This window comes from Streptomyces sp. NPDC045695, assembly GCF_056432025.1.
In genome coordinates this window covers 1-51,832 of the sequence record NZ_JBWKJU010000033.1, presented here as the reverse complement: position 1 = coordinate 51,832, position 51,832 = coordinate 1, and the positions used below count along the sequence as shown (strand labels likewise).

Sequence of the window (51,832 nt, the reverse complement as noted above, 5' to 3'; positions counted from 1 at the left end):
TTCCTCTTTTTTCTCTCTCCCTCCTCCCCCTCCCCCCCCCTCCCCCTCCCCCCTCCCCCCCCCCCCCCCCCCCCCCCCCCCCCCCCCCCCCCCCCCCCCCCCCCCCCCCCCCCCCCCCCCCCCACGACCGGGGTGGGTTGGCAGGTCACAGCCCCCGACGGTGTGGCTGCCGGCTGGGGTTAGCGGTGGTGGTGTCCGCTGCGGCCCCAGGTTTCGGTGTCGATGGTGCGGCCGCGGTCGTCGCGGAGGGTGGCGGTGTCGCGCTCGTCCCAGATCTGGTGGCGGCGGTCCTGGTAGACGTCGCGGTGGGTGTCGCGTCCAGCGCCGGTGTGGACCTTGACGCTGGAGTGGCCGTCGAGGCGGAGGTGGTTGAAGCGGTAACGGTTGCCGTCGCGGTCGGTGAGGGTGTAGCCGCGGAGGTTGACGGCGTGGCGGCCGGTGTTCTTGATTTCGACCCATTCGCGGTTGAGGGCGCGGTGGTCGCGGTCGTGGCCGCGGGTGTTGGTGTGGACGTCGCCGATGACGAGGGAGGAGTTCTGGCCGCGGTGGCCGTGCCGGTCGTCGTCGTGGGCGGCGGCGGGGAGGGCGGCCGCGCCGACCAGGGCGCCGGCGGCCAGGAGGACGGCGAGGGCCCGGCGGGTGGTGTGAGAAGCAGACATGCGGATGACTCCTTCAACGGTCGGTCCGGCGTCATTGCCGGGAGCCACACTCTGGTCCGCATGCGCCATCAACCGCCACGACCCTGGACGTGTGTTGCTCAATGCGGACATGTCCGTAACTCTCCCTTGCAAGATGCATGGGTCAATGACCAGTTGACATGCGGCGGCAGGGGAGGGGCGGCGGTCCGGTCGTGGTAAGTGCAGGACTGTTTCGGCCACATAAGCAGTTCATTCACGCCAGGGGTGTCGAGTGCGCCGAACGAGTTCGGGGTCATGTAACAAGGCCCTGAGCAGTGAGCGCGCTCAGCGCGACGACGTTCAAAGCGGTTGAGGCCGGATGCGGGGCGACCTAGCCTGCCCGCATGAGCGACATCGTGATCACGACCCTGGCCGAGCGTCCAGAACTGGCCGGGCGGCTCTGGGACATGGCGGACTCGTGGCCCGAGTTCGCCCAGCACGACGCGCTGGCCTGGCTGCTGTACCCGAGGATGGTCGCCGAGTTCCCGGAGTACGTCCTGATCGCCACCGACGGCGACGTGGTGGTGGCCCGGGGCTTCAGCCTGCCGTTCGCGCAGTACGCGCCGGGCCGTGACGGGGTGCTGCCCGCCCAGGGCTGGGACCGGATCCTGATGTGGGCCTTTTCCGACCAGCGGCGCGGGATCCGGCCCGACACGGTGAGCGCGATCGAGATCAGCGTGGCCGTCGACCGGCAGGGCCAGGGCCTGTCCGGGCTCATGCTCGCCGCGATGCGCGCCAACGCCCGCGCCCGCGGCTTCGCCCAGGCCGTGGCGCCCGTCCGGCCCAGCGCCAAGTCGGCCGAGCCGGACACCTCCATCCACGAGTACGCGTACCGGACGCGGGAGGACGGCCTTCCGTACGACCCCTGGCTGCGCGTGCACGTCCGCGCGGGCGGAGTCGTCGACTCCGTCGCCCCGCTGTCGATGACGGTCAACGGCTCGCTCGACCAGTGGCGCGCATGGACCGGCCTCCCCTTCGACGCGCCGGGCCCGGTCCACGTCCCGGGCGCCCTCACCCCCGTCCACTGCGCACCGGAGCAGGGCTACGCGGTCTACGTCGAGCCGAACGTCTGGGTGCGGCACTCGCTGGCGTAGGGAAAATCAGCGGTGGCCGAGCGATCAGGAATGCATGCGGTCATGACTACCGACCTTCCCGCCGACTACGAGATATCCACCGACACCGCGCGGATCGATCCTGACCTGGTCCATCACTGGCTGGCGCAGGACGCGTACTGGGCCCGCGGCCGGTCCCGGGAGAAGCAGGACCGGGCGATCGCCAACTCCCTCAACTTCGGCGTCTACGAGCGGGCCTCCGGCAGGCAGCTCGGCTATGCCCGGGTCGTGACCGACCAGGCCGATTTCGCCTGGCTGTGCGACGTGTACATCGCCCCGGAAGCGCGCGGCAAGGGGCTGGGGACCGCGCTCGTCACCGCGGTGCGCGATCACCTAGCCCCGTACGGTCTTCGGCGCATCCTGCTGGCCACCGCGGACGCGCACGCGGTCTACGCCCAGGTCGGTTTCACGCCGTTGGAGAACCCCGAGCGGTGGATGACCCTGGGCGCTCAGTGACACGCCCCGCGCTCGGCACACGCGGGGAAGGACCCGGACCCGGCACCGAACCGCCCCTGACGGGCCGGACCGGGCCGGGCCGGGATAGGCGGGCCGGACGCGTCAGCCCACGGGCGTGAAGTCCTGCGCGGCGATGTACGCGGGGCGGCGCACCGGGGCGGCGAAGGGCTTCGCCGGGCGGTTCTCGACGCTGTTGAAGACGAGGAACACGTTGCTGCGCGGGTGCGGCGTGATGTTGTCGCCCGAGCCGTGCATCGCGTTGCAGTCGAACCAGGTGGCCGAGCCCGCCCCGCCGGTGAAGAGCTTGATGCCGCACGCCGAGGCGAACTTCGACAGCGCCTCGTCCGACGGGGTCCCCGCGTCCTGCATCTGGAGGGACTTCTTGTAGTTGTCCTTCGGCGTCGCACCGGCACAGCCCAGGAAGGTCCGGTGGGACCCGGGCATGATCATCAGGCCGCCGTTGGTCGTGTAGTTCGGCGTCAGCGCGATGGACACCGACACGGTGCGCATGTGCGGCAGACCGTCCTCGGCGTGCCAGGTCTCGAAGTCGGAGTGCCAGTAGAAGCCGCTGGCCCCGAACCCGGGCTTGACGTTGATGCGGGACTGGTGGACGTACACCTCCGAGCCGAGGATCTGCCGCGCGCGCCCCACGACGCGCGGATCGGCGGCGAGGGCCGCGAACACCTCGCTGATCCGGTGGACCTCGAAGACGGAGCGCACTTCCCGGGACTTCGGCTCCACGATGGACCGGTCGTCGGCCAGCGTCGAGGGGTCACGGAGCAGCCGGTCCATCTCGGCCCGGTAGACGTCCACTTCGTCGGGTGTGATGAGCTCTTCGACGGACAGGTAGCCGTCGCGTTCGAAGCTCTCCAGCTCGTGGGCCCAGATGGGGCCCGGTGTGCCGGGCTCGGACCAGACGACGGGGTCTACACGGCCGGTGAGCGCCTCCTCGGAGCCCCTGGTCGGGTACAGGTCCTTCACGGTGCGGGTGGATGCGTGGGTCATGGTGGTGCCTGCCTCTCCTCTCTGTGCGTGCGCGGGTCTGTGCGCGTCAGCTGGGGTCGGGTTCGGTGAGCAGCGGGTACACGCCGTTCTCGTCGTGGTCCTCGCGGCCGGTCACGGGCGGGTTGAACACGCACAGGCAGCGGAAGTCCTGCTGCACGCGCAGGGTGTGGCGCTCGTGGCCGTCGAGGAGGTACATGGTCCCCGGCGTGATCGTGTAGGTCCGGCCCGTCTCCTCGTCCGTGAGCTCGGCCCGCCCCTCCGTGCAGACCACGGCCTCGACGTGGTTCGCGTACCACATGGACGTCTCGGTGCCGGCGTACAGGACGGTCTCGTGGAGGGAGAAGCCGACACGTTCCCTGGCCAGGACGATGCGCTTGCTCTCCCAGGTGCCGGATGCCGCCCTGACGTGGCGGTCGGTTCCCTCGATGTCCCGGAACGAGCGGACGATCATGGTGGTGCCCTTCTTGGTGTACGGGTGCTGTCAGGCGGTTTCGTGGACGGAGCGGGCGAGGATGTCGAGGCCCTCGTCGAGTTCGTCGCCGCTGATGGTGAGCGCCGGGAGCAGCTTCACGACCTCGCTCTCGGGTCCCGAGGTCTCCAGGAGGAGACCGTGCTCGAATGCCCTGCGGCACACCTCCGCGGCGCGCTCCTTCTGGGCGAACTCGACGCCCCAGGCCAGACCGCGGCCCCGGTACGCCGCGCCCAGCCGGCCGTGTTCGTCGCACAGGGCGCGCAGTGCGCTCTCGATGCGCCCGCCCTGGACGAGGGTCCGCTCGCGCAGGACGCCGTCGCCCCAGTACGCCTCCAGGGCCGCGGTCGCGGTGACGAAGGCCGGGTTGTTGCCGCGGAAGGTGCCGTTGTGCTCGCCCGGCTCCCACAGGTCCAGTTCGGGCTTGAACAGGCAGAGGGACATGGGGAGTCCGTAGCCGCTGATGGACTTGGACAGCGTGACGATGTCGGGGGTGATGCCCGCCTCCTCGAAGGAGAAGAAGTCACCGGTGCGGCCGCAGCCCATCTGGATGTCGTCGACGATCAGCAGCATGTCGCGTCGCCGGCACAGGTCCGCGAGGGCGCGAAGCCATTCCGCGCGGGCCACGTTGATCCCGCCCTCGCCCTGGATCGTCTCGACGATGACCGCCGCCGGGTGGTTGAGGCCGGAGCCCTGGTCCTCCAGCAGCCGCTCGAACCAGAGGAAGTCGGGGACGCTGCCGCCGAAGTAGTTGTCGAAGGGCATCGGGGTGCCGTGGACCAGGGGGATGCCCGCGCCGGCCCGTTTGAAGGCGTTGCCCGTGACGGCGAGTGAGCCGAGGGACATGCCGTGGAAGGCGTTGGTGAAGGAGACGACCGACTCGCGGCCCTTGACCTTGCGCGCCAGCTTGAGCGCTGCTTCGACGGCGTTGGTCCCGGTGGGCCCCGGGAACATCACCTTGTACGGCAGTGCGCGGGGTTCGAGGACGTGGGACCGGAAGGTCTCGAGGAAGGTCCTCTTGGCCGTCGTCGACATGTCGAGCGCGTGCGTGATGCCGTCCCGCTCCAGGTAGTCGAGCAGGGCACGCTTCAGGAGGGGGTTGTTGTGGCCGTAGTTCAGGGACCCGGCGCCCGCGAAGAAGTCCAGGTAGCTGCGGCCGTGTTCGTCGTACAGCCGGCTTCCCGTGGCGCGGTCGAAGACGACGGGCCAGGCGCGGCAGTAGGTGCGCACCTCGGACTCCACGGTCTCGAAGACGGACAGGACCGGCTCGGTCATGGTCAAGGCAACTCTCCAACGGGTGTGGGGTGTTCGATAGCGGGATAGCGGGATAGCGGGATAGCGGGATAGCGGGATAGCGGGATAGCGGGATAGCGGGATGCGGGGGCGACGGAGTGCGCCACCGGCATCAGAAGTGGAGCGGCCCGATGCGGTGCAGGACCTCCGGGGCGTGCCCGTCGTTCGGGAACTCCTCGGCGGTGAACAGCACTTCGCGCGTGAGCGTGGCACCGTGCCGTGCGGCGTACGAGGTGAACAGCCGCTGCGACGCGCGGTTGTCGGGTGAGATGGTGGTCTCCAGGGAGCTCAGTCCCTGTTCTGCCGCCACTCGGGCGGAGAGACCGTCGAGCAGGGCACCGGCGATTCCCAGACCGCGGACGGATGCGTCGACGGCGATCTGCCAGATGAGCAGGGTTCCGGGGCTGTCGGGCCGCAGGTATCCGCTGACGAATCCGACGGCGCGCCCGGACGAGTCGCGGGCCACGGCGGAGGTGCCGGCGAAGTCACGGCACCAGAGGAGGTAGCTGTAGGCCGAGTTGAGGTCCAGCGTCCTGGAGTCGCGAGCGAGGCGCCACAGCTGGGGGCCGTCACCTGGGCGGGGGCGGTCGATATGCGTCGTCACGGCCGCCGCGGTGGTGGGGGTGGTCGTGGTGGGGAGCGGGGTGGGGGGCGGGGTCTTCCTGTGTCGGGCTAGTTCTGCATGAGCAGTCATGCGGGCCGAAGTTACCCAGCCATGGCGCATATTGCATGGCCCTAAGGGGTTACGAAGCGGACGCGGCCCGTGGTATTTGCGGACGCCTTCCAGGAGGCGGAGAGAGCCGAGAATACGCCCGTAGATCTATGAAAAATCCGGATATCTCCACCTCACCCTCCCTTAAGTAACGAACGCATAACGTCTTTGCTCTGTCTCATATTTTCCACTTGAATGTGATGTCTTCCTCGGCCGTGCGGGGGTTTCGTTCGCACCTGCGCGGTTATAGGCGACCGTTGGGCGTCGAACGCGGAGGAGAGCGTCTACGGCATGACCGAGGCGGTCCTCAAGACGCGTGGCATGCTCGGGTGACCGTGCGGCGGCGGCGGCCCTGGCCACGCTCGCCTTCAGCCCGTGGCGTCACCAGGCGAAGGTGTGGGCCGCGTACGCGCTGCACCGCCTGACCGGTGACACCGCCGAGACCCGCAGGCTGTGCGAGGTGCTGGGGCGGCCCCGCGTCGAGGTGCCCGGACTGGACGAGGAGGTGCGCGCGGCGATCGTCCACGAGTACGGACACGAGTGCGCCGAGCGGAGCGACCCGCGGTGGCGGATCGAGGCCCTGTGCACCGAGCCGCCGACCAGTCCCGACCCGGCCGAGTGGCTGAGCCGGGCCACGACCGCGCTCACCGCGGCGGGCCTCGCGTCGCAGCCGCCGGTCTCCTGCGCAGAGGTTCACCGCCAAGGGGACGGGACCTACGACGTGATCGGCTACGGCGAGAGCGGCGGCGAGGTGCACATCAGCACGCTCGGCCGCTTCGCCGCCGACGAGAACGACGATCCGGCTGTCCGCGGCGCCCTCGAATCGGCGGGCTTCCGCTGGATCGACCCGGCCGTCGGCTCGATCGAGGTCACCCGCCTCGGGGTGTACTACTTCGGCAGGCGCGACCCGCTGGACGTCCACAGGCTGCTGTTCTACTGGCAGGACTAGGGGGCGAGGGGGACAGGTTCTTCTAGGCCATCTCGTCACGGATCACGTTGCGGTGCTGCTCGTACAGGAGCCGCGCGTCGTCGTTGGGGAGCGCCGGGGTCGTCAGGCCGCAGGCGCAGGTCACCACCGTGAGGTCGGACAGAGCGCGCAGGGTGTGCCCCTCGGCACTGGTCCGGGCCGCCCCCGCCGGCTTCTCGTATCGGAGGTTGTGCGGGTAGCGGGGTGTACGGGCAGCGGCCGGGTGGAAGCCGGCGCTGTCGTCGTCGTGGGTGAAGCGGTGCTCGCTCATGGGTCCAGTGTCGTCTGCCGGAGACGAATAACCTGTCCCCGCGCGGCGCAACGCGACCCGAGCATCACCGGCCTGGCCGCGAGCCGGACGCGCCGTCAGGGCTCCCTCCGCCCGGGCGGGCCGGCCAGGCCGGCGTCGCGCAGGATGCGTCCGATCGTGTCGTCGAGGGTGCTCGCGGCGTCGATGACCGTCTCGACGCCGCCGGGCAGCAGGTCGCGCGGCCGGTACCAGGAGCTCAGTTCCGCCTCGGAGACCTCGCTCGCGATCGGCTTGGTCGCGTGCCGGGCGAGCGTCACCTCGAAGGGCACGTCCAGGTAGTAGCCGTGGGTCGGTCCGCGGTGGTCGGCGCGCAGGCGCGCGAGCATTCCGCCGTAGTGGTCCGCGTAGAGGATGCCCTCGACGACGACGTGGTAGCCGGCGTCGAGGGCGTACCGCGCGACGGTGTCGATCAAGCCGATGTTCACGCCGTCCAGGCGGTCGTGTTCGCGCAGGACGTCACGGCGCATGACGTCCTGGCCGACCAGGGCCAGGCCCCGGCCGAAGCGCGCGCGCACCCCCGCCGCGACCGAGGACTTTCCCGAGGCGCTGTTCCCGCGCAGTACGACGAGCCGGGTGTCCGGGGTGCCCACCATCATCCGCACCACGTTACCCGCCCGCGCTGCCCGCCACGGGCCCGTCGTCACCTTCCGCGCCCGTCCGCTCACCGGACTTCTCCCGGTGGGGCGTCGCCACTCAGACGGCGTAATCTGGTCGAAACCGCCACGGAACGCGCACGGCGAGCACCGTGCGCGCCGTGCACTCCGCCACGAACGATCCCAGGGAGGCGGTGCGTGACCGATCCTTTCGGCTTCCTCCGGATCCCCCGCGAGGCCGCTCCGGCCCGCCCCGTGGAGGAGAGGCTCGGCGACTGGCGCGAGGTCTACGCGGGCCGGCTGCACCTGCCGCTCGTCTCCCGACAGGCCGACCGCTGCATGGACTGCGGCATTCCGTTCTGCCACACCGGCTGCCCCCTCGGAAACCTCATACCCGAATGGAACGCGTACGCCGCCCGCGGGGACTGGCACGCGGCGTACGAGCGGCTACACGCCACCAACAACTTCCCGGAGGTAACGGGCCGGCTCTGCCCGGCTCCCTGTGAGGACGCCTGCGTCCTGGCGATCAACGCCGACCCCGTGACCATCAAGAACGTCGAACAGGCGATCGCGGACGAGGGCGTACGACGCGGCTACATGGCGCCGAGGCCGCCGCAGAGGCGCAGCGGCAAGACGGTGGCCGTCATCGGCTCGGGTCCGGCCGGACTGGCCGCAGCGCAGCAGTTGACCCGGGCCGGGCACTCGGTCACCGTGCACGAGCGGGCCGACCGGCTGGGGGGACTGCTGCGGTACGGCATCCCCGAGTTCAAGATGGAGAAGGCGCACCTGGACCGTCGGATCGAGCAGATGCGGGCCGAGGGCACCGTGTTCGTCACGGGTTCGTACATCGGCGGCGGCGGTAGGGACGTTGGCGGCTGTACGGATATACCCGACGCGGCCGAGCTGCGCAGCCGGTGTGACGCCGTCGTCGTCGCGACGGGGGCCGGCGAACGCCGGGAACTGCCGGTCCCCGGCCGCGAGCTGCTCGGGATTCACCAGGCCATGGAGTACCTGACCTGCGCCAACCGGGTCCGCGAGGGCGACTACCCGGTGTCGCCGGTCAGCGCCGAGGGCAGACCCGTGATCGTCGTGGGCGGTGGAGACACCGGCTCGGACTGTCTCGGTACGGCCCTTCGGCAGGGCGCGCTCTCCGTGGTCCAGCTCGACATCAATCCCGAGCCCGGCGCGGACCGGACCGACGCCGAGCCCTGGCCGGTGTACCCGAGGACGTACCGCATCTCCCACGCCCACGAGGAGGCCCGGGGCCGCGAGGGCAGCGACCCCCGGCTCTTCTCCTGTGCCACCCTGCGCTTCGAGGGAGACGCCGAGGGCAGGGTACGGGCGCTGCGCCTGAGCGCCGTCGAGCCGGTGGGCCGCAGCCCCCTGGCCGGCACCGAGCGCGCCCTGCCGGCCGGCCTGGTCCTGCTGGCCCTCGGCTTCTCGGGCCCCGAGCGGGCCGGTGGCCTGCGCGAGCAGCTGGGGCTGGAGCTCGACGAGCGCGGCAACTACGCGCGGGACGCCGCCTTCGCGGCGGCCGGTGGGCGGGCGCCCGGGGTGTTCGTCGCGGGCGACGCGGGGCGGGGGCAGTCGCTGGTGGTGTGGGCCATCGCCGAGGGCCGGGCGGCCGCCGCCGCGGTGGACCGCTACCTCACGGGCTCCACCTGCCTCCCGTCGCCGGTGGCCGCCCACGACCGCCCGATGACGGCCCTGGGGCGCATGCGCTACGGGGACTTCTAGGTCGTCTCTTTCGGATCTTGTCGGCCTAGCCCGCGGCGTCTGGTGCCGTGCATGGCAAGGCGGAGGGGCGTGCCGCGTACTGGACGTACCCGGACGTCCCGACAACGCGGCCAGGTGCGGTGCCAGACGCCGCGGGTTCGGCAAGATCCGGAAGAGACGGCCTAGGTGTGTTGTCCGGACAGGACCTCGCGGCGTCGAGGCGCTCGAACGCGCCGCGGGGCCGCCACCGGACGGGGTGGCGGCCCCGCGTAGCTGCGAGCCGTGCTGCCGGCGTCATCCGCCGTGGCCGTCTCGTCAGCGGGTGGCGAGGAGGGTGAGCGTGTCGATCACACGGTTGGAGAAGCCCCACTCGTTGTCGTACCAGGCGACCACCTTGATGTGGCGGCCGTCGACGCGGGTGAGCTCCGAGTCGAAGATCGACGAGGCGGGGTTTCCCGTGATGTCGGACGACACGAGCGGGTCGTCCGAGTACTCCAGCACACCGGCCAGCGGGCCACTGGCCGCGGCCCGGTAGGCCTCCAGGACCTCTTCGCGCGTCACGTCGCGGGCGACGGTCGTGTTCAGTTCGACGATCGAGCCGACCGGCACCGGCACGCGGATCGAATCGCCCGAGAGCTTGCCCTCCAGGTTCGGCAGCACGAGGCCGATCGCCTTGGCGGCGCCCGTCGTCGTCGGCACGATGTTGACGGCGGCGGCGCGGGCCCGACGGGCGTCGCGGTGCGGGCCGTCCTGCAGGTTCTGCTCCTGCGTGTAGGCGTGCACCGTCGTCATGAAGCCGTGCTCGATGCCGGCGAGGTCGTCGAGCACCGCGGCCAGCGGTGCGAGCGCGTTGGTCGTGCACGAGGCGTTCGAGACGATCGTGTGCGCGTCCGGGTCGTAGGCGTCGGAGTTGACGCCGAACGCCAGCGTGACGTCGGCCCCCTCGGACGGCGCGCTGACGAGCACCTTCCTGGCACCCGCCTTGACGTGGGCACGGGCGGCCTCGGCCGAGGTGAACCGGCCGGTGGCCTCCAGCACGATGTCGACGCCGAGCTCGGCCCACGGCAGCTGCTCCGGCTCCCGCTCGGCGAGCACCGTGATGCGGTGGCCGTCGACGACGAGGACGTTTCCGTCGACGGTCACCGGCCGGCCGAGCCGCCCGGAGGTGGTGTCGTAGGCGAGCAGCCGCGCGAGGGTGGTGGGCTCCGTGAGGTCGTTGACGGCGACGACCTGGAGGTCGCTGTCGCGTTCGAGGAGCGCACGCAGCACGTTGCGTCCGATGCGGCCGAATCCGTTGATGGCGATGCGAGTCATGAGCGATGTCCCTTTCGTTCGCCATCAGGTTCGCGCCCGGCGCCTGCCCGCGACAGCGGCGTGATCGCCATGGTTCAAAAGGATCTCGCCACGGGGAGGCAGGCCGGTGGCAGACCAGCGGCCGGCTACTCGCCCCGGGTGAAGGTGCGCCGGTACTCGGTCGGGGTGGTGCCCAGGATGCGCTGGAAGTGCGAGCGCAGGTTCGCCCCCGTGCCGAGACCGACGTCGGCGGCGATCTGCTCGATGCCGCGCTGCGAGCGTTCGAGGAGCTCACGGGCCACGTCGATCCGGGCGCGCATGACCCACTGCATCGGCGTGTACCCCGTGTCCTCGGCGAAGCGGCGCGAGAACGTGCGGGGCGAGACCCCGGCGTGCCGGGCGAGCGCCTCCAGGGTCAGGGGCTCGCCGAGCCGGTGCAGCGCCCACTCGCGGGTGGCGGCGAACCGCTCGCCGAGCGGCTCGGGCACGCTGCGCGGCACGTACTGCGCCTGGCCGCCGCTGCGGTAGGGGGCCGCCACCAGGCGCCGGGCCGCGTGGTTGGCGGCGGCCACGCCGAGGTCGCCCCGCAGGATGTGCAGGCACAGGTCGATGCCGGAGGCGGCGCCGGCCGAGGTGAGGACGCTCCCCTCGTCGACGAAGAGGACGTTCTCGTCGAGCCGGACGAGGGGGTGCCTGGCCGCGAGGGCGCGGGCGTAGTGCCAGTGGGTGGTGGCACGTCTGCCGTCGAGCAGACCCGTGGCGGCGAGCGCGAACGCGCCCGTCGAGATGGCGGCGAGCCGCGCGCCACGGGCGTGCGCGGCGATCAGGGCGTCGATGACGGCCTGCGGCGGGTCGTCGCGGTCCGGAAAGCGGTAGCCGGGGACGAAGACGACGTCGGCCCACGCGAGCGCGTCGAGCCCGTGGGTCACGTGGTACGACAGGCCGTCGCCGCCGGTCACGAGGCCGGGCGCCGCGCCGCACACCCGTACCTCGTACGGCATGCTCGCCCGGGTCGTGAAGACCTGCGCGGGGATGCCGACGTCGAGGGGCTTCGCACCTTCGAGGACGAGGACGGCGACACGGTGGAGGCGGGAGGCTGGCACGGGGACGAGCGTACGCGGGGCCGGTGCGCACGAAGGCGGAGGGGAAGGCTCCGAAGATCCCGGCGGGATCCCGGCCGAACCCGCTTCGTTTCACATCGAGCGCTCGACGCGCGCGAGCCACTCGGTGAGGAGGGCGCGCAGGAGTTCCGGTTGCTCGTGGGGCAGGGCGTGTCCCGTGTCGTCGAGCACGGCGAGGGAGGCGTGCGGGTAGTGGTCGACGAGGTCGACGGCGCCGGCGTACCCGACCGTCGAGTCCAACCGTCCGGCCACGACCACCGTCGGCCCCGCGTATGCCGGCGCGTGATCGGGGGTGAGCGCCCACCGCTCGCCGATCCGCTCCAGCGCTGCCTCGTCGACGAGCGCGGCCGCCGGGGCGACGTAACGGTCGTACCGTTCGAGCATCTCCGGGGTGTGGATCACGAAGTAACTCCGGAATGCGTCGTCACCGATCTCTTCGGATCCGGTGACGACGCGGTGCTCCGGAACGTCGCGAAGCCCCGCCGGCAGGGGACAGACGAGCGCCAGACCGGCGACGTGCGCGGGGCGCCGCGCAGCCATCGCCTGCGCGTAGTACGCGCCCGCCGAGTGACCGATGAGGAGGTGCGCGGCCCCGCCCGTGACCTCGTCGGCGAAGGCGAGCAGGGTGTCCAGGACGTCGTCGGCGCTGCGCAGCGTCTCGGGAGCGGGGGTTCTGCCCGTTCCAGGGAGGTCGGGATAGATCCGCCGGAGCCCCGCAGCGCCGTCGAGGACCGGCTCGAAACACGCCTCCGCCTCGCGGTGATCGACGCCGGCGCCGTGGAGCACCAGCACGGGCAGGCCGGTGCCGTGTTCCACGTAGTGGACCGGCACTCGGCCCGCTCGGATCTCCATCCCCGCAGGCTAACGGCGCAGGCGCTGCCGGCCGACGGGGCGCGGTGGTCTTCGCTGCGGAGATGCCCCCGTCCGTGGCGTGCCGCGGCTGGCTGTTGCGCCGCGCCGCGGCGGGTGAGCGCGTCGATGGCCGGAAAGCGCGCCCCCCGGTACCACTCCCGTCCTGCCTCCTTTCCGTGAGGCGAGGGGGTTTGGCCGGTTTCAAGGCGGTCCAGGATCGGTGCATGACCATGGAGAGAGGGCTCGTCGTCAGGCCGGTGCGTGCCCGGCTCGGCGTGGCCCGCGGTGTGCGGGTCGAGGTGGCGCAGTGGCCCACCGGGCCGCGGACTGCTCCGGGTTGGGCCCCGGACGGTCCGCAGGAGCCGTCCCCCGCGGTGCGGGAGGCGGTCGAGGCGATCGTGCGCGCGGTGGCAGTCGGCGACGACGCGCTCATCGACCGCCTGCTGGCCCGGTTCACGGACATCGCCGACTACGACGCTCTCGTCCACCTGCGCACCGCCCTGTGCGACACGGCGGGAGCGATGACAGCGCACCCCTGACCCGGCGGTCTGACCGGATGGCTTTGAACGTCCTCGGCGTCCCGCCGAGCCCGGCCTGTGATGATGTTGTCGCCAGTCCGGTCCGGTGAGCAGGCGGATCGGATACTGCCCTGGTTCGTGATGGCCGGGGCCGGGCCGGGCCGGGCCGAGCGGTGTGACGGGTCAGGGCGTCGATGTGATCGGTGCGCTGATGGGGAGCACAGCCTGGCTGTCGGGCGTTGGACCGTAGAGGGCAGCGATCGTGTCGCACACACCGCACTACCCGGGTGATGAGGAGGAACTGATGAGCGCGGCCGACGAGGGACGGCAGTGGCCGGACGAGGTCAGTGTCGACAACGCGAGGACGACGCTGCTGCAGCTCCTCGCGCGCGGGGGGATCCCGGCCGGTGACGCGTGGCAACTGGTCGGGCTCCTGGAAGCGGGTGCGCTGGCCCTCGCGCACGAGGAGCTGAGCGGCGGCTTGAGCGTGCCGGGCGACAAGGGAGAGGCGTACGAGTCGGGCTGGCTCGACGGCGCCGGTTGCCTCCTGGACGGGCTGGGCGCCGTCGCCGAGCGGACCCTGGTCCAGGTCGTGGGGGCGGACGGGCAGCAGGGTCCGGCCGGGGAGCGTCCTCGGGCGGGGCGCATGGAGGTGGCGCGGGCGCGCGTGGCGGTCACCCCTCTGTACCTCTCGTTCACCGCGGGCTCGGAGCTGGATCCGGAGGTGACCGACGAGGTGCTCGCCGCCGTCCTCGGCACGATGAGCCGCCGCCGGCGCGCCGGGTACGCCGGACGGCTGACGGAGTTCGTCGCCGCCCACCGGACTCGGCTGGAGCGGCTGTTCGCGGCGTACGGACCGGACAGCTCCATCACGGTGCACGGCCGCTATTCGCTCCTCCACTCCGCCACGAGCATCGCCGTACTGGAGCGACTGGTGGCCGCGCCGCAGGAGCTGCGTGAGGAGTGGGACGCCGCGGCGCTGCCGCCCGCGTGGCTGGACGGGCTCACGACGGCCTGGAACGCCCCGGCCTGACCTGCGGGGGCCGCGAAGCGCGATCCCGCTTCCGCACCGGGCGCGCCCTCGTGGCGCGCGGGGGAGCGGGGGCGTCATGGGTTAGAACGGTTTTCCCATGTGGTTCTGACTCTCGGGGTGATGTCGTGGAGGAGACGGGGCTGCCCGGCGGGGCGGGGGAGCGCCGGAAGGCGCCCGGGCGCCGGCTGTTCTTGGGCTTCGCCGCCGCCGTGCTCGCGCCCTGGCCCGCGGGGCTCACGACGGCCGCCGGGGTCGCCGAGGCCGCGGCGGCTGCCGACTCAGCCGACGCCACCGACACCGGCGTGGATCGCGTCCGGCGAGGGGACGGGCTCGACGTAGAGGCTGAGAACGCGCTGCCCGGCTCCCCCGACTGGCGGATCACCCGGGCCGGACCGGCGGGCGCCGTCGAGGGCTTCGCCGACCGGGTCAGCGTATGCCCCGGTGAGCCGTTCACCTTGCGGGTCTCGACGACCTCGGCGTTCTACACCGTCTCCGCGTACCGGATGGGCTGGTACGGCGGCGCCAGGGCCCGCCTGGTCTGGAAGTCGGCCGCTCTGCCGGGTGTCCGCCAGCCGCCGGCCACGATCGACCCCGGCACGCGGATGGCGCACGCTCCGTGGGAGCCGACGGCACGGGTGGACACCTCGGGGTGGCCGGAAGGCTGTTATCTGCTGCGGCTGGACACCCAGGACGGACGGGCCCAGCGCTACGTGCCGCTTACCGTCCGGTCCTCCTGCACCGCCGGCCGTACGGTCGTGATCAACGCCGTGGCCACGTGGCAGGCGTACAACCGCTGGGGCGGCGCGGACCTCTACAAGGGCTCGACGGGCAAGAACGGGTCGCGGTCCCTCCAGGTCTCCTTCGACCGCCCGTACGCCAACCGGCAAGGCGCCGGCCAGTTCCTCGTGTTCGAGGCGCCCCTGATCGCGCTCGCCGAGCGCCTCGGTCTTCCCCTCGCGTACACGACGGGCCTGGACGTCGCACGCGATCCGGACCTCCTGCGCGGGGCGGCCGCCATGGTCTCCCCGGGCCACGACGAATACTGGAGTCCCGAGCAGCGCCGCCACGTGACCCGGGCGCGCGATGCGGGGACGAACCTCGCCGTCCTCGGCGCGAACTGCTGCTACCGCAGGATCCGCTTCGCCGCCTCCTCCACCGCGCCGGACCGCATCGTGGTCTGCTATAAGAACGACTACGCCCAGGACCCCGGTTTCCAGCAGGGCCTCCCACCCACGAACGACTTCCGGCGCGAGCCCGCCCCCGAGCCGGAGAGCTCGCTGCTCGGCGTGATCTACGACGGCTATCCGGTCAACGCCCCCTACGTCGTCTCCCACCCGGACCACTGGCTCCTGGCGGGTACCGGCGCGCGGGCCGGCGACTCCTTCCCCCACCTGGTGGGGGTCGAGTTCGACCGGGTGAACCTGTCCCATCCGACGCCGCGGCCGATCGAGGTCCTCGCGCACTCGCCGGTGACGTGCAAGGGGCGGTGCTCGTACGCGGATACGGCTTACCTGACCCTGCCGGGAGGCGCCGCGGTCTTCGCCACGGGCACCATGCGCTGGGTCGAGGCGCTCGACGCCGGGGCGCCCGGGACCGGCAAGGCCCCCCACGGCCTGGACGCACGCGCGGGACACTTCACGCGCACGGTCACCGCCAACGTCCTGCGCGCGTTCGCACGGAGGGAGGCTGGGCGGACCCAGCCCGCCCAGGACAATCTGGCCGCCCTTTACGGGGACACGAGCGCATCCTCCTCCTGCTCCTGAGCACGCCTCCCCACGAGGGGGCTCGTCGAGCGAAGGCGAACGCTCGACGTCGTCATCGCACTGCCGGCGCTCACCGGCCGTTCAGCAGCTGCGTGGTGGCCAGTTCGCGGTAGAGGGCGTCCGCTGTGAGGAGTTCGGCGTGGGTGCCCACCGCCCGTACACGGCCGGCCTCCATCACCACGATGCGGTCGGCCGTGGTGACCGTGGACAGGCGGTGGGCGACGACGAGGACGGTGATGCGGCCGGCGAGGTCGGTGATGGTGTCGCGCAGTGCCGCCTCGTTGGCCGCGTCGAGCTGCGAAGTGGCTTCGTCCAGCAGCAACAGTCTCGGGCGGCGTAGCAGGGCCCTGGCGATCGCGACGCGCTGGCGCTCCTTCCACCATTTGGCCGATCCGGGGGGGGCGAGTGGGAAGAGGTGGAGGAGGAACGCGACCAGGGTGGAGACCCCGATGGCGCCCGAGGTGACGCGCGCGCCCCCCACCCCCAGCACGACCAGGAAGCAACCTGGACCACGACCGCCGAGAGGGTCGCGGACACCGCTTCCCAGGCGGCGGCGCGGACACCGGTGCGCCGGGCCGAAAAGGGCGTTTTTGCCGGCGCGGGAAAGCACCGCCCCCGGCCGTCGCGGCCGGAGGCGGTCCCGCACCCATCCCGGTCCCAGCCCTAGCGGCGCGTGTCCACCACCGCGAGGAGCTTGCCGCTGGTCGGGCTGCGGTCCAGCGACGCGCCGTCGACCGCCTCGACCGCCAGGTCCAGCAGGCGTTCCGTCACCGCCGACCGGAGCTCCGGGTAGCCGGCCAGGAAGACCTCCCGCAGCCGCTGCGGGTCAGTCGCCGCGGCCCGCTCCACCCGTACGGTCAGCCGCTCGCGCGCCTGCGCACCGTCGAGCCGGATCTGCAGCTCGCCCCGGTGGCCCCCCTGTTCCTCGGCCAGGTCCATGAAGCGGCGGTGGTCGAGGAAGTACGTCGCCACGCGCATCACGTCACCGGTGCGACCCCTCAGCTCGAAGCGGGGCGCGTGCCGGCCGCAGGCGCAGCGGCCCGGGACCTCCCGGCCGAGGTCGCCTATCACGTAGCGGCCCAGGTCCTGGCCGCGCCGGGCGTGCGTGGTGAAGACCAGCCGGCCCGTCCCGCCCGGGGCCACCGGCCGGTCCTCGGTCAGGTCCAGGATCTCCATCGTGTGGAGGTCGGCGTGCAGGTGGTGGACACCGCCGGAGCTCTCGGTGCACTGGTAGCCCAGCGGGCCGAGGTCGGTGCTGCCGTAGGTGATCGAGCGGACGGTCTCGATGCCGAACGTCTCCTTCAGCGTGCGCTGTTGCTCCTGGGTGAAGTGCTCGCCACCGTAGAAGATCTTGCGCAGGCCTCCGTACGCGCGCAGGGAGTCCGCCTCCGCGTGGAGCAGTTGCCACAGGTAGGAGGGCATGCCGAAGAGGGTGTCGGCCCCGTGGTCGATGACGGCCTGCGCCGTCGCCCGGTGGTCGGGCCCGGCCGACAGCGGCAGCTGTACGCCGCCGAGCCGTTCCAGGACCGAGAAGAAGCTGATGAAGCTGCCGTACATGCCGCCGCAGTAGAAGAGGTTGGCCGTGCGGTCCCCGACCGGGTCGTAGCCGGCGGCGAGCAGACCGCGGGCGGCGGCGTGCATCTGGGTGTCGTAGTCGTCGTAACTGAAGACCGACAGCGCCGGTGCGCCGGTGCTGCCGCCACTGCGGAAGTACAGCTCGGCATCGGCCCGCGTGATCTGCCGGCCCCGCTCCTGCACGTCCTCCTTGCCCAGCAGGGGGCCCGCGGGCGGCGGCAGGACGACGGGCAGGGCCAGGTCGTCCAGGCAGGCGGTGGTGGCGAAGCGGGCCGGGTCCGCCTGGACGGCGACGCGGCGGCTGTACCGCTGGAGGGCGTAGACCCCGTCGTGCGGCTCGCCCGCGTAGCTCTCCAGCATCGCGCCGACCGGCGTGACGCGGGTGACACCCGCGGCCAGGACGGTACGGGACAGCTCGGCGACGTCGGTCCGGCTGCCCGCCAGGCCCGCCGTCTGCAGGTAGCGGCGCATCGGACGCAACGTGGCGATCAGCCGCTTGCGGGGCAGCGGCTTGACCCACACGCTGCGGTGCAGCGGCGAGGCGGTCAGCGGGGACCGGGTGTCGGCCATGACCCGCCACGAGCCGTCGGCAGCGGCGAACACCCGGGTCAGGCCCAGGTGTTCCTCCAGCCGGGCCACCAGCTCGGTCGTGGTCAGTTCGGCCGCCTCGGCGGGGTCCGGCCCGCCCGCCGAAGCGGCGGCCACGGCCGCCGGCCGGTCCGCGAGGACCGCGGCGAACCGTTCCGCGAAGGCGAACACCTCGCCCTCGTCCTCGGTGTCGAGATAGACCACCTGGGGGCTGGAGCACGCCTGCTGCTCGTGCAGGCACACGTCGTCCGCGAGGGCTTCGAGGACGCAGGCATCCGACCAGGCGTCCCCCGTCAGGTAGGCGAAGGAGATCCGGTGCCCCCACTCCACCAGCCGGCAGCCGGCGGGCACATGGGCCGCGACCCCTTCGACCGCGCCCTCCCCGCCCCATACGGCGACGGCGTCGGCGGGCGCGCACATCAGGCGCAGCCACTCCTGCCGGGAGGACGGGAAGCGCAGGACGACGATCCGCGCCGCCAGTGCACCGCTGGGGTCCAGCGCCGCGAGCTCGGCCATCAGGTGCTGGGTCAGCAGGGTGTCGGCGCTGCTGGTCTTGAGGATGTTCACGTTTCCGGCGAGCAGGCCCTCGACGATGCTCAGCGGCGCGACCGTCGCGGCGTTGCCGGGGGCGATGTGCGCGACCAGGCCGACGGGCGCCCACGCCTCGTAGACCGTCTCGCGCGGATCGGCCCGGTTCAGCCGGCCGGGAGCCGCGCCGCCGAGTTCCCGGCGCAGCTTGCGGGTCAGCTCCCGCCGGCCGAGGAGGGCGCCGAGCTCGGCCAGTACGGCCGGGTCCTGCCCGGCGGGAAGGTGCGGGGCCAGCCGGGCGTGGACGGGGTGGGCCGGCTCACGCAGCGCGCCGGCGAGGGCGTCGCAGGCGGCCAGGACGGTCTCGGTCTCCAGCACCGTGGCCAGCGCGGCCTCGACCGCGGCCGGCAGCTCGGCGAGGCGTCGCCCGGCCTCCTCGTCGTCGACGAAGGCGCCCTGCCAGTAGTGGTGCTTCTCGGTCTCGCTCACGCCATGCCCTTCATCAGTTCGGCTGCGGCCACCGCGCAGCTGCGGTTGCGGCTCACCCCGGCACGGCCGTGCACGGTGAACCAGGGGGTCTGCAGCTCGCACCCGCAGTCCTCCCCCGGCCGGAGGGAGGCGAGGTCGCCCATGACCACGCTCTGCGCCGGCACGGAGGTGATGTACGGCGACACGAGGTGCAGGTAACCCGGCTCCCCGTACGGCAGGGGTTCGAGCGTGCGCGTGGAGCGGATCGTCACCCGCGACCAGACGGGCGCGTGCAGCCGGTGGTGGTCGCACTCGATGTACGGGATGCAGTGCTCGACCGACCCGAAGGTGTCCCGGATCCGCTCACCCGGGATGCCGAGCTGCTCGGTGACCCGGGCGTACAGCTCCTCCTTGCCGATGCGCCGGTCGGCGTGCCCCTTCCAGCCGCCGCCGAGGACGACGAGGGAGCCCTCGGGCAGGCGCAGCGGAGGCAGGCCCATCGCCCGCATCCGCTCCAGGGTGAAGAAGAGGAAGGCCGGGAAGCCGAGGATGCGGACCGGAGCGTCCTCCCGCTCGAAGCGGCGCAGCGCGGCGATGCAGCCGAAGGGGTCGAACTCGTGGTCGCCGCCGGTGTTGCGCAGTGCGTAGGCGACGCTGCGCGCCGGGGCGAAGTCGCACAGGTAGTTGTCGGTGAAGGCGGTCCCCAGGTTCAGGGAGGGCGCCGGCTCATAGCTGTACAGGAGGTAGTTGACCTCCTGGTCCGGGGTGATCCAGCCGTTGCGCTCGAAGATCCGGGCGACCATGCGCTGGGCGGAGCGGATGGTCCAGTGGTCGAAGAACATCTGCGACTTCTGGCCGGTGGTGCCGGAGGAGGTCAGGTGCAGCTCGACGTCCTCGCGCGGGACGGAGAGCACCTCGTGCCGCTTGAAGAAGTTCGCGTGGACGAGCGGCGCGCGGTACGGCTCCGCCGGGGGAGTGGCCTCGTAGAGGGAGCGGAAGAACGGGGAGTGCTCGGCGTGCCAGGCGTTGGTCTCCGCCATGGCGGCGGCGAAGAGTTCGTCCTGCGCGGGCCCGAAGGCGTAGGGGTCGGTCAGGTCGCACAGCTGTTGTACGTGGGGCAGGAGGGCCGGGTCCGGTACGGCGACCGGCGCGAGATGGGGGTTCATGCGGTTCATGGAGCAACCTCGGATGAAGTGGGCAGGTGCGTCGACGCCCAGGCCGACACGTAGCAGTCCAGATAGGGCTGGAGGGGCGGTTCGACGACGACGCCGCGGAAGTCGATCCGCTCGCTGGAACGGGACAGCACGGCGTAGTCGTGGAAGCCGTCGCCGTCGGCGCGCATCGCCGGGTAGACGGCCCCGGCGACGAACCCCTGCGACAGGAAGGCCGAGAGGGCCTCCCGGTGCGCGAGCGGCACCAGGGCCTCGACGTAGCCGGCGCCCGCTCGGGCCAGGGCCCGGGTGACGGGTCCGAGGTACGCGGCCGCCGCGGCCGGACCGGGATGGGCGGTCAGCAGGGAGCAGTAGCCCCCGGTGCGGTTGAGGTAGGCGTAGACCTCGAACCGGCCGTCCTCTGGGGTGAGCAGCACGTTCGGGGTGTGCAGCGGGTAGAACCAGCCCTCGGCGCCGGGGAACTGCTCGCGGAACCGGCGGCGTACGAAGGCCGGCGCCTCGATCAACTCCAGCCGCTCGGCGGCCTCCTGCGGCGCCGGCGCCGGGAGCGGGCCCGCGGCGGCCCGGACCGCGGGGTAGTCGATGCCGAGCGCGGCCCCGGCCGTGCGCAGCAACGGCAGCAACGGGGCGGGCACTTCGGTGACGGGGATCCGGCGGTCCAGCACGTCGGCGGAGTGACGCGCGTAGAGTGCGAGGCTTTCGCGGCTGCGCAGATCCACGGCGTTGGGCAGGATGCCCAGCGGGCGGAAGCCGTTGCGCGCGACGACGCGTTGCGGGCCGGCGCTGACGGTGCGCACCGTGGCGTACACCGAGTCCAGCCGCCCGGTGTCCAGCATCGCCGCGCACAGTGCCCCGGTGAGGGCGCCGGCCAGGCCCGTCGAGCGGTGCCCCGGGTGTACGGCGATGCCCTCCAGACGGCCGATGCGGCTGCCCGCCTCACCGTGGATGGCGGCGGACGCGGTCAGGGCCCCGGTCTGGGGGCAGCGGCCCACGAGCCAGAGCGAGTACGGGTCCTCGATGAGCCGGGCCATCTCGGCCGGGTCGGTGCCGAGGGCCACGGGGTAGTGCGGCCCGTAGACGGCGTAGTAGAGCTGGCGCAGTTCGGCGATGTCGGCGCAGACGGCCGGGGTGATGACGGGGTTCACGGCCGGCCTCCGACGGGGAGCGTGTCGGGGCCCGCACCGGCGTCCCGACCGGCTGCGGGCTGGGCGGGCGTACCGGTCGTACCGGGCGTACCCGGACCGAGCAGGGCGAGCGCACAGGCGGCGGGGACCAGGCCGACGCCCTGCACCAGGCACAGCGTCTGGGGCGAGAGGACATCGCCGGCGGAGCCGAACACGAGGGACGCCACCGGCAGGGAGGCCCCCAGGACGGCCTGCATCACGGCGAAGAAGCCGGGCTTGTCCGCCGCCGGCACCAGCCGCTGGAAGAGAGCCACGAAGCGGACGCTGACGGCCCCGGCGCACCAGCCCGCCACGACCAGGCAGCCCGCCATGACGAGGCGGTGCGCGATGAGCCCGGGCAGCGCCAGGGCGAGGGCCATCAGGCCCAGGCAGTAGGCACCGGCGACCGTGGGACGCCCCGGCACGCGGGCGCCGGTGAACGCGCCGATGAGCGCGCCGGCGCCCAGGGAGGCCTCCAGCAGTGCCACGGTGCCGCCCCCGCCGAGGAGGACCGAGCGGGTGTAGAGGGGGATGACCACGAACACGGCGGTGGTGAAGAGGTTCGCCGCGGTGAAGCAGACCAGGATCCGCCGCACGTACGGCAGTTCCGCGAGGATGCGGCGCAGCGTACGCCGCTGGGGCGCGGCTGTGACGGCGTCGGTCGCGTCCGCCGCGTGCGCCCCGTCCACCCCGTCCGTCCCGTCCACCCCGTCCGTCGCGTCCACCCCGTCCGTCGCGGCGGTGCGGAAGCGGGCATTCGCGACGAGGAGGGCGGCGCCGAGGTAGGCGGCCGCGCAGCCTGCGGCCAGCCCGGCCACGCCCGCCCGGTCGACGATCAGGGCGCCGAGCAGCGCTCCGCCGAGGCCGGCCAGGGACTGGGTGGACAGCTCGAAGCCGGTGGCCGTCTCGATGTCGGCGTCGTCGACCAGTGCGGGCACGGAGGTCGTCAGGCAGGGGTCGAAGAACGCCTGGCAGGTGGCCAGGGCGAGAGCGGCGGCGTACACGGCGGGGAGCGGCAGACCGTCCCCGTAGGCCCACAGGGCGAGGGCGCCCGAGGCGGCGCCGGCCAGGCCGGCGGCGGTCCGCAGAACCGAACGGTGGGCGAACCGGGCGACGGCCCGGGCCACGACGGGCGCCAGCGCCACCGCGGGCAGCGTGCAGGCCGCCATGAACAGCCCGGAGGCCAGACCCCGGGCGTCGCGCACGGCGTAGGCGACGATCCACCACGACACGCCGACCTGGAACATGCGTACGGCGGCCTGGGTGAGGACTTGGCCGAGCCATACGGCGCCGAAGGCGCGGTTGCGCAGGATCAGCGGAGCGCGCCGGCCGCCGACGCCGGCCGCTGCGCCGTCTTCGGCTTCGCTCACGGCCACGGAGGCGGCGGTCATGCGGTCGGCCTCTCGTCGAGGACGCGGACGAGCTTGCCCGAGCGCGGGTTGACGACGAGGTCGCGGTGGCGTGCCCACTCGACGGACAGCGGATGCACGAACCCGGCGCGCACGCTGTCCGGGTACAGCGGCCGTACGCTCTCCAGCTCCGCGACGACGGCCTTGGCCAGCGCCTCCCGGCCGGACGGATCGTCACGGGTGGTGTGGTGGCCAGCGGCGCGGTCACCGGCGGCGTTGTCGCCGGGCGCCGTCGCCAGCCGCAGGACGAGCCCGTCGCGGCCGTCCCACCGGCGGACGACGAGCTGCATGCCGACTACGCGGCCCGCGGTGTCGGCCGCGGCCACGGCGTCATGGGCGTCCTGGGTGTAGAGGGACACGGGGCCCACCCGTACGCCTTCCTCGGCGCGGCCGAGGATCCGGAAGTGCCCGGGCCCGGTGCCGGTCCACTCGGCCCGGTCGCCGGCGGGGTAGCGGATGATCGGCATCAGGCGGCGGAAGAGGCTGGTGACGACGACCCGGCCGGGCCGCCCCGGTTCGGTGATGGGCTCGTCGGTGGAGTCGTCGAGGATCTCGACGACCGAGTACGGGGTGAAGGCCCGGTGGACCCGGGCGTCGGAGCCGGGTACGGGGCGGCCGAGCAGACCGGCGTCCACGCTGGCGTATCCGATGGAACGGGCCTGGGCGCGGGGGAACGCGGCTGCCAGCAGTCGCCGTTGGTCGTCGAAGAGGGCCTCGCCGCCGAAGAGGAGCAGCTCCACGGCATCCAGCCGGACACCGGACGACACGGCCTGTTCGGCGAGCCGGCACAAGGTGGTGGGCGTGCCGGCCAGTACCTGTGCGGCGAGGTCCCGCAGGGTGGGGATCGTCGACTCCAGCGGCGCGCCGCCGCCGATGGGCAGGCGGACGTTGTCCACGGGCGCGTGGGCGAGCGAGTCGAGGACGAAGAGGAAGCTGGCGTACAGCTCCCCGGCGTAGAAGAGGTCGGCGACCCGGTGCCCCGGGCGCAGGCCCGTGTCCGCGAGCCCCTGGCCGAAGGCGGTGACGAACGTGCGCCACTCGTCGCGGGTGTAGACGGAGAACTTGGGGGACCCGGTGGTGCCACCGGTCTTGTAGACCGTCGCCTCGCTGAGCGGGCCGGTCAGCACGCGGCTGTCGGGAAGTGCGTTGGCCGCCCAGAACGCCTGCTGGTCGACCACGGGCAGGTCGGCCAGGCGGTCGCAGTGCGGCGGCAGGGAAGCGTAAAGGTCCTGGTAGAAGGGCGAGTTGTGGCGGGCGAAACGTATGAGGTCCGAGAGGTGCTGGGCGGACATGGGCCTTTGCCTAGGTGACGGGAGTGGGTGGGAGGAGCCACGGCAGGGCGCGACGAAGCGAGAGATCGTCTGCGGGATCCGCCGGTGTGAACGGGGGCCCCCGGCGCCCCGCCTCCTCGACTGCACGCCAAGAACTGACGTGCAGTCACGATGATGGAACATCAGTGCGCTTGTCACCAAATTGGCCAAGGATTTCCGGCCATTGCGGCTGTAATCACGATTAGTTCATGTCAGCCCGCCCCGCCCCGCCCCGCCGCAGCGCCCGGATGAGCCACGGGTACACCGGGACCAGGTTCGGTACCACCTGCCAGCCGTTGACGATCCACACCAGCCGCCAGTACCGATCCACCCGGGGATCGTGTGCCTCTTCGAACCGCCGGGCCATCCACTCCCGGAACTCCGCGTCAGGGGTGCGCGCGAACACCTCGGCAAAGCGGTGCACGAGGTCGTCGAGCACGGATGCAGCCGTGTCGCCGAGCGGGTCGATGCCCGATTCCATCGCCGCGGCCACCTGCTGACGGGTGAACTCCATCAGTTCCTCGCCGGCACCGCTCTCGATGTCGAGCGCGCGCCCGGCGGCCTGCCACCGGGCCGTCCGGCGCATCCGGGCCCGGAAGTCCTCGTCACCGACCAGCTCGGCGAGTTCCACCCAGGCGGCGACCTGCTCGCTGGATGGATCGTCGGGGAGGTCGGGCGTGGCAGCGCGCACCATGGCCAACGCGGACGCGTCCGGCCCGGCGTCCGCTCTGCCGAAGGTGCCGTCGAGGAAGTCGTCGATCAACCGTCGGCGTTCCTCGCCGGACAACTGGGTGAGCTTGTGCATGAGCTTGGTCTCCTCGGGATCGGCCCCGCATCCGGCCACGGCTCGCAGAACGCTCCGACGCAGTTGCAGGGCCCGGATCTGGACGTCGAGGGCGTCGGCGTGAGCCGCGGCGACTTCCGCCACCGAGAGCTCGCGGTCCAGTACCCGTTGAACCGTGGCCAGATCCATGCCCAGCTCCCGCAGTGTGCGCAGGAGTTCCAGACGGAGCAGCGCGTCGAGGTCGTAGAGCCGGTAGCCGGCGGGACTTCTGGTGGTCGGCGCCACCACCCCGGCATCGGAGTAGAACCGGATGGTCCTCACGGACAAGCCGGTCCGCCGGGAAAGCTCCCCGATCGAGTAGAGGGTCGTAACGTCCATGTCCCCCACCCTGCTGTCTCCAGTCACTGGAGACTCAAGGCTAAGCGTCGCGTGCTCTCGGCTGACCGCCGAGACGGTCGGCACACCTTGCGCGCGCAGGGCATGGCGAACGCCCGGCCCGCCCGTTGCGGGCACGGCCACGGCCACGGCCACGGCCACGGCCGAGAAACGACGTTGTCCCCGGGCCGTGTGGGTCAGTAAGGTCGGTCGGGTGACTGCCGGGTCGGCCATGGGCCATGCACGAGTGGGGTTCCCGGCCTCGGCGTGAGCACGAGGCGGGCCAGAGGCCCGCCCCTCTTCTCCGCGTCTTCAAGCTCCGGCGCCCGCGCGCGGCGCCCGTTCCCAGCAGACGAGACCGGAGACCCATCCTGATGTCCCACGCCCAGCACCCGCACGCCTCCGAGCTGCCGACGGCCGCCGTCCAGCTGAACCACACCGCCGTCTACGCCAGCGACCGGCACCTGTCCGCCGAGTTCATCGCCGCGATCCTGGGCCTGGAGGTCGGCGCCCCGTTCGGGCCGTTCCTGCCCGTCGACCTCGGCAACGGCGTGACGCTCGACTACTACGAGAAGCGGGACGAGCCGATCCAGTCCCAGCACTACGCGTTCCTCGTGCCCGACGAGCAGTTCGACGCCATGGTCGCCCGCCTGGAGGCGGTCGGCGTCACTTACTACGCCGATCCCAGCCACACCGAACCCGGCCGGACCAACCGTCTGTTCGGCGGTCGCGGCGCCTACTTCGACGACCCGGACGGCCACAACATGGAGATCATGACCCGGCCCTACGCACGTCCCTGACAGGGCGAGCCCCCCAACGGCCCGCCGGGAACCTGCTGACATGATCGAAGCGTGATCAGTGAACCCGGCGGGCCCGGCTCGCTGGAGGACGAGGACGTCCGCTCCGGTTCGGTGGACGGCGTACACCGTCACTTCGGCTCTCTGCGCGAAGCGGTCCGCGACGTTCTCGCCTTCGCGTCCGGGCTCCACCCCGCCGGCCAGGCGGTGCGCGGGAGGCGGCCGTCGCATGTGAGTACTTCTACGGATGGCCCGCCGCCACCCCGATCGGCACAATGGCGCCGTGACCGACCACGAGCGTAGCCCCCGGAGCCCTGTGCGACCCGCCCACGACCGCCGGACCGCGGAAAGGGTGATGAAGGCGTTCCTCATCGCGGCGGCCGTAGCGGGTGCGCTCCTGCTGCTCTACATGGCCTTCTTCATCGGCGTCTTCGCCCTGGCCAGTTGAACGTCCAGCCGAACGTGGCGCCATGTGCCCCGTACCGGCACCCGTACCGGCACCCGTACCGGCACCCGTACCGGCACCCGTACCGGCACCCGTACGTCCCTTCGGCGCCCGCGGCGCCCGGCCGCTCGCCCGTCCCTCAGGGCGCGGTGCTCTGGGTGGTGATGAGGTCGATCAGCGCCGGCAGGCCGCCCTCCGCCATCGCCCGGCGCTGCCGCTCGGCCGGGGCGCCGTCCCGTAGCAGCCGGTGGACCAGGGACGTCACCTCGCGCGTGTCCCCGGCCTCCTCCAGGGCGGCACCGATGTGCCGCATGAGCAGGGCTACGGTGTCGCGGGCACTGTGGCGGCCCCCGCACGGCCCCACCAGCGGACCGCTCATGCCGTGCCGGGCGGCCTGCCAGGTCGCGGCGTGCAGAAGCTCCTGGGGGCACTCCGGCAGCGGCGCACCCGATGTGGCCTCCCGGAGGGCGACGGCCACCAGGGCCCGTACGATGCCCGCGAACATCACGGCGTCGTCGGCCCGCAGCTGGACGTCGGCGCACCTGATCTCGACGGTCGGGTACGTCTCCGACAGTCTGGCCTGCCAGTACACCTGCCTGGTGTCCGCGATGACGCCGGACTCCACCAGGGCGGCGACGCGCCGGTCGTAGTCGTCGACGCCGGCGAACACCGGCGTGGGACCGCTCACCGGCCAGCGGCCGAAGACGAGGGTGCGCCAGCTCGCGAAGCCGGTCTCACGTCCCTCCCACAGCGGGGAGTTCCCCGACATGGCCAGCAGCGTCGGGAGCCAGACGCGGATCCGGTTGAGCACCTCGACGCCCATGGCCCGGTCCGGGACGGCGGCGTGTACGTGCATGCCGTTGATCAGCTGCTCGTCCACCAGGCGGGGGGCATGGCCGCGCATCTGCAGGTACCGCGTCTTCCGCGTGACGGGCACCCGCACATCGGCCTTGACCGGCGCCGCCCCGGTCAGGGCCGCACGGCAGCCGATCCGCTCCGCCGCGGAACCGATGGCGTGCCGCAGGCGCAGCAGGTGGCCGCCGACCTCGCCGAGGTCGGTGCACACGGGAGTGGCGACCTCGACCTGGGCCTGCAGCAGCTCGGCCTGTACCTCGCCCTCCGTGGTGACCGGATCGAGACCCGCGGCCGCGCGTACCGCGTCGAGCTTCGGGACCGGAAGGCCGGTGACCGGATCCACCAGCAGGTACTCTTCCTCGACTCCGACAGTGATCACCTGGGCGAGTATTTCAGCCTCCGCCCGTTTCCTTCACTTTTGCCCGCTTTCCGGGGTGGCGCACCGCACGCGGACCCCCGCCCGGCTCCTCCGCAGGGCCCGGAGATCGAACACGTCGCTTAAGAGACCTTTGAGCGGGCAGGCGCCCCATATGTCGATCACCGGGTGCGCCCGCAGATGCGGTGGCCCCGGAGTACAAGCGCAATGAGGGGTGTCGCATGTGTGGCGTGAGCGGGGAAGTGCGTTTCGACGGCGGGCGGCCGGACCTCGCCGCGGTCGAGCGCATGACGGATGAGATGGAGGACCGGGGTCCCGACGGCAGAGGCGTGTGGTCCCAGGGCGCGGTGGCCCTGGGCCACCGCCGACTGAAGATCATCGACCTCTCCGAGAGCGGCGCGCAGCCGATGACCGACCCGCAGCTGGGCATCACCGGAGTCTTCAACGGCTGCGTCTACAACTACCGGGAGCTACGGCAGCGCCTCGAAGGGCTGGGCCACCGCTTCTTCTCCGACTCCGACACGGAAGTGCTCCTCAAGGCCTACGGCCAGTGGGGCGACGCCTGCGTCGAGCGGCTCGTGGGCATGTTCGCCTTCGCGGTGGTGGAACACCACACCGGCCGTGTGGTGCTCGGCCGCGACCGCCTGGGCATCAAGCCGCTGTACCTCGCGCAGGACGGCGACCGCCTGCGCTTCGCCTCGTCCCTGCCCGCCCTGCTGGCAGGCGGAGGCGTCGACACCTCTCTCGACCCGGTGGCGCTCCACCAGTACCTCAGCTGGCACGGCACCGTGCCGGCGCCGCGCACCATACTCTCCGGCGTACGCAAGCTGCCGCAGGCAACCGTCCGCGTCGTCGAGCGGGACGGTACCTACCGTGACCGCTGCTACTGGCAGCCCTCCTACACCCGCCGCCCCGAACTCGGCACCGACCCGCAGGAGTGGCGGGAAGCCCTGCGGCAGGCCCTGCGCACGGCCGTGCGGCGCCGTACGGTCGCGGACGTGCCCGTCGGGGTTCTGCTGTCCGGCGGCCTGGACTCCAGCCTGATCGTGGCCCTGCTGGCGCAGGAGGGGCAGGGCGGCCTGGCCACCTTCGCCATGGGCTTCGAGTCGGAGGGCGACGAGGAGGGCGACGAGTTCCACTACTCCCGCCTGGTCGCCCGGCGGTTCTCGACGCAGCACCACCAGTTCATGATTCCCTCCGACCGGCTTCCCGCCGCGCTGGAGACGGCGATCGGGGCCATGAGCGAGCCGATGGTCAGCCACGACGCGGTGGCGTTCCACCTGCTGTCCGAGCAGGTCGCCAAGGACGTCAAGGTGGTGCTGTGCGGCCAGGGCGCCGACGAGGTGTTCGCGGGCTACCACTGGTACCCACGTATCGCAGCCGCCGGGCGCGCCGACGCACCGGACGCGTACGCCGAGGCCTACTTCGACCGCACGCACGCCGACGTGGCCGCCCTGCTGCACCCGGACGTGGTCGCCGACCACGACGCCTCGCGGGAGTTCGTACGCGCTCACATGGCGTCCCCCGGCGCGCAGAGCACCCTCGACGCCGCCCTGCGCCTGGACGTGCACATGCTGATGACCGACGACCCGGTCAAGCGGGTGGACAACATGACGATGGCCTGGGGCCTGGAGGCACGGGTGCCGTTCCTGGACCACGAGCTCGTCGAACTGGCCGCCGCCTGCCCCCCGGAACTGAAACTGGCGCAGGAGGGCAAGGGCGTGCTCAAGGACATCGGACGGCAGATCCTGCCCCGTGAGGTCGTCGACCGGCCCAAGGGATACTTCCCGGTGCCGGCGGTCCGGCACATGGCCGAGCCGGTGCTCACCCGGGTACGTGACGCCCTGACCGCCCCGGAAGCACGCCGACGCAACCTCTTCGACCAGGACCGCGTGGCCCGGCTGCTCGCGGACCCCGCCCGCCACCGCACGAAACGCGGAGCCAGCACCCTGTGGCAGGTGGCCTCGCTGGAGATCTGGTTGCAGACCCACGGCATCAACTGACCCCGAACGGTGACAGTCCCCCGGAAGCCCGCGAAGAGGCCCGACATGCCCCTGGACCGCTCCGTACGCCAGCACCGTTCCCGACCCGCCCACGCCCCGGCGCCGGGCCGGGCCCCGCACGCCGACGGCGCGCCCGCCGAACGCCTGCCGACAGCCGGCGGCGTCGTCGGACCGGAGGCGGGCCGCGCCGCGCCGGGTCCGCCGCCCGCACCGGCGCCCGCTCCCGTCCCCCTCCAGCTGGCCGACACGCCGGCGGCGGACCCGCCCGCGGTGCTCACGGCCCACGGGTGCTGGTACCCGTCGGCCGACCCCACCGGCGAGCACGTGGCGTACATCTGCGACCGGGCCGGCGTGCCCCAGCTGTGGAGCGCTCCGGCGCGCGGCGGTGAGCCGCACGTCCTGGACGCCGACCCGGACCCGGTGACCGAGGTGTCGTGGTCGCCCGACGGCCGCTGGATCGCGTACACCTCGGCGCCCGGAGGCGGCGAGCACACGCGCGTACTGGCGGTACGCCCCGACGGCGCCGGGCGGCAGGTGCTCGCGGGCGCCGAGCCGGGGGCCTCCGCGCACCTGGGCTGCTGGACCCGCGACGGTTCCGCCCTGGCCGTCACGGTCGCCCAGCCGTCGGCCGCCCCAGGCACCCACAGCGGCGCCGGTCACCTGCCGCAGGACGCGGGACCCGCCCTCCCGGACATCCCGTCCGAGCCGGCATGGACCGAACGCGACGGCCACGCGACCCTCCTCGATCCGCTGCCCGGTACGGGAGGGGGTGCGGCGACGGGTGGTCTGCCGCTCCTCACGCCGCCGCCGGGAGCGGCCTCGCTCGCCGCGGCCACCACCGGCATGCCGCCGGCCGCCGGGGCGGACGCCGGGGGAGGGCTTGCCGCCTACCTCCTCGACCCGGACGGCACGCAGGCGCCCGTCCTGCTGTACAGCGAAGCGGGCGCCGCCTCACTGCGCGTGTGCGACATCGGCACCGAGGGCCGCTTCGTACTGCTGCGCCGCGGGCCGCGCGGGCGCCGTGAGGCCCTCCTGCTGGACCGGACCTCGGGACACGTCACCTTCCGGCTGCCGGTCGCCGACGGCGATCCGTGGATCGGCCGCCTCTCCCGCGACTCGCGCGCCCTGTGGCTGCGCAGCGACGCGGACCGGGAGTTCGCCGCGCTCCTGCGCGTGCGCCTCGACGAGGACGCGGCACCGCAAGACCTCTCCGTGGCCGCCGAGCGGCAGGGAACCGCCCTCGACCTGCTGAGCCTGCCCGACCACGGCCGCTGGGCCCTGCTGGCCTGGAACGTGCACGGCGCGAGCGAGCTGGAGAGCGTCGGCCTCCCGGGCGCCGACGCGGACGACGCCGTGGGCCCTCCGCACCGGTCGTCCCTGCCGCACGAAGTCGTGACCCGGATGGCGCCCCTCGGGCGCGGCGGGCTGTTCGCCGCCTTGTCCGGCTCCCGGCGCAGGCCCGGCATCTGGGAGCTGACCGGCGGCCTCCCGCCGGTGCGCACCGGCGGGACGGCGCGTGACGAGGACGCTGCGCCCCCCGGGCGGCCCCCGGTCCGCCCGGTCCCCCTGCGCTGCCCGGCCCGGGACGGGCTGCTGCTCGGCGGCTGGTACTACCGGGCGCCCGAACGCGACCCCGGCCGGCCGGGCCCGTGCGTGATCCATCTCCACGGCGGTCCCGAGGAGCAGGAGCGACCGGTGTTCAGCCCGCTCTACCACGAGATCCTCGGCCGGGGCCTGGACGTCTTCGCCCCCGATGTCCGCGGCTCCTCGGGCTGGGGGAGGTCCTTCGTGGACGCCGACCTCGGCACCGGCCGGTTCGCGGCCATCGAGGACGTCGCGGACTGCGCCGCCCACGTGGTCGCCAGCGGATACGCCGATCCGCTGCGGCTGGCGGTGATGGGCCGCTCGTACGGCGGCTACCTCACCATGGCCTCGCTCGTCTGGCACCCGGAGCTCTTCCGCACGGGCGTCGCCGTGTGCGGCATGTCGGACTTCGCGACGTTCTTCGCCGGTACCGAGCCCTGGATCGCCCAGTCCGCGGCCGCCAAGTACGGTCATCCCGAGCACGACCGGGACCTGCTGCGCGACTTGTCCCCGATGAGCCGCATCGACCGGCTGCGCGCCCCCGTACTGGCCGTGCACGGCGAGCACGACACCAACGTCCCCCCGACGGAGTCGGAGCAGTTCGTGCGCGCCGCGCGCGACCACGGGGTCGAGGCGGAGCTGTTGACCCTGCGCAACGAGGGCCACGAGTTCCTGCGGGCGGACAACCGCCGCCTCTACCGGCGGGCCGCCGCCGACTGGCTGGAACAGCACCTCACGCCGCCCCTGACGGGCCGGTGAGCGCCGGGCCAGGCGGTGGTTATGAGCTCAGGCGGCGGCCTCGGCCGCTCTGGGGATCCGTACGGTCAGGACGCCCTCGTGGAAGCTCGCCCGGGCCCTTTCGCCGTCCACCCCGTCCGGCAGGGTGCTGTCGTGGGCGAACCGCCTCCGCCGGCGGGTACGCATCCCGCCCATGGGGCTGCCGTAGGCGTCGGCGGTGATGTGCAGGTCCTGTCCGTCCAGTTCCATCACGATGTCCTCGCGGCTCACGCCGGGCAGCCGGACCTTCACCACGTACGACCCGCCGGTCTCCTCCTCCTGGACCTCGGGCGCCGAGGACGGGACGGTGCCGGGGGAGGAGGCGACCTGTTCCAGCAGGCGGCCCATCTGGCCCTGCACCCTCTCGAAATCGTGCCAGGGGTCCAGACCACCGCGGCGGCGCCCCCACAACGCCGCGTCGCTGTGCCGTGAGTCAAAGGATGGAAGGTTCATGGTGATCTCCGCTGCTCGTCACGCTCGGCGCACGTCCTGCGCCGAGCGGTGCATGAAGCCACTGTGCTGCTGCCGGGGCGTCTTCCCACGGCTGCGACGCTCAAGCACGCTGAGGACATGCCCCCGCCGGGAGGGGGGCGTCGGCCCGCGCGGCATCCACGGCGCGTGCGGCGCGCTCCCCGACCCGGGGTGACCGCGGTCACCGCGAGGCCGGGGCCCGGTTCCTGTGAGCAAACCCACGCGGAGCGCCAACACCCCCAGAGTCCAGTCCCATTGGGCGCTGTGGACCGTATGCCGTACGGGTTCCTGCCGTCGGCTGGAAGCAGCGTCTGCCACGATGGATCGGCGGGACGGAGACCTCTCCGAGCCGAGTTCCGCCAGCCGCCCCCACCGCCCCGCGGTAGGCACGCCGGAGCATGGCGGTCGTCCCGTCCCCCGGTTCCGCCCTCGCGAACAGCCGAGCCCTGCGCTCTTTCAGGTACCCCACTGTGTCTTCCTCGTCGCCCTCCCCTGCCGTCTCGCCGCCTTCCGCCGCCCCCGACCGCTCGCCCTGGCGCTCCCTGCGCTACCGCAGCATGCGCTGGTGGTCCGTGGCCCACTTCGTCTCCAACGCGGGCACGTGGATGCAGCTCACGGTGCAGAACCTGCTCGTGCTGCAGATCACCGGCTCCGCCGCCGCGACGGGGCTGTCCCTCTCCGTCCAGGCGGCCCCCGGTCTGCTGATGGGGCTCATGGGCGGCGCCGCGGTGGACCGGTGGCCCCTGAAGCTGACCGCGACGGTGAGCCAGGCGCTGCTGGGAGCCGTCGCCTTCGTCACCGCCGTCCTCGTGGCACTCGGCCACCTCAACCTCGGGGTGCTGATGGCGCTGGCCGCCGTCACGGGACTGATCGCCACGGTCGACGGCCCCGCCTGCGCCCTGCTGGGCAATGACCTCGTCCGTCCCGAGGACGTACCCTCCGCCATCGGCGTGGGCTCGCTGGTCCACAACGCGGGCCGCCTCGCGGGAGCCGCCCTCGGCGGCGTGACGGTCGCCTTCCTCGGTACGGCGGCCGCCTACGCGGGCAACGGCGTCTCCTTCCTCTTCGTCGCCGCGGTGATCCCGTTCCTCAAGCCCGCCGGGCGGGCCTGGGGCGCCGCGCGGGACGGACGCGACACCACGCCGGCGGCCGAACCCCTGGAGAAGGGGGCGGCGGGCCAGGGCGACGCACCCGGCGGTGCGATGACCGCCCGCCAGGGGCTCGCCTTCTTCCTGAGCCGTCCGCGCCTGGTGGCGCTCGCCGCCATCAGCGCGGTCAGCGCCCTCTTCGGGCGCAACTACGGGCTCACCCTGGCAGTGCTGGTCACCGGCCCCCTCGCGGGCGACGCCGCCGCTTTCGGCACGGTCTCCACCGTCCTGGCGGCGGGAGGCATCGTCGGCGCGGTGCTGGGAGCCCGGCTGCGCAAGCCCACCGTGCGGATGGTCGGCGTGCTCGCCGCCGCCGGCGGCCTCCTGCAGGTGACGGCCGGACTGTCCCCCTCCCTCGTCGTACTGCTGGTGCTCGTCCTGCCGATGGCGGTCGTCGAGTCCGTATCCGAGACCGCCGGGACCACCGTGCTGCAGACCGATCCGCCCGCGCACCTGCGCGGCCGGGTCCTGGGCGTGTGGAGCACCGTACGCACGGTGTGGAGCCTGGCCGCGCCGCCGCTGCTGGGCCTGCTCATGGAAACGGCCGGCGTACGGGGAGCCCTGGTCATCGGCGGCATCGCCACCGCCGCCGCGATCGGTTCCGGCTTCCTGCTGCGCCGTCGCCGTACCACCGTCCAGGTGCGCTACCTGGCCGAGGGAAGCCCGTCGGCGCTGCGCCCGGGCCTGAGCACTGCGGCTTAAGGCTGCTTCAGCCAGGCGACCTGCTCAGCTGACCGGCGCCTGATGCCCCGCGCGGTGCCCGGGGTGCCCGGGCTCGCGTACGGGAACTGCCGGTGCGGCGGTGGGCGGCCGCTGGACGGGGCCGGTCCGGCTCCGGCGGCGGCGCAGGAGGGACGCCGGGACGAGCCAGCACGCGGCGCACCACAGCGCGAGGGCGGTGTCCAGCAGGAGGGCGGCGCCGGGGCTGGTGATCTGGCGGAGCACCACCAGCAGGCCGAAGGACGTCATCGCGAGCAGCAAGGTCATGCCGACGGCGACGAGGCGGGACGCCCACGCGACCATCTCGGTCTTGAGCCTGAGGCCGGTCACGAGCCGGTGCAGGGCCACCGGCCCCGTCAGCGCCGCCATCGCGCCGACCCCGCACAGTACGCACACGAGGTAGAGCGCCCGGTCGGTGTGGCGCAGCTGACCGTAGGCCGGTGTGAACGCCACCGCGAGGAGGAAGGCCAGGAGCAGCTGGACGGCGGTGAGCACCACCCGTAGCTCGTGCATGAGTTCCAGCCAGAGACGGTCGGCGCGTTCGTCGCAGGTCTCCTGACGCTGCCCCACGTTCGCCGCCCGGGCGATCACGGCGCACCTCCGTGCGAAGAAGCATGCAGGTCCAAGACCATGATCGGCCACCTCCTGGGATCCGGCGTCGCGGCCCCACCACCTCACCCAGCCGTCTACCCCGGCCCGGCCGTCGGCACGCCCCCTCGCGCAGTGGCCCGGGACTCGCTCAAGGCACCCGGGTGTACGAGCAGGCCCGACGGGCAGATGCCTGCCGTGACAGCCCGCGGCCCCCGGTACCGGACGGACGGCTCCTGCCCCTTGCAGGGCCGCGTCGCGGTGGTGACCGGCCCGGCCCGCGGGCTCGGCGAGGGCTTGGCGTACGGGCTGTCCCGGCGCGGCGCCCGGGTCGCCCTGATCGGACTGGAAGAGGAGCGGCTGGCCCGGCTGGCCGCGGATCTGCCCGGCCCGGCGGCCCACTGGCACGCCGACGTGACCGACGCGGACGCGCTCTCGGCGACCGCCGAAGCCGTGCGGGGCACCCTGGGCGAGGCCTCCGTGGTCGTCGCCAACGCCGGCGTGGCCCTCGGAGGCCCGCTGCTGGAGTGCGACCCCCGGGACTGGCGGAGGGTGATCGACGTCAACATCGTCGGCAGCGCCCTCACCGCCCGCTGCTTCCTGCCCCATCTGCTGCGCACCCGCGGCTACTACCTCCAGGTGGCCTCCCTCGCGGCCCTGGCCCCCGCGCCCCTCCTCACGGCGTACTGCGCCTCGAAGGCCGGGGCCGAGGCCTTCGCGCAGGCGCTGCGCGCCGAGGTCGGACACCGGGGCGTCGCCGTCGGCGTCGCCTACCTCAGCTGGGCCGACACCGACATGATCCGCGAAGGCGACAGGACCGCGGTCTTCCACGAGCTGAGGACCCACATGCCCTGGCCGGCCTCGGTCGTCCACGGCACCGCCCCGTTCGTCGGCGCCATGGTCCGCGGCATCGAACGCCGGTCGGGCCGCGTGTACGCACCGGCCTGGTTGCGCGGCGCCCAGGCGGCGCGTGCCTGCTTGCCGTCGATCGTCGCGCACCGCTCCCGGCGGGTGCTCGCGCGCCGGGACGGCCCGCTGCCGCCCACCGGCCTCGTCGGGCCCGGCGGCGAAGCGGCTGCGGCTGCACGGAGCGCTCGGACGGGCCCGCCGGACCAGAACCCGTACCTCCGCCCCGAGGAGTGACCATGGCCGTACGACACCATCTGATCCACGCCGCACCGCGCGAGGTCTGGGCCGTGCTCGCCGACGGCTCGCGCTACGACGCATGGGTGGTCGGCACCAGCGACGCACGCGTGGCCCGCGGCCTGTGGCCCGAGCTCGGCTCCGCCATCGAGTACACCGTCCGGATCGGACCGTGGACGGCTTCGGGCAGCACCGTCGTCCGGCGGGTGAACCCTCCCGACGAACTCGAACTGGAAGTGGACAGCGGCCCCGTCGGGACGGCCCGCGTGGCGATCGAGATCCGTCCCTGGGGCGAGGAGTCCCTGGTCATCCTGGACGAGCACCCGCTGCGGGGAATCGTCGGCGCCCTTCACAACGCGGCGCTCGACGCACTGATCCAGCTGCGTCACCGCGACATGCTCGGGCGGCTCGCGAAGGTCGTGGAGGAGTCGGTCGGCGTCAGCGAGAAGGAACCTGCCCGCTGACGAGGCGAGTTCCCCTCTCACGAACGTTGGAAGGTGGATCATGCCTGGACGCGAAGAACTCCCCTCGACGCTGGAGCGCTCACCCACGGACGCGCAGAACACCTGGATCAAGGCCCACGACTCGGCCGTGGAGCAGTACGGGGAGGGCGAGCGGGCCCATCGGGTGGCCTTCAGCGCCCTCAAGCACAAGTACGAGAAGGTCGCCGACCACTGGGAGCGGAAGGAACACGGCCGCATGGGCCCCTCCGACCCGCGCGCCGCGACGCGGGGGGACACGTCGGCCCCGAGCGGTGAAGGCGTCGACGAGAACGCCAGCAAGCAGCACCTGTACGAGCTGGCCCGGCGGCTGCACATCGGCGGACGGTCGCGCATGAGCCGGTCGGAACTGGTGGAAGCGATCCGCAAGGAGAACCGTTCCAGGACGCGCGAAGCCCGTTCCCGGTAGGCCCGGCGAGCCCCGCCCAGCCCCGCCCCGCCCAGCCCCGCCCAGCCCCGCCCAGCGCCGTCGGCGCGGGGCGCGGGCCCGCGTCAGGGCTACTTGGGCACGGTGTTGACATAGTGGGTGCCGGCGCCGTAGAAGCCGTCCACCGTCTTCTGGACGTCCGCCTGGGAAACGGCCTCGTCGGCCTTGTAGTAGACCCAGTTGACCTTCATGTCCCAGGTGCGCGGACCACCGGTGAAGGGAAGGTCGATGAACCAGTTGCTGAAGTGGATGTCCATCTTCTCGCGCGGGACGTACTTGCCGGAGCTGGTGAACAGCTCCTTGCCGTCGAGGGCATAGGTGACCTTGCCGTTCACGGCGGTGATCATCAGGAGGTGCCACCCCTCAAGGCGCTGCTTGAGCGTCTGGTTGACCCGGTCCGGCGGGTCGGCCTTGTACCAGCTGACGTTGTCGAGTCGCGGACCCACCGAACCCCAGCCGCCGTTCGGCAGGTACTCGAAGTCGAGCTCGCTGTAGTTGGCCGAGGCGTCCGAGGGGGAGATCGGGAAGAAGGTCTGGACGACGTGGTCGCCGTTGCGGCCGCTCGCGGGCTTGTCGCTGAACTGGACCCGGGCGGCGAAGGTCCCCGTGAAGAGGTTGGTGCCGGTGGTCTGCACCTCCACCTGCTTGGTGCCCTGCTTGGTGCCGTCGGTGGAGGACTGCAACTGCATGGCCCTGCCACCCTGGGCGGTCGGGTCGGAGGGGAAGCCGGCGCCCGCGGTGGACCAGGTGTCCTTGATCCCCGGGCCGCCCCCGTCGGTACGGACCTGCCAGCCGTGGGCGCTGAGCGCGGGATCGTCGGGGCCGCTGTAGTGGAAGCCGTCGAACAGGGTTCCCGGCGGTCCGGACGGGGTCGGCGAGGCCTTCCGCCCGGGCCCGGCGCCATCGTCGCCGTGGCCGGATGCCGGGCCGCCCGAGCACGCGGCGAGTACGCACAGGAGGGCGGGCAGCGTGAGCACGGTCCACGCGCGGCGACGAGAGGTGCGGCGGGGCTGGCTCACACGGGCTCCTTGGGCGGTAGAGGTGGTTTCAGGACACACCCTTGTACATGAGATCAGTGGCTGATCACATGAGGTGGTCATCTTCATGAGGCGTGCAAGCTACCACCCCGGGCAGGGTGCGGCTCCGGGCGGGCATGCGGGGACCGCCTACTGGTTGGTACGTGCCGATTGGCATTTCAATCCGATCACATCACCTCCGTACATCGGATCAAATGCACACATCGAGCGGATTGGTTTCAAGCCAGTCCGCTAGCGTTCGCCCTACGCTCCCGGGTCTGCGGATCCGGCACTGAAAGGCCTCGCACGGTGCGCCCAGTCATCACTTCCATGGAACGCGGGTCGGCGCACCCAGAGCCTGACATGTACGAGTCGAGCTTTGAGGAGTCCGCCCTTCCCTCCCCGGTGTTCGTCGACCAGTCGGGTCTGCGCGGCCGTCTGCTGCGGGGCCTCGGCTGGCCGGTCTCCGTGGTCGGCGCGACCCTCGCGGTCGCCATGGGCAGCAGCCTGATCGGTGTGCAGGCGGACGCCCCGGCGATGGGCGTACCGGCGCAACCCTCGCGATCGGCCGCCCCCTCGCCCTCACCCGTGGCCTCGGTATCGCCCACCGCGTCCCGCTCGTCGTCCTCGTCGTCGTCCCCACCCCGGACGGCCACGCGGTCCGCGACACCGCAGACGAAAACCCCGGCCGCCACACCGAAGCCCACGACCACCGCGTCGCGCGCGGCCAAGGCGAAGCCCTCGGGCCAGCCGGCCAAGCACCCCTGATCGTTCGCACCACCCATCTCCAGGAGCGCCATTGTCCCGCCACCAGCGCCGCCGTCAGTCCCTGCTGAGGCCGCGCCGACTGGCCGCGCCGCCACTGCGCTTCTTCATGCCGCTGTCCCTGCTGGCCTGCCTGCTCGCGCTCATCGTCCTGCGCGGCCTCGCCACCAACGAGGTGTTCCACGACGACCGGATCGCGATCTCGGTCGACAAGACGACCGTGCCGGACAACCTGCTCAAGGGCGGCCCGGTCATCGACGCGCGCGGCGCCAAGAACGCGCACCCCGTGAGCTACCACATCCCCGACCGCACCGTGGTGCTGAGCTTCGACGACGGTCCCTCACCGGCGTGGACCCCGAAGATCCTGGAGCTGCTCGCCGCCCACGACGTCCGTGCGGACTTCTTCGTGACCGGCGCCATGACCACGCGCCACCCGGAGCTCATCCGGCAGATCGTCGCGGGCGGCCACGAACTCGGCGTGCACACCTTCACCCACCCCGATCTGGTGTACCAGTCCCACGCCCGGGTCAGCTGGGAGCTGGCGCAGACCCAGCTGGCGCTGGCCGGCGTCGCCGGCGTCCACAGCGCCTTGTTCCGCCCGCCCTACTCCTCCGACGCATCGGCGCTGGACGACTGGAACTACCCGGTGATCAAGTACGTGGGCGCGCGCGGCTATCTCACCGCGTTCATCGACCGCGACACCGACGACTGGAAGCGGCCCGGCGTCGATGCGATCGTCAAGGCGGCCATGCCGTCCAAGCCCGGCGCGGGCGAGCTGATCCTGCTGCACGACGCGGGTGGGGACCGGACCCAGACGATCGCCGCGCTCGAACAGATCATCGTCAAGCTGAAGGGTGAGGGCTACCGCTTCACCACCATCTCCGAGGCCCTCGGCGCCTCCAACGCCACCGTGCCGGTGCACGGTTTCCAGCTGTGGGCGGGCAAGGGGTTCATCGCGGCCAGCCAGGCCGCCGTACTCACCCTGCCGGTGCTGGTCGGGCTGCTGGCCCTCGTCGGCTTCCTCAACTTCGGCCGCTTCGCGCTGATGCTCGTGCTCGCACCGATCCACGCCCGCCGCTCCAAGAGGCTGGACGCCTGGGGGCCGCCCGTCACCGAGCCGGTCACCGTCCTCGTCCCGGCCTACAACGAGCGCGAATGCATAGCCAACACCCTCATATCCCTGGCCGCCAGTGACCATCCCATCGAGGTGATCGTCATCGACGACGGCTCCACGGACGGCACGGCGGACATCGTCGAGGAGATGGACCTGCCGTTCGTCCGGCTGATCCGCCAGCCCAACGGCGGCAAGTCCACCGCACTCAACACCGGCATCGCGGCGGCCTCGCACGACATCATCGTGATGATGGACGGCGACACCGTCTTCGAGTCGTCCACCGTGCGCGAGCTGGTCCAGCCCTTCGGCGACCCGGCGATCGGTGCGGTCGCGGGCAACGCGAAGGTCGGCAACCGCGAGAGCCTGATCGGCGCCTGGCAGCACATCGAGTACGTCCTCGGACACAATCTGGACCGCCGGATGTACGACATGCTCAATGTCATCCCGACCATTCCCGGCGCGGTCGGCGCCTTCCGCAAGGAGGCCGTGCGGCAGGCGGGCGGGATGAGCGACGACACCCTCGCCGAGGACACCGACATCACCATCGCGGTGCTCTGCGACGGCTGGCGGATCGTCTACGCCGAGCGCGCCCGCGCCTGGACCGAGGCTCCGGCGAGCCTCCAGCAGCTCTGGTCCCAGCGGTACCGCTGGAGCTACGGCAGCATGCAGGCGATGTGGAAGCACCGCCGCGCCGTGACCGCCCGGGGGCCCGCCGGGCGCTTCGGCCGGGTCGGGCTGCCGCTCATCGTGCTGTTCGGCGTGGTCGCCCCGCTGCTGGCGCCACTGGTCGACATATTCCTGCTGTACGGCGTGCTGTTCGCGGACGCCACGCTCACCCTCACCAGCTGGGGAGGCTTCATCCTGCTCCAGGGCGCACTGTCCTGGTACGCCTTCCGGCTCGACCATGAGAAGCCCTGGCACCTGATCAGCCTGCCGATCCAGCAAGTGGTGTACCGGCAGCTGATGTACATCGTCCTGTTGCAGTCCGCGATCACGGCGATGACCGGTGGCCGACTGCGTTGGCAGAAGCTCCGCCGTACCGGCGAAGTCGCTGCACCCGTGGAGGCCTGACCATGACCGCACCCATCGAGTTCGGGCGTACCCAGGACACCCTCAAGCTCAGCATCCCCGCCGCTCTGCGACCGGGGCCGGAGCCGGAGCGGAAGCCGGAGCCGCAGTGGGGCCAGGAGCCGGAGCCGGGACAGGAGCCGGAGCGGGAGGCGGAACCCCTGCGCAAGGGCGGCCGGGACCGCTATCTCGACCTGCTGCGCGCGCTGGCGCTGGTGCGCGTGGTGCTCTACCACAACATGGGCTGGTTCTGGCTGCCGCTGGTCTTCCCGTCGATGGGCGTGATGTTCGCGCTGGCCGGCTCGCTGATGACCCGCTCGCTCAGCCGTCCCGCGCTCGGCGTGATCCGCGGCCGTCTGCGCCGGCTCCTGCCGCCCATGTGGCTGTTCGGCGCGGTCATGATCACCCTTGAGATCCTCGACGGCTGGGGCCCCCAGTCCGACGGCCACGCCACCTGGTGGTGGTCCAAGCTGGCGTTCTGGATCCTGCCGCTGAGCACTCCGCCGTACGCGGACAGCCTGGCGGGCTTCCAGCATGTGGAAGCCACCTGGGCCGCGCAGATCATCGTCCCGCTGTGGTACCTCCGGGCGTACCTGTGGTACGTCCTGCTCTCCCCGCTGATGCTGCGGGCACTGCGACGCTTTCCCGTGGTGACGCTGTTCACTCCGCTGGCGCTGTCGATCGTCATGAACACCTTCTTCGCCGACCAGGAGTTCATCTACAGCCGGGTCTGGGAGACCGCCAACGACTTCACCATGTTCGGATCCTGCTGGATCCTCGGCATGGCCCACCAGGAGGGACTGCTCAAGAAGATCCCCCAGTACGTGGTGCCGTCCATCGCTCCGCTGATCATGGTGGCCGGCCTCTGGTACCTGCAGACGCGCCCGGTCAATCCGAGCGAACCCACCGACATCGAGTCCTGGCCCATCGCCCAGGCCCTGTGGTCCCTCGGCTTCGTGGCCATCCTGCTCCACGTCAGCCCGTCATGGGAGCAGTGGCCCAGACCGCTGGAACGCTGGAACGGCCTGGTCAGCCTGCTCAACGCACGCGCTGTCAGCGTCTACCTCTGGCACGAGGTCGCGCTGGTCGTCGCCGTCCCGCTGATCGACCCGCTCTGGAGCGTCCGCTTCTTCTACCAGCACCTCCAGTGGCTGCTGATGAGCCCGTGGTTCACGCTGCTGGTGGCGATCCCGCTGCTCGGCCTGCTGGTCCTGACCTTCGGCTGGGTCGAAGACGTGGCCGCCAAGCGCTCCCCGCGGCTCTTCCCGTACCCGCGCCGCCAACGGGGCAGGCGCCGCGCCGACTGAGGGAACGCCGATCGCGTACGGCGTCGGCGCGTCGATCCGCCCGAGCTCGTCCTTGATCCATCAGGATCTGCCGGGCTGGCCGCAGGGAGGTGAGCCGAACAGCCGTCACCCGGACGCGGGCAATGGCGGCCGCCAGACTGACGGCGCGCGGCGGTGCCGGGCTGGGCCGCCAGCCCTCGCGGTCGCACCGCCAGGGTGTCGACGGCGCAGCAGCAGGGGCCCTGACCAGCATTGACTGCCCGCGACGGCTCTCTCCCGACTGCCCCGCGCTGCTTGGGACCCGCTGCCGGGAACGTCCCGTACGGCGTCGGCGCGTTGGACGCGTCGCCAGGCCCTGATCAGTAGTGTTTTGTCGGCATAAAGATCTGCACGTCCTGTCGGCGTCGGGTCGGCGACCGCGCGGGAGGCCGGTCGCCGTCGGCCTCGGATCTGCCGGCAGCATCCCGGGAAGGCGCTACGTGAATCTCAACGGCTGTGACAGCTCCCCGCAGGGGCCCAAGCGGCGCAGGCCGCTGCGTGGGCCGACCGCGGTCCTGCTCCTGGCGACGACGTCCGGTTGCGAGTACAACTGGCAGGACTTCCCCCGTCTGGGCATGCCGACCCCCGCCACCGAAGAGGCGCCGAGGATCCTCTCCCTCTGGCAGGGCTCGTGGGCGGCCGCGCTCGTCGTCGGACTGCTGGTGTGGGGTCTGATCATCTGGGCGGTCGTCTTCCACCGGCGCACCAGGACGAAGGTCGAGATTCCCCCGCAGACCCGGTACAACATGCCCATCGAGGCGCTGTACACGGTGGTCCCGCTGATCATCGTCTCGGTCCTCTTCTACTTCACCGCCCGTGACGAGGCCCAGCTCCTCGCGCTCACCAAGAAGCCCTCCCACACCATCAACGTGGTCGGATTCCAGTGGAGCTGGGGCTTCAACTACATCGAGGACGTGGACGGCAAGGCCGACACCGGTGACGCGAAGGCCGAACGGGACCTCCAGATCGTTCCGGACAGGCTCATCGAGGCCTTCCCGGCGGGTGCCGAGGGCGTCTACGACGTGGGAGTCCCCGGCACGCGCAACCCGCAGACCGGCAACCCCGGCCCTACGCTGTGGCTGCCCAAGGGCGAGAAGGTCCGGTTCATCCTGACGTCCAAAGACGTGATCCATTCCTTCTGGGTGTTGCCGTTCCTGATGAAGCAGGACGTCTTCCCCGGCCACAACGTCAACGTCTTCGAGGTGACGCCCAGCCAGGAGGGCACGTTCCGGGGCAAGTGCGCCGAGCTCTGCGGCGTCGACCACTCCCGGATGCTCTTCAACGCCAAGGTCGTCTCACCCGAGCGCTACCGGCAGCACCTGAAGGACCTGGCCGCCAAGGGCCAGCGCGGTTTCGTCCCCGCGGGCACCACCATCACGGACCCGGCCAGGAACTCCGAACCACGCAAGCTGTGACCCCCCTCGCGGTCCGTGCCCCGGTCCCCGGGGCGGCCGATCCCCGGGCTCCCCGCCCGGGTGGCTGAAACACCCTCATGCCGGCCCCCTGGGCGAGCGCAGTTGTTTGGCGAACGCGTAACCGAGTAGGCGTACATCCGTACGTACGCCCACAGTTTTCCGTCGTGGTCCAGTCAGCCCTGGTCCGTACGCGGCTCCACCGCGTACGGATCGTCCGCCGGGACGCGTCGCAGCGCGCCGCGTCTCCTCGACCCCAGGAGCACCATGACCCCGATCCTGTTCGTCTACGCCAAGGGCGGCCCTCCCCTGGAGTACGCCGTCCCGCGCATCGCCGCCCACGCCGCCGTGCACGTCCTGGCGCTCGCGCCGTTGCCCCGGACCACCGAATCGGTGTGGCGGCCCGAATGCGCGTCGGTCACCACGGCCCCGCCGGGCGAGGGGGCGGAACTGGTCGATCTGATCTGTTCCCACGCCCGCCGCGTCGGCGCCGAGGCGGTGCTGACCCTGTCGGAGTACGCGGTGGTGGCCGTCGCCCACGCGAGCCTGCGGCTGGGGCTCCGCGGTGCCGGCGAGCGGGTCGCGGGGGCCCGGGACAAGCGTCTGATGCGCCGGATCTGGCGTGACGCCGGGCTGCCCGTACCGGGGTTCGCGGAGGTCCACGCTCCGCAGGACATCAAGGCCGCCTTCGAAACCCTGACGCCGCCGCTCCTCCTGAAGGCCGCCTGGAGCGCCGGCTCCACGGCTCACCTCACGGTGTGGAACGAGCAGCAGGCCGCGGCGGCCTGGAAGACCGGACGCCGCGTCATGGAAGCCTCCTCCGCGCAGGGCTACGCGGAACTGCACGCCGCGGACGAGGGCGTCAGCGATTTCCTGCTGGAGGAGATCGTGACCGGAGAGGCCTCCGACTGGTTCGACGGGGACGGGTGGGGCGACTACGCCAGCGTGGAGGGGATCGTCGCCGACGGCCACTACCACCCGCTGTGCATCACCGGGCGGATGCCGACGATCGCGCCCTTCACCGAGCGGGCGAGCCTGGCTCCGGCCGCCCTCCCGACCGCCCTCCAGCACAGGATCGAGGAGGTGTCGCGCGCCGCCGTCGACGCGCTCGGACTCGCCACCTGCGCCACCCACACCGAGATCAAACTCGGCGCGGCCGGAGCCATGTGGCTGATCGAGACGGCGGCCCGCTTCGGTGGGGTGATGACCACCCGGCAAGTGGAGACCGTCTTCGGGCTCGACATGATCGGCATGCTGGTGCGCCAGCTGCTCGGCCGGGAGGTCGACTACCCGGAGAGGATGCTGACCGAGGGCAAGGGCGCCGCCGGATCCCTCGTCATCCTCGCCGCCGACCCCGAGGGCCGGCCCTGGACCGAACGGCCGGCCTGGGACTTCGACGCCGTCGACTGGCCCGCCCTGGTCGCACCGGGATCCCGGGTAGAACTGGTGCGCGAGCACAGCCTGGCGCCGGGCAGCCCGATCCCGCCGTACGAGGAGGCGGGAGGAGCCAATTCCATGGCGGCGCTGTGCTTCCTCACCGCCGAGTCCGGGCCGCAGCTGCTGGCCGACTGCGGCCGCATCATCGCGGCGCTGCCGCACGCCCTCACCGCCGCGCCGGCCCCCCGGGGCGCCGCCGTGGACACCCTGCTCACCCTGCCCCTCTTCGAACAGTTAGCCGGGATGCTGGGCGGACACCCGTACGTGAAGGTCGTCGTGGACCGTGACCAAGGCCGCTGGCACGTCCTCGACAGCTCCGTGCACTCCTTCCACGTCAACTACATAGCCGCCGAGATCCAGGGGCTGAGCCTCGACCAGCTCGACGCCGAACTCGACCGCTTCAACCACGACGTCTACCAGGACCCCGCACGGCGCTTCCTCCTCGGCGTCCTGTCGCTCCACTCCCGGGGCGGTCCCGAGCGGGACGAGCCGTTCATGGTCCTGGAGACCACCGAGGCCGACACCATGGGCGCGGACCTGCTGACCGAATTCCACGCCTTCGTACGGGCTCACCTCGATCCCGCGCTGGAGCTGCTGGTGAAGCCGGCCAACCACGCGCAGGAGAGCGCCCTCGCCGCCGTCCCGGAGACCGTGGTGCCCCGGGCACGCGGCCACGCGCTCCTGGCGACCACGCCCTTCGTGCCGCTGACGCTCGCCTCGGCCACCGGCCGGCTCCGCGCCTTCGCCTCGCGCGAGGAGTACCTCGCCGCCCGCGCGGACCTGACCTGGTACGACATCGTCGCCATGCCGGTGGTCCCCGACGACATCCCCCGGCTCGCCGGTCTGATCAACTCTCAGCCCACCACTCCGCTCTCGCACACCAACATGCTGGCGGCCGGCTGGGGCATCCCCAACGCCATCGTCCGCGGAGTCCTCGACACGATCGCCCACGAGAAGCTGGACGGTGCCTGGGTCCGCTACGAGGTCACCGCCGACGGGTACGTCATCGAGCCCGCGCCGCAGCCGCCGGACCTCGCCGAACCGACGTGGCACACGCAGCGGGTCCGCCTCGACACCCCGCACGTGACGGACGTACCGCTCGTACCGCTGTCCGCGTTACGGGCGGGTGACCGCAACCGCTACGGCACCAAAGCCGCCAACCTCGGGGAACTGCACCACGTACTGCGCCACGGATCGAGCCGCCTGACCGGCTACTACGGCGTGCCCCGTCCGCCCCGGGCCGACCTCCTCGGCCACCTGGCCGCCCGGCTGGGGATGCCCGAGGACGGCGATCTCGCCCAGTACGCGAGCGAGTTCCTCACCCGGCACGTCCAGGCGCCCGCGGGCATCGCCGTCCCCTTCTCCGTCCAACAGCGCTTCCTGGACTCCTCGCCGGCCGTCCAACAGAGCATCGGCAAGCTGAAGATGGCCCTGGAGCTGAACTCCATGGACGCGGTGGACACGCTCTGCCTCCAGTTGCAGCACGTGGTGCGCACCCTCCCGGTGCCCGAGGACCTGGTGCGCGCCCTGGACACGCAGCTGGTCGAACACCTGACGGGCACGGGCCGCTTCGCCGTGCGGTCCTCTTCGAACGCCGAGGACCTGCCGGGCTTCTCCGCGGCAGGAATCTACGAGTCCCACACCAAGGTCACCGACCTGCCCGGCCTGCTGGACGCCATCCGCCGGGTATGGGCCTCGTTGCTCTCCCCGCGCAGTGTGCGCCTGCGCCACCAGGCCGGCATCTCCCTGGACGACACCTACATGGGGGTCATCGTCCAGCGCTACGAGCCGTCCCCGCTCGGAGGCGTCATGGTCACCTGCAATCCGACCAACCGGGCCGACTTCCGCAACGTGTACCTCAACTGTGCGCACGGCTCCACGGCCGATGTCGTCGACGGCCGGACGATGCCCCTGCAGTACCTGTACAACACGGTCGAGGGCGGCGGCCGCACGGTCTCCCTGGGCGCGGCCACCGAGGACCTGCCGCAGGACACGCGGGCCCACCTGGGCCGACTCGCGCTGGCGGGCCGCCTGCTCCAGTCCCATTTCGCCACGGACTACACCTTCGCGGGCCCGCTGGACATCGAATGGCTGCTCGGGCCGGGAGGCGCGCTCCACATCCTCCAGCTGCGCCCGTACAGCGCCTGACCGGTCCGTACGTTCCGCGTACCGCCCCACCCGAGGTCGCCCATGCCCCTCTTCCTGCGCACGCCCGCGAAACGCCGCGTCCGCCCGCCCGCCGCGGCGCTCCGCGTGATCCGGCTGAACAACGGGTTCCAGCTGTTGTTCAACCTGCTGTGGTGGATGCCGGTCTTCTACCAGTACCAGAAGGAGGCAGGCCTGTCGGACAGCCAGATCTTCGGCATCCAGAGCGTCTACTACGTGGCGTTCTGCCTGCTGGAGATACCCACCGGCTTCATCGCCGACCGCATCGGACAGCGCCGCTGCATGCAGCTCGGGGCGGCCGCCATGACCGCCGCGAACCTCCTCCCCGTCGCCTCGCCGTCCTTCGTGGGCTTCATGGCGCACTTCCTCGCCATCGCCGCCGCCCGCTCGCTGGTGTCCGGGGCGTCCAGCGCCTACCTGTACGAGTACCTGCACGCGCACGGTGCCGGCGCACACTACGTACAGGCCGAGGGCACCGCCCGGGCGCTCGGCCTCTGGGCGAAGATCGCCTGCTGGCCCCTGGTCGGCGTCCTGATGCACGTCCGGCACGAGGCCCCTTACGTCCTGACGGCGCTGTCCGCGCTCGGTTCGCTGGCCTGCGCGGCGGCCCTCCCGGCCCTACCGGCCGTCCTGGCCGCCCGCCGGGGCTCGCACCCACCCCTGCAGCGCGTCGGGTTCCTCGCCGGGGCCCGCCAGGCCGCGAAGGTGCTCGGAACGTCGCGGTCCCTCGGGCCTCTGATGGTCCAGGGCGTAGCCGTCTTCACCCTCGCCCGCATCTGCCAGGTCAACCTCTTCCAACCGCTGCTCCTCGAAAAGGACCTCCCCGTCGCCGACCACGGTGCGGTGCTGTCGGCGATGACGGTCGCCGAGGCCGTCGGTTCGGCCAGAACCGGCTGGGTGCGCGGCAGGCTCTCCGACACCACCGTGGTGACCGTCCTCAGCGTGGTCATGGCCCTCACGCTCGCGGCGACCACCCTGTCGGGAGGCCTGGGCACGATCCTGTGGCTGTGCGTGTTCGCCGCCGCGGCGGGCCTCGCGTACCCGGTGCAACGCAACCTGATCAACGGGGCCATCCCGCCGACCCCCTACCGGGCGACCCTGCTGTCGGTGGAGTCCATCATCGACCGGGGCGTGTGCGCGCTGGTGGCGCTGGCCGTCGGTGCCTACCTCGCGGCGGACCGCCTCGACGCGCTCCTCGTCCACGCGGCGGCGGCCACCTGCCTGCTGCTGCTCGTCGTGGGCGTCGCCTTGAAGCGGCTCAGCCCCACGCCGGTGGATCATCCAGCCTGAGCCACCAGACACCGAAAGAGACGGCCTAGTCCTGCCACGGATCCTTCAGAGGCAGGACCCCGAAGGCGCGGAACCGGGTGTCGAGGTCCTTCAGCTCCCCGAGGCCCTTGCCGATGTTCTCCCATCCGAGGGCCGCAGCGGCCCTCGCCTCGTCCTCGGGCAGCGGCGAGGCGGCCAGGGAGGATGCGGACAGGACGCCCCCCATACCACTACGGATGTGCTGCAGCGCGCTCGCCCACACCTGCTGGGTCGGAGCGTCGGGGATCTGCTGGTACGCCTCGGCGGTGCGCAGTGCCTCGGAGAGGTACTTGAAGTCGAAGACGGTGCGGCCCTCCTCGTGCAGGCCGTGAGATGTGCGCGCCTGCCTGACCAGCTCGTTGTACCGCTCCGAGCCGCCCTGCCCGTACCAGAGGACGACGAGCGCACTGGCCGGGGTCGGCGCGGGCGAGGTGGCCGGGGTCGGCGTCCGGCTCTGGGAAACGCTCGGGCTGGGACTCGGCGTGGCGGCTTCGGGTTCACCGGAACAGCCGGAGAGCAGGACGGCACTGCCAACGGTCACTAAGAGTGCGCGTGCACGGGCCCGCATGAATCCCCCTGAGTCGAACGGCCGGCCTTCAACTGGCCTTCACCCAAAGGTGCCTTATGGGCAGCGGTGCATTCAATAGACGAGCTTGTAGGTCACGTCCTTCGGGACCGGGGACGGTGCCGTGTCCGTGTAGAGGAGCCGGATCATGGTGAAGCGCCGGACGTCTACATGGCCCGGCCAGGGCTCTGGGCTGCTCAGGGTCACCGTCACCCGGTAGGGGCGGAAGCGGCCGGCCGCGCAGTAGGGGCGGCAGTCGTTCACCATGTCGGTGCCGGTGGCCGTCGCGGTCTTCGGACCCCAGGTGTCCCAGCGGAGTCCGACGAGGCGGTTGTTTCCGTCCCCGCAGGCCAGCAGGTATTCCGCGGGACGTGCGTGAGCCTGCGAGAAGCAGTCGACGACCACGACCGGATCCGGCGGCGGATCCGCTACGGCCCCCGGGTGCGTCTGCCCGGAGGCCGGGACCGCGGTCGCTACGAGTGCCGCCGCCGCACACAGCAAGGTGGCCGCCCGTACCCCCGATCGGGGCGCACGAACGAGCCGGCCGTCTCCTGATGCATCCACGTGGCCCTCCTCGCCCGTCCGTCCCGCCGTCCTGCCGTCGACGCTGCGGCCATGCCCAGCTTCCCCCATCCGGGCAGGCTCCGCACGCCCAGGGGCGCAGGGCCGCCCTGGGACGGCGGGAGGGCGGGACGGCGCGCGGCTCCAGCACTGGCGTGGCGGGCCCGGGGGAGCGGGCACCACGGGCCGTCGCGGCTCCTGCGACGACGGGCCGGTCGCGTGAACGGAGCCGCTTGCGCGCGGGCAGTGGCCACAGCGACCACCGTCCCCTCATCACGGTCACAGTGGCCCCTATGAGGGGCTGTGGAGCGTCCGTTCGGGTGGCGTCAGCCCTTCACCGACGGCAAGTGCCGCTGGATGGACGTCGGTCCGTGCTCTGCTGTGGCCACGACCGGAGGACGGTCGTACGCGGGCCCACCCGCTGTTCGCGGCGAGCCCGCTTCAACAGCGAAGGAGGACTGATGTCGCGCCACCCGAAGGACCGGCGAAGCCGAAGCAAGATCGCCCAACTGATGGCCGCCGCAATGATGTTGTCATCCCTGGCACTGTTGGACGTCTCCGGGGCCCATGCCGCCGCCGTCCACTCCAAACCGAACCCCGACTGGGACGCCATCGCCCGCTGTGAATCCGGAGGGAGGTGGCGGGCGAACACGGGGAACGGCCATTACGGCGGACTGCAGTTCACCCAGTCGAGCTGGAACGCGGCGGGAGGCCGCAAGTACGCACCACGCGCCGACCTCGCCACGAAGTCGGAGCAGATCGCGACCGCGAGGAGACTCGCCAAGATCCAGGGCATGGGGGCCTGGACCTGCGCACGCCGCCGCTGAGCGCACGCTCCGACAGGGCGGCCGGGCCGCCCTGCCGGGCAGGTTCCTACCCGGGGCGCCGATGGTCAGCAGCTGGTGGCGACCGCGTCGATCTTCCCGCCGAAACGGCCTTGGTAGTTGGAGGCGTAGTCGCCGACCCGGACCGGACGGCACTCCTTTCCGGTGGCCCAGTCGATGAACGCGCCGGTCCTGTTGGCCCGGAACGAGCCGACGTGGTCCGTGAACCTGCTGGGCAGGTCCACGTAACCGCCGCGCCACACGTAGACCTCGCCGGTCCCGTCCTGGAAGCGCCACAGACAGATGGCGTTGCGCGGGCACGCGGGCAGGGCCTGGGCTGCCGTGGGAGAGCCGAGCGTGGCCAGTACGACCGTCCCGGCAACGAGCAGAGTGCGTACGGTACGTGCCCTCATGTGCTCCTCCTTCGTGGCGTCGTGTCTCCCCATCGTCCTCGTACACGCCGGGCCGTGGGAAGACGGTCTGCCGCACTCGAACGGGTGATCCTGGCGATGTACGGGCGGTGTGCGGGCGGTGTGCGGGCGGTGTGCGGGCGGTGTGCGGGCGTCACCGGGCCACGCGCGGGGACCCGAACGCCCGCACGGGGATGCCGGTTGGGCCGCGCGCCGCTGCTCCGGGCGTGGCCTCACGGGTGCCGTTCGAGGTAGATGCTCGTGAACACGGCCACCTTGGCGCGCAGTACCCACGGGTCGAAGGGCTTGGCGATGTAGTCGACCGCTCCGGCCGCGTAGCCCCGGGCCGAATGCTCAGGATCGGTGCCCATCGCGGTGAGGAAGATGATCGGCACGTCGCGGGTGCGGGGCCGGCGCTTGATGTGCGCCGCGGTCTCGTAGCCGTCCATGCCGGGCATCTGCACGTCCATGATGATGACCGCGAAGTCGTCGTGGTCCAGGAGCGCCTTGAGGGCGTCACGGCCGGAGGAAACGGCGACGAGCTCCTGATCGAGGTTGGAGAGCACCGCGGTCATCGCGAGCAGGTTGTTCGGCTGGTCGTCCACCACCAGGACCTTGGGCATGCCCTGCGGCCCCGGGGCCGGGGCCGGCGCCGGGGCCGGGAGAGGGGGGGGGTGGGGGGGGAAAGGGGGGCGCCGTTCTTTTGTACTCAGCGACCAACACCGATCCCCGAGATCACACAGCTCACCCATCTCCATCCGCGGT

General features: G+C 72.1%; 45 protein-coding genes and 1 pseudogene. 21 read left to right on the top strand and 25 right to left on the bottom strand.

The window, feature by feature from the left end; genetic code table 11:
* Positions 1 to 179: 179 nt before the first annotated feature.
* Positions 180 to 659, bottom strand: coding sequence for a lamin tail domain-containing protein (locus tag AC07DU_RS32640; protein WP_479039362.1), 480 nt, complete (start codon positions 657 to 659; stop codon positions 180 to 182).
* A gap of 362 nt (positions 660 to 1,021) precedes the next feature.
* On the opposite strand from AC07DU_RS32640, the gene AC07DU_RS32635 reads away from it, so the two are divergent.
* Positions 1,022 to 1,771, top strand: a complete 750-nt coding sequence (locus tag AC07DU_RS32635; RefSeq protein WP_479115441.1) for an N-acetyltransferase — start codon at positions 1,022 to 1,024, stop codon at positions 1,769 to 1,771.
* A 42-nt stretch (positions 1,772 to 1,813) separates the two neighbouring features.
* Positions 1,814 to 2,245 carry a GNAT family N-acetyltransferase gene (locus tag AC07DU_RS32630; protein WP_453370576.1) on the top strand — a complete coding sequence of 144 codons (432 nt, stop codon included), beginning with the start codon at positions 1,814 to 1,816 and terminating at the stop codon, positions 2,243 to 2,245.
* Between the two features lie 102 nt (positions 2,246 to 2,347).
* On the opposite strand, the gene thpD is transcribed toward AC07DU_RS32630, so the two are convergent.
* From thpD to ectA, 4 genes are all read right to left on the bottom strand, one after another.
* Entirely contained in the window at positions 2,348 to 3,250 is a 903-nt protein-coding gene (thpD, locus tag AC07DU_RS32625; RefSeq protein WP_479115439.1) for an ectoine hydroxylase, read from the bottom strand.
* Between the two features lie 46 nt (positions 3,251 to 3,296).
* A complete protein-coding gene (locus AC07DU_RS32620; RefSeq protein ID WP_392051068.1) occupies positions 3,297 to 3,701 on the bottom strand; it encodes an ectoine synthase in 405 nt (134 codons plus the stop codon).
* A 30-nt stretch (positions 3,702 to 3,731) separates the two neighbouring features.
* Positions 3,732 to 5,000 carry a diaminobutyrate--2-oxoglutarate transaminase gene (ectB, locus tag AC07DU_RS32615; protein WP_479115437.1) on the bottom strand — a complete coding sequence of 423 codons (1,269 nt, stop codon included), beginning with the start codon at positions 4,998 to 5,000 and terminating at the stop codon, positions 3,732 to 3,734.
* 124 nt (positions 5,001 to 5,124) lie between these two features.
* A complete protein-coding gene (ectA, locus tag AC07DU_RS32610; RefSeq protein ID WP_479115435.1) occupies positions 5,125 to 5,706 on the bottom strand; it encodes a diaminobutyrate acetyltransferase in 582 nt (193 codons plus the stop codon).
* A 334-nt stretch (positions 5,707 to 6,040) separates the two neighbouring features.
* Here ectA and AC07DU_RS32605 point away from each other — a divergent pair, with 334 nt between their 5' ends.
* Positions 6,041 to 6,673, top strand: a complete 633-nt coding sequence (locus AC07DU_RS32605; RefSeq protein ID WP_479115433.1) for a hypothetical protein — start codon at positions 6,041 to 6,043, stop codon at positions 6,671 to 6,673.
* 22 nt (positions 6,674 to 6,695) lie between these two features.
* Here AC07DU_RS32605 and AC07DU_RS32600 read toward each other — a convergent pair whose 3' ends face one another.
* Both AC07DU_RS32600 and AC07DU_RS32595 read right to left on the bottom strand, forming a co-directional pair.
* Positions 6,696 to 6,962, bottom strand: coding sequence for a hypothetical protein (locus tag AC07DU_RS32600; protein WP_360904702.1), 267 nt, complete (start codon positions 6,960 to 6,962; stop codon positions 6,696 to 6,698).
* Between the two features lie 95 nt (positions 6,963 to 7,057).
* Complete coding sequence (locus AC07DU_RS32595) at positions 7,058 to 7,594, bottom strand: P-loop NTPase family protein (protein ID WP_479115448.1); 537 nt, start codon at positions 7,592 to 7,594, stop codon at positions 7,058 to 7,060.
* A 198-nt stretch (positions 7,595 to 7,792) separates the two neighbouring features.
* Between AC07DU_RS32595 and AC07DU_RS32590 the strand changes: the two genes are divergently transcribed.
* Positions 7,793 to 9,331, top strand: a complete 1,539-nt coding sequence (locus tag AC07DU_RS32590; RefSeq protein WP_479115431.1) for a glutamate synthase subunit beta — start codon at positions 7,793 to 7,795, stop codon at positions 9,329 to 9,331.
* 294 nt (positions 9,332 to 9,625) lie between these two features.
* Here the strand turns inward: AC07DU_RS32590 and gap are convergent, their stop codons facing one another.
* The 3 genes from gap to AC07DU_RS32575 all read right to left on the bottom strand — a co-directional run bounded on the left by gap (position 9,626) and on the right by AC07DU_RS32575 (position 12,576).
* Positions 9,626 to 10,624: a type I glyceraldehyde-3-phosphate dehydrogenase gene (gene gap, locus AC07DU_RS32585; RefSeq protein WP_479115429.1), complete on the bottom strand. Its 999-nt coding sequence runs from the start codon at positions 10,622 to 10,624 to the stop codon at positions 9,626 to 9,628.
* 125 nt (positions 10,625 to 10,749) lie between these two features.
* Positions 10,750 to 11,706 (bottom strand): GlxA family transcriptional regulator, encoded by a 957-nt coding sequence (locus AC07DU_RS32580; RefSeq protein WP_360899950.1) that lies wholly within the window; start codon positions 11,704 to 11,706, stop codon positions 10,750 to 10,752.
* Between the two features lie 90 nt (positions 11,707 to 11,796).
* Positions 11,797 to 12,576: an alpha/beta fold hydrolase gene (locus AC07DU_RS32575; protein WP_360899947.1), complete on the bottom strand. Its 780-nt coding sequence runs from the start codon at positions 12,574 to 12,576 to the stop codon at positions 11,797 to 11,799.
* Between the two features lie 224 nt (positions 12,577 to 12,800).
* Here AC07DU_RS32575 and AC07DU_RS32570 point away from each other — a divergent pair, with 224 nt between their 5' ends.
* From AC07DU_RS32570 to AC07DU_RS32560, 3 genes are all read left to right on the top strand, one after another.
* Complete coding sequence (locus AC07DU_RS32570) at positions 12,801 to 13,115, top strand: hypothetical protein (RefSeq protein WP_479115427.1); 315 nt, start codon at positions 12,801 to 12,803, stop codon at positions 13,113 to 13,115.
* Between the two features lie 283 nt (positions 13,116 to 13,398).
* On the top strand, positions 13,399 to 14,127 hold the full coding sequence (locus AC07DU_RS32565) for a hypothetical protein (RefSeq protein ID WP_453370566.1): 729 nt from the start codon (positions 13,399 to 13,401) through the stop codon (positions 14,125 to 14,127).
* A gap of 125 nt (positions 14,128 to 14,252) precedes the next feature.
* Positions 14,253 to 15,890, top strand: coding sequence for a N,N-dimethylformamidase beta subunit family domain-containing protein (locus AC07DU_RS32560; protein ID WP_479115424.1), 1,638 nt, complete (start codon positions 14,253 to 14,255; stop codon positions 15,888 to 15,890).
* A gap of 70 nt (positions 15,891 to 15,960) precedes the next feature.
* Here AC07DU_RS32560 and AC07DU_RS32555 read toward each other — a convergent pair.
* The 7 genes and pseudogenes from AC07DU_RS32555 to AC07DU_RS32525 all read right to left on the bottom strand — a co-directional run.
* A pseudogene (locus tag AC07DU_RS32555) lies at positions 15,961 to 16,263 on the bottom strand (ATP-binding cassette domain-containing protein); the annotation flags it as partial.
* Positions 16,264 to 16,553: 290 nt separating this feature from the next.
* Positions 16,554 to 19,070, bottom strand: a complete 2,517-nt coding sequence (locus AC07DU_RS32550; RefSeq protein ID WP_479115422.1) for an acyl-CoA reductase — start codon at positions 19,068 to 19,070, stop codon at positions 16,554 to 16,556.
* Positions 19,067 to 20,215: a LuxE/PaaK family acyltransferase gene (locus tag AC07DU_RS32545; protein ID WP_479115446.1), complete on the bottom strand. Its 1,149-nt coding sequence runs from the start codon at positions 20,213 to 20,215 to the stop codon at positions 19,067 to 19,069. The genes AC07DU_RS32550 and AC07DU_RS32545 overlap by 4 nt, the downstream gene beginning before the upstream one ends.
* A gap of 5 nt (positions 20,216 to 20,220) precedes the next feature.
* On the bottom strand, positions 20,221 to 21,366 hold the full coding sequence (locus AC07DU_RS32540; protein WP_479115420.1) for a GNAT family N-acetyltransferase: 1,146 nt from the start codon (positions 21,364 to 21,366) through the stop codon (positions 20,221 to 20,223).
* Positions 21,363 to 22,775, bottom strand: a complete 1,413-nt coding sequence (locus tag AC07DU_RS32535) for an MFS transporter (protein ID WP_479115418.1) — start codon at positions 22,773 to 22,775, stop codon at positions 21,363 to 21,365. The genes AC07DU_RS32540 and AC07DU_RS32535 overlap by 4 nt, the downstream gene beginning before the upstream one ends.
* The gene (locus AC07DU_RS32530; RefSeq protein ID WP_479115416.1) at positions 22,772 to 24,085 is read right to left on the bottom strand and encodes a phenylacetate--CoA ligase family protein; all 1,314 of its coding nucleotides are present in this window, start codon (positions 24,083 to 24,085) and stop codon (positions 22,772 to 22,774) included. The genes AC07DU_RS32535 and AC07DU_RS32530 overlap by 4 nt, the downstream gene beginning before the upstream one ends.
* Before the next feature lie 220 nt (positions 24,086 to 24,305).
* Positions 24,306 to 25,265, bottom strand: a complete 960-nt coding sequence (locus AC07DU_RS32525) for a MerR family transcriptional regulator (RefSeq protein ID WP_479115414.1) — start codon at positions 25,263 to 25,265, stop codon at positions 24,306 to 24,308.
* A gap of 371 nt (positions 25,266 to 25,636) precedes the next feature.
* Here AC07DU_RS32525 and AC07DU_RS32520 point away from each other — a divergent pair, with 371 nt between their 5' ends.
* Positions 25,637 to 26,062: a VOC family protein gene (locus AC07DU_RS32520; protein ID WP_479115412.1), complete on the top strand. Its 426-nt coding sequence runs from the start codon at positions 25,637 to 25,639 to the stop codon at positions 26,060 to 26,062.
* 581 nt (positions 26,063 to 26,643) lie between these two features.
* Here the strand turns inward: AC07DU_RS32520 and AC07DU_RS32515 are convergent.
* Positions 26,644 to 27,738 carry a carboxylate-amine ligase gene (locus tag AC07DU_RS32515; protein ID WP_479036671.1) on the bottom strand — a complete coding sequence of 365 codons (1,095 nt, stop codon included), beginning with the start codon at positions 27,736 to 27,738 and terminating at the stop codon, positions 26,644 to 26,646.
* A 218-nt stretch (positions 27,739 to 27,956) separates the two neighbouring features.
* Between AC07DU_RS32515 and AC07DU_RS32510 the strand changes: the two genes are divergently transcribed.
* Both AC07DU_RS32510 and AC07DU_RS32505 read left to right on the top strand, forming a co-directional pair.
* Positions 27,957 to 29,738 carry an N-acetylglutaminylglutamine amidotransferase gene (locus tag AC07DU_RS32510; protein ID WP_479036668.1) on the top strand — a complete coding sequence of 594 codons (1,782 nt, stop codon included), beginning with the start codon at positions 27,957 to 27,959 and terminating at the stop codon, positions 29,736 to 29,738.
* A 45-nt stretch (positions 29,739 to 29,783) separates the two neighbouring features.
* Positions 29,784 to 32,081, top strand: coding sequence for a S9 family peptidase (locus tag AC07DU_RS32505; protein ID WP_479115410.1), 2,298 nt, complete (start codon positions 29,784 to 29,786; stop codon positions 32,079 to 32,081).
* A gap of 27 nt (positions 32,082 to 32,108) precedes the next feature.
* Here AC07DU_RS32505 and AC07DU_RS32500 read toward each other — a convergent pair whose 3' ends face one another.
* Positions 32,109 to 32,552, bottom strand: coding sequence for an Hsp20/alpha crystallin family protein (locus AC07DU_RS32500; protein WP_479115408.1), 444 nt, complete (start codon positions 32,550 to 32,552; stop codon positions 32,109 to 32,111).
* 575 nt (positions 32,553 to 33,127) lie between these two features.
* Between AC07DU_RS32500 and AC07DU_RS32495 the strand changes: the two genes are divergently transcribed.
* A complete protein-coding gene (locus tag AC07DU_RS32495; RefSeq protein ID WP_479115443.1) occupies positions 33,128 to 34,420 on the top strand; it encodes an MFS transporter in 1,293 nt (430 codons plus the stop codon).
* 24 nt (positions 34,421 to 34,444) lie between these two features.
* Here AC07DU_RS32495 and AC07DU_RS32490 read toward each other — a convergent pair whose 3' ends face one another.
* Positions 34,445 to 35,029 carry a DUF6328 family protein gene (locus tag AC07DU_RS32490; protein WP_479115406.1) on the bottom strand — a complete coding sequence of 195 codons (585 nt, stop codon included), beginning with the start codon at positions 35,027 to 35,029 and terminating at the stop codon, positions 34,445 to 34,447.
* Between the two features lie 186 nt (positions 35,030 to 35,215).
* On the opposite strand from AC07DU_RS32490, the gene AC07DU_RS32485 reads away from it, so the two are divergent.
* Genes AC07DU_RS32485 through AC07DU_RS32475 form a run of 3 tightly spaced genes read left to right on the top strand, consistent with a single transcriptional unit; the run spans position 35,216 to position 37,078 of the window.
* Entirely contained in the window at positions 35,216 to 36,169 is a 954-nt protein-coding gene (locus tag AC07DU_RS32485; protein ID WP_479115404.1) for an SDR family oxidoreductase, read from the top strand.
* Between the two features lie 2 nt (positions 36,170 to 36,171).
* Complete coding sequence (locus AC07DU_RS32480) at positions 36,172 to 36,633, top strand: SRPBCC family protein (protein WP_479115402.1); 462 nt, start codon at positions 36,172 to 36,174, stop codon at positions 36,631 to 36,633.
* A gap of 40 nt (positions 36,634 to 36,673) precedes the next feature.
* On the top strand, positions 36,674 to 37,078 hold the full coding sequence (locus tag AC07DU_RS32475) for a ChaB family protein (RefSeq protein ID WP_479115400.1): 405 nt from the start codon (positions 36,674 to 36,676) through the stop codon (positions 37,076 to 37,078).
* Positions 37,079 to 37,167: 89 nt separating this feature from the next.
* Here AC07DU_RS32475 and AC07DU_RS32470 read toward each other — a convergent pair whose 3' ends face one another.
* Positions 37,168 to 38,115 (bottom strand): glycoside hydrolase family 16 protein, encoded by a 948-nt coding sequence (locus AC07DU_RS32470; protein ID WP_360899890.1) that lies wholly within the window; start codon positions 38,113 to 38,115, stop codon positions 37,168 to 37,170.
* Between the two features lie 360 nt (positions 38,116 to 38,475).
* Between AC07DU_RS32470 and AC07DU_RS32465 the strand changes: the two genes are divergently transcribed.
* From AC07DU_RS32465 to AC07DU_RS32440, 6 genes are all read left to right on the top strand, one after another.
* Entirely contained in the window at positions 38,476 to 38,880 is a 405-nt protein-coding gene (locus AC07DU_RS32465) for a hypothetical protein (protein WP_479036650.1), read from the top strand.
* Positions 38,881 to 38,986: 106 nt separating this feature from the next.
* On the top strand, positions 38,987 to 41,062 hold the full coding sequence (locus tag AC07DU_RS32460; RefSeq protein ID WP_360899965.1) for a bifunctional polysaccharide deacetylase/glycosyltransferase family 2 protein: 2,076 nt from the start codon (positions 38,987 to 38,989) through the stop codon (positions 41,060 to 41,062).
* 2 nt (positions 41,063 to 41,064) lie between these two features.
* Positions 41,065 to 42,366 carry an acyltransferase family protein gene (locus AC07DU_RS32455; protein ID WP_479115397.1) on the top strand — a complete coding sequence of 434 codons (1,302 nt, stop codon included), beginning with the start codon at positions 41,065 to 41,067 and terminating at the stop codon, positions 42,364 to 42,366.
* A gap of 458 nt (positions 42,367 to 42,824) precedes the next feature.
* Entirely contained in the window at positions 42,825 to 43,799 is a 975-nt protein-coding gene (gene ctaC, locus AC07DU_RS32450; protein WP_479036644.1) for an aa3-type cytochrome oxidase subunit II, read from the top strand.
* Positions 43,800 to 44,063: 264 nt separating this feature from the next.
* The gene (locus AC07DU_RS32445) at positions 44,064 to 47,381 is read left to right on the top strand and encodes an ATP-grasp domain-containing protein (RefSeq protein ID WP_479115395.1); all 3,318 of its coding nucleotides are present in this window, start codon (positions 44,064 to 44,066) and stop codon (positions 47,379 to 47,381) included.
* A gap of 42 nt (positions 47,382 to 47,423) precedes the next feature.
* Positions 47,424 to 48,689, top strand: coding sequence for an MFS transporter (locus AC07DU_RS32440; protein ID WP_360899875.1), 1,266 nt, complete (start codon positions 47,424 to 47,426; stop codon positions 48,687 to 48,689).
* Positions 48,690 to 48,714: 25 nt separating this feature from the next.
* Here AC07DU_RS32440 and AC07DU_RS32435 read toward each other — a convergent pair whose 3' ends face one another.
* Both AC07DU_RS32435 and AC07DU_RS32430 read right to left on the bottom strand, forming a co-directional pair.
* Positions 48,715 to 49,248: a hypothetical protein gene (locus AC07DU_RS32435; RefSeq protein WP_479036635.1), complete on the bottom strand. Its 534-nt coding sequence runs from the start codon at positions 49,246 to 49,248 to the stop codon at positions 48,715 to 48,717.
* Positions 49,249 to 49,347: 99 nt separating this feature from the next.
* On the bottom strand, positions 49,348 to 49,836 hold the full coding sequence (locus AC07DU_RS32430) for a hypothetical protein (RefSeq protein WP_479115393.1): 489 nt from the start codon (positions 49,834 to 49,836) through the stop codon (positions 49,348 to 49,350).
* Between the two features lie 521 nt (positions 49,837 to 50,357).
* On the opposite strand from AC07DU_RS32430, the gene AC07DU_RS32425 reads away from it, so the two are divergent.
* Entirely contained in the window at positions 50,358 to 50,660 is a 303-nt protein-coding gene (locus AC07DU_RS32425; protein ID WP_453287730.1) for a transglycosylase family protein, read from the top strand.
* Between the two features lie 65 nt (positions 50,661 to 50,725).
* Here AC07DU_RS32425 and AC07DU_RS32420 read toward each other — a convergent pair whose 3' ends face one another.
* Positions 50,726 to 51,070 (bottom strand): peptidase inhibitor family I36 protein, encoded by a 345-nt coding sequence (locus AC07DU_RS32420; protein ID WP_453370537.1) that lies wholly within the window; start codon positions 51,068 to 51,070, stop codon positions 50,726 to 50,728.
* Between the two features lie 230 nt (positions 51,071 to 51,300).
* The coding region (locus AC07DU_RS32415) for a response regulator (RefSeq protein ID WP_479115390.1) at positions 51,301 to 51,832 on the bottom strand (532 nt) is incomplete at its 5' end.

Coding starts and splice junctions, on each gene's coding strand:
- AC07DU_RS32505 (WP_479115410.1), top strand. CDS start 29,784: ATGCCCCTGGACCGCTCCGTACGCCAGCACCGTTCCCGACCCGCCCAC.
- AC07DU_RS32420 (WP_453370537.1), bottom strand. CDS start 51,070: ATGAGGGCACGTACCGTACGCACTCTGCTCGTTGCCGGGACGGTCGTA.
- AC07DU_RS32535 (WP_479115418.1), bottom strand. CDS start 22,775: ATGACCGCCGCCTCCGTGGCCGTGAGCGAAGCCGAAGACGGCGCAGCG.
- AC07DU_RS32500 (WP_479115408.1), bottom strand. CDS start 32,552: ATGAACCTTCCATCCTTTGACTCACGGCACAGCGACGCGGCGTTGTGG.
- AC07DU_RS32525 (WP_479115414.1), bottom strand. CDS start 25,265: ATGGACGTTACGACCCTCTACTCGATCGGGGAGCTTTCCCGGCGGACC.
- AC07DU_RS32630 (WP_453370576.1), top strand. CDS start 1,814: ATGACTACCGACCTTCCCGCCGACTACGAGATATCCACCGACACCGCG.
- AC07DU_RS32495 (WP_479115443.1), top strand. CDS start 33,128: ATGCGCTGGTGGTCCGTGGCCCACTTCGTCTCCAACGCGGGCACGTGG.
- ectA (WP_479115435.1), bottom strand. CDS start 5,706: ATGACTGCTCATGCAGAACTAGCCCGACACAGGAAGACCCCGCCCCCC.
- AC07DU_RS32460 (WP_360899965.1), top strand. CDS start 38,987: ATGCCGCTGTCCCTGCTGGCCTGCCTGCTCGCGCTCATCGTCCTGCGC.
- AC07DU_RS32595 (WP_479115448.1), bottom strand. CDS start 7,594: ATGGTGGGCACCCCGGACACCCGGCTCGTCGTACTGCGCGGGAACAGC.
- AC07DU_RS32635 (WP_479115441.1), top strand. CDS start 1,022: ATGAGCGACATCGTGATCACGACCCTGGCCGAGCGTCCAGAACTGGCC.
- AC07DU_RS32485 (WP_479115404.1), top strand. CDS start 35,216: ATGCCTGCCGTGACAGCCCGCGGCCCCCGGTACCGGACGGACGGCTCC.
- gap (WP_479115429.1), bottom strand. CDS start 10,624: ATGACTCGCATCGCCATCAACGGATTCGGCCGCATCGGACGCAACGTG.
- AC07DU_RS32445 (WP_479115395.1), top strand. CDS start 44,064: ATGACCCCGATCCTGTTCGTCTACGCCAAGGGCGGCCCTCCCCTGGAG.
- AC07DU_RS32640 (WP_479039362.1), bottom strand. CDS start 659: ATGTCTGCTTCTCACACCACCCGCCGGGCCCTCGCCGTCCTCCTGGCC.
- AC07DU_RS32620 (WP_392051068.1), bottom strand. CDS start 3,701: ATGATCGTCCGCTCGTTCCGGGACATCGAGGGAACCGACCGCCACGTC.
- AC07DU_RS32600 (WP_360904702.1), bottom strand. CDS start 6,962: ATGAGCGAGCACCGCTTCACCCACGACGACGACAGCGCCGGCTTCCAC.
- AC07DU_RS32455 (WP_479115397.1), top strand. CDS start 41,065: ATGACCGCACCCATCGAGTTCGGGCGTACCCAGGACACCCTCAAGCTC.
- AC07DU_RS32425 (WP_453287730.1), top strand. CDS start 50,358: ATGATGTTGTCATCCCTGGCACTGTTGGACGTCTCCGGGGCCCATGCC.
- AC07DU_RS32530 (WP_479115416.1), bottom strand. CDS start 24,085: ATGTCCGCCCAGCACCTCTCGGACCTCATACGTTTCGCCCGCCACAAC.
- AC07DU_RS32570 (WP_479115427.1), top strand. CDS start 12,801: ATGACCATGGAGAGAGGGCTCGTCGTCAGGCCGGTGCGTGCCCGGCTC.
- AC07DU_RS32465 (WP_479036650.1), top strand. CDS start 38,476: ATGTACGAGTCGAGCTTTGAGGAGTCCGCCCTTCCCTCCCCGGTGTTC.
- thpD (WP_479115439.1), bottom strand. CDS start 3,250: ATGACCCACGCATCCACCCGCACCGTGAAGGACCTGTACCCGACCAGG.
- AC07DU_RS32480 (WP_479115402.1), top strand. CDS start 36,172: ATGGCCGTACGACACCATCTGATCCACGCCGCACCGCGCGAGGTCTGG.
- AC07DU_RS32440 (WP_360899875.1), top strand. CDS start 47,424: ATGCCCCTCTTCCTGCGCACGCCCGCGAAACGCCGCGTCCGCCCGCCC.
- AC07DU_RS32545 (WP_479115446.1), bottom strand. CDS start 20,215: ATGAACCCCCATCTCGCGCCGGTCGCCGTACCGGACCCGGCCCTCCTG.
- AC07DU_RS32565 (WP_453370566.1), top strand. CDS start 13,399: ATGAGCGCGGCCGACGAGGGACGGCAGTGGCCGGACGAGGTCAGTGTC.
- AC07DU_RS32520 (WP_479115412.1), top strand. CDS start 25,637: ATGTCCCACGCCCAGCACCCGCACGCCTCCGAGCTGCCGACGGCCGCC.
- AC07DU_RS32510 (WP_479036668.1), top strand. CDS start 27,957: ATGTGTGGCGTGAGCGGGGAAGTGCGTTTCGACGGCGGGCGGCCGGAC.
- AC07DU_RS32475 (WP_479115400.1), top strand. CDS start 36,674: ATGCCTGGACGCGAAGAACTCCCCTCGACGCTGGAGCGCTCACCCACG.
- AC07DU_RS32575 (WP_360899947.1), bottom strand. CDS start 12,576: ATGGAGATCCGAGCGGGCCGAGTGCCGGTCCACTACGTGGAACACGGC.